This is a genomic window from Streptomyces sp. yr375 (assembly GCF_900110755.1).
In the GTDB taxonomy this organism is placed as follows: Bacteria; Actinomycetota; Actinomycetes; order Streptomycetales; family Streptomycetaceae; genus Streptomyces.
Genome location: NZ_FOFF01000044.1, coordinates 25,092 through 72,555 on the forward strand (window position 1 = coordinate 25,092; position 47,464 = coordinate 72,555).

Annotated in this window: 41 protein-coding genes and 3 pseudogenes; 17 read left to right on the forward strand and 27 right to left on the reverse strand. The window is 70.5% G+C overall.

Annotation, left to right across the window (positions count from 1 at the left end; genetic code table 11):
• Window positions 1–932: 932 nt before the first annotated feature.
• The 4 genes from BMZ82_RS40980 to BMZ82_RS31040 all read right to left on the reverse strand — a co-directional run bounded on the left by BMZ82_RS40980 (window position 933) and on the right by BMZ82_RS31040 (window position 3,720).
• The gene (locus BMZ82_RS40980) at window positions 933–1,091 is read right to left on the reverse strand and encodes a DUF6760 family protein (RefSeq protein ID WP_093780728.1); all 159 of its coding nucleotides are present in this window, start codon (window positions 1,089–1,091) and stop codon (window positions 933–935) included.
• Entirely contained in the window at window positions 1,088–1,618 is a 531-nt protein-coding gene (locus BMZ82_RS31030; protein WP_093780729.1) for a hypothetical protein, read from the reverse strand. The genes BMZ82_RS40980 and BMZ82_RS31030 overlap by 4 nt, the downstream gene beginning before the upstream one ends.
• Entirely contained in the window at window positions 1,618–2,061 is a 444-nt protein-coding gene (locus BMZ82_RS31035) for a phage tail protein (protein WP_020132887.1), read from the reverse strand. The genes BMZ82_RS31030 and BMZ82_RS31035 overlap by 1 nt, the downstream gene beginning before the upstream one ends.
• A gap of 72 nt (window positions 2,062–2,133) precedes the next feature.
• Complete coding sequence (locus BMZ82_RS31040) at window positions 2,134–3,720, reverse strand: phage tail sheath family protein (protein ID WP_093780730.1); 1,587 nt, start codon at window positions 3,718–3,720, stop codon at window positions 2,134–2,136.
• Window positions 3,721–4,023: 303 nt separating this feature from the next.
• On the opposite strand from BMZ82_RS31040, the gene BMZ82_RS31045 reads away from it, so the two are divergent.
• Window positions 4,024–5,469, forward strand: a complete 1,446-nt coding sequence (locus BMZ82_RS31045) for a hydrolase (RefSeq protein ID WP_093780731.1) — start codon at window positions 4,024–4,026, stop codon at window positions 5,467–5,469.
• 109 nt (window positions 5,470–5,578) lie between these two features.
• The gene (locus tag BMZ82_RS31050) at window positions 5,579–6,970 is read left to right on the forward strand and encodes an RICIN domain-containing protein (RefSeq protein WP_093780732.1); all 1,392 of its coding nucleotides are present in this window, start codon (window positions 5,579–5,581) and stop codon (window positions 6,968–6,970) included.
• 3 nt (window positions 6,971–6,973) lie between these two features.
• Here the strand turns inward: BMZ82_RS31050 and BMZ82_RS31055 are convergent, their stop codons facing one another.
• A complete protein-coding gene (locus BMZ82_RS31055; RefSeq protein ID WP_256252203.1) occupies window positions 6,974–7,396 on the reverse strand; it encodes a polysaccharide deacetylase family protein in 423 nt (140 codons plus the stop codon).
• Window positions 7,397–7,418: 22 nt separating this feature from the next.
• On the opposite strand from BMZ82_RS31055, the gene BMZ82_RS31060 reads away from it, so the two are divergent.
• The 3 genes and pseudogenes from BMZ82_RS31060 to BMZ82_RS42165 form a co-directional block, all read left to right on the forward strand.
• Window positions 7,419–8,654, forward strand: coding sequence for a HAMP domain-containing protein (locus tag BMZ82_RS31060; protein WP_256252204.1), 1,236 nt, complete (start codon window positions 7,419–7,421; stop codon window positions 8,652–8,654).
• 55 nt (window positions 8,655–8,709) lie between these two features.
• A pseudogene (pgsB, locus tag BMZ82_RS31065) lies at window positions 8,710–9,327 on the forward strand (poly-gamma-glutamate synthase PgsB); the annotation flags it as partial.
• Window positions 9,318–9,536, forward strand: a pseudogene (locus BMZ82_RS42165) (poly-gamma-glutamate biosynthesis protein PgsC/CapC); the annotation flags it as partial. The pseudogenes pgsB and BMZ82_RS42165, both read left to right, overlap by 10 nt.
• Window positions 9,537–9,578: 42 nt before the next feature.
• Here the strand turns inward: BMZ82_RS42165 and BMZ82_RS31070 are convergent.
• The 3 genes from BMZ82_RS31070 to BMZ82_RS31080 all read right to left on the reverse strand — a co-directional run bounded on the left by BMZ82_RS31070 (window position 9,579) and on the right by BMZ82_RS31080 (window position 13,149).
• On the reverse strand, window positions 9,579–11,606 hold the full coding sequence (locus BMZ82_RS31070) for an ATP-binding protein (protein WP_093780735.1): 2,028 nt from the start codon (window positions 11,604–11,606) through the stop codon (window positions 9,579–9,581).
• On the reverse strand, window positions 11,603–12,289 hold the full coding sequence (locus tag BMZ82_RS31075; RefSeq protein WP_093780736.1) for a Pvc16 family protein: 687 nt from the start codon (window positions 12,287–12,289) through the stop codon (window positions 11,603–11,605). Before BMZ82_RS31075 ends, BMZ82_RS31070 begins: the two co-directional genes overlap by 4 nt.
• 164 nt (window positions 12,290–12,453) lie before the next feature.
• Complete coding sequence (locus BMZ82_RS31080; RefSeq protein WP_371271331.1) at window positions 12,454–13,149, reverse strand: helix-turn-helix transcriptional regulator; 696 nt, start codon at window positions 13,147–13,149, stop codon at window positions 12,454–12,456.
• A gap of 315 nt (window positions 13,150–13,464) precedes the next feature.
• Here BMZ82_RS31080 and BMZ82_RS31085 point away from each other — a divergent pair, with 315 nt between their 5' ends.
• Window positions 13,465–16,323, forward strand: a complete 2,859-nt coding sequence (locus BMZ82_RS31085) for an AAA family ATPase (protein ID WP_093780737.1) — start codon at window positions 13,465–13,467, stop codon at window positions 16,321–16,323.
• 4 nt (window positions 16,324–16,327) lie between these two features.
• On the opposite strand, the gene BMZ82_RS31090 is transcribed toward BMZ82_RS31085, so the two are convergent.
• Window positions 16,328–16,543 (reverse strand): DUF397 domain-containing protein, encoded by a 216-nt coding sequence (locus tag BMZ82_RS31090; protein ID WP_093780738.1) that lies wholly within the window; start codon window positions 16,541–16,543, stop codon window positions 16,328–16,330.
• The gene (locus BMZ82_RS31095) at window positions 16,540–17,409 is read right to left on the reverse strand and encodes a helix-turn-helix domain-containing protein (RefSeq protein WP_093780739.1); all 870 of its coding nucleotides are present in this window, start codon (window positions 17,407–17,409) and stop codon (window positions 16,540–16,542) included. Before BMZ82_RS31095 ends, BMZ82_RS31090 begins: the two co-directional genes overlap by 4 nt.
• A 208-nt stretch (window positions 17,410–17,617) precedes the next feature.
• Between BMZ82_RS31095 and BMZ82_RS31100 the strand changes: the two genes are divergently transcribed.
• Together BMZ82_RS31100 and BMZ82_RS31105 are read left to right on the forward strand one after the other, a co-directional pair.
• Window positions 17,618–18,043 (forward strand): ATP-binding protein, encoded by a 426-nt coding sequence (locus BMZ82_RS31100; RefSeq protein WP_093780740.1) that lies wholly within the window; start codon window positions 17,618–17,620, stop codon window positions 18,041–18,043.
• Complete coding sequence (locus BMZ82_RS31105) at window positions 18,040–18,615, forward strand: ATP-binding protein (protein WP_256252206.1); 576 nt, start codon at window positions 18,040–18,042, stop codon at window positions 18,613–18,615. Before BMZ82_RS31100 ends, BMZ82_RS31105 begins: the two co-directional genes overlap by 4 nt.
• Window positions 18,616–18,617: 2 nt before the next feature.
• On the opposite strand, the gene BMZ82_RS31110 is transcribed toward BMZ82_RS31105, so the two are convergent.
• On the reverse strand, window positions 18,618–18,923 hold the full coding sequence (locus BMZ82_RS31110; protein ID WP_093780741.1) for a hypothetical protein: 306 nt from the start codon (window positions 18,921–18,923) through the stop codon (window positions 18,618–18,620).
• A 104-nt stretch (window positions 18,924–19,027) separates the two neighbouring features.
• Entirely contained in the window at window positions 19,028–21,667 is a 2,640-nt protein-coding gene (locus BMZ82_RS31115) for a S8 family serine peptidase (RefSeq protein WP_256252208.1), read from the reverse strand.
• A 97-nt stretch (window positions 21,668–21,764) separates the two neighbouring features.
• Here BMZ82_RS31115 and BMZ82_RS31120 point away from each other — a divergent pair, with 97 nt between their 5' ends.
• Entirely contained in the window at window positions 21,765–24,920 is a 3,156-nt protein-coding gene (locus BMZ82_RS31120) for a Tn3 family transposase (protein WP_093780742.1), read from the forward strand.
• Window positions 24,921–25,271: 351 nt separating this feature from the next.
• Here BMZ82_RS31120 and BMZ82_RS31125 read toward each other — a convergent pair whose 3' ends face one another.
• The 4 genes from BMZ82_RS31125 to BMZ82_RS31140 are packed head-to-tail and all read right to left on the reverse strand — an operon-like array spanning window position 25,272 to window position 30,167.
• Window positions 25,272–26,918 (reverse strand): glycoside hydrolase family 13 protein, encoded by a 1,647-nt coding sequence (locus tag BMZ82_RS31125; RefSeq protein ID WP_093780743.1) that lies wholly within the window; start codon window positions 26,916–26,918, stop codon window positions 25,272–25,274.
• 53 nt (window positions 26,919–26,971) lie between these two features.
• The gene (locus BMZ82_RS31130; RefSeq protein WP_093780744.1) at window positions 26,972–27,805 is read right to left on the reverse strand and encodes a carbohydrate ABC transporter permease; all 834 of its coding nucleotides are present in this window, start codon (window positions 27,803–27,805) and stop codon (window positions 26,972–26,974) included.
• A complete protein-coding gene (locus BMZ82_RS31135) occupies window positions 27,802–28,857 on the reverse strand; it encodes a carbohydrate ABC transporter permease (protein WP_256252209.1) in 1,056 nt (351 codons plus the stop codon). Before BMZ82_RS31135 ends, BMZ82_RS31130 begins: the two co-directional genes overlap by 4 nt.
• A gap of 11 nt (window positions 28,858–28,868) precedes the next feature.
• Complete coding sequence (locus BMZ82_RS31140; protein WP_093780745.1) at window positions 28,869–30,167, reverse strand: ABC transporter substrate-binding protein; 1,299 nt, start codon at window positions 30,165–30,167, stop codon at window positions 28,869–28,871.
• Window positions 30,168–30,535: 368 nt separating this feature from the next.
• Between BMZ82_RS31140 and BMZ82_RS31145 the strand changes: the two genes are divergently transcribed.
• On the forward strand, window positions 30,536–31,615 hold the full coding sequence (locus BMZ82_RS31145; protein ID WP_371271332.1) for a LacI family DNA-binding transcriptional regulator: 1,080 nt from the start codon (window positions 30,536–30,538) through the stop codon (window positions 31,613–31,615).
• A gap of 170 nt (window positions 31,616–31,785) precedes the next feature.
• Here the strand turns inward: BMZ82_RS31145 and BMZ82_RS31150 are convergent, their stop codons facing one another.
• The 5 genes from BMZ82_RS31150 to BMZ82_RS31170 form a co-directional block, all read right to left on the reverse strand.
• On the reverse strand, window positions 31,786–32,658 hold the full coding sequence (locus BMZ82_RS31150) for a recombinase family protein (protein ID WP_218159067.1): 873 nt from the start codon (window positions 32,656–32,658) through the stop codon (window positions 31,786–31,788).
• Window positions 32,659–32,830: 172 nt separating this feature from the next.
• Window positions 32,831–33,631, reverse strand: coding sequence for a S8 family serine peptidase (locus BMZ82_RS42555; protein ID WP_305729221.1), 801 nt, complete (start codon window positions 33,629–33,631; stop codon window positions 32,831–32,833).
• Window positions 33,632–33,769: 138 nt separating this feature from the next.
• Entirely contained in the window at window positions 33,770–34,795 is a 1,026-nt protein-coding gene (locus BMZ82_RS31160) for an ABC transporter (protein ID WP_093780747.1), read from the reverse strand.
• Window positions 34,792–35,736, reverse strand: coding sequence for an ABC transporter ATP-binding protein (locus BMZ82_RS31165; protein WP_093780748.1), 945 nt, complete (start codon window positions 35,734–35,736; stop codon window positions 34,792–34,794). Before BMZ82_RS31165 ends, BMZ82_RS31160 begins: the two co-directional genes overlap by 4 nt.
• Before the next feature lie 32 nt (window positions 35,737–35,768).
• Window positions 35,769–36,185, reverse strand: a complete 417-nt coding sequence (locus BMZ82_RS31170) for a GntR family transcriptional regulator (RefSeq protein ID WP_371271333.1) — start codon at window positions 36,183–36,185, stop codon at window positions 35,769–35,771.
• Window positions 36,186–36,421: 236 nt separating this feature from the next.
• On the opposite strand from BMZ82_RS31170, the gene BMZ82_RS31175 reads away from it, so the two are divergent.
• Window positions 36,422–37,543: a ferritin-like domain-containing protein gene (locus tag BMZ82_RS31175; RefSeq protein WP_093780764.1), complete on the forward strand. Its 1,122-nt coding sequence runs from the start codon at window positions 36,422–36,424 to the stop codon at window positions 37,541–37,543.
• A 38-nt stretch (window positions 37,544–37,581) separates the two neighbouring features.
• On the opposite strand, the gene BMZ82_RS31180 is transcribed toward BMZ82_RS31175, so the two are convergent.
• Together BMZ82_RS31180 and BMZ82_RS31185 are read right to left on the reverse strand one after the other, a co-directional pair.
• The gene (locus tag BMZ82_RS31180) at window positions 37,582–38,175 is read right to left on the reverse strand and encodes a Uma2 family endonuclease (protein WP_093780750.1); all 594 of its coding nucleotides are present in this window, start codon (window positions 38,173–38,175) and stop codon (window positions 37,582–37,584) included.
• An 85-nt stretch (window positions 38,176–38,260) separates the two neighbouring features.
• A complete protein-coding gene (locus BMZ82_RS31185; protein ID WP_093780751.1) occupies window positions 38,261–39,148 on the reverse strand; it encodes a helix-turn-helix domain-containing protein in 888 nt (295 codons plus the stop codon).
• Between the two features lie 372 nt (window positions 39,149–39,520).
• Between BMZ82_RS31185 and BMZ82_RS31190 the strand changes: the two genes are divergently transcribed.
• Complete coding sequence (locus BMZ82_RS31190; protein ID WP_256252210.1) at window positions 39,521–39,892, forward strand: hypothetical protein; 372 nt, start codon at window positions 39,521–39,523, stop codon at window positions 39,890–39,892.
• An 8-nt stretch (window positions 39,893–39,900) separates the two neighbouring features.
• Here BMZ82_RS31190 and BMZ82_RS31195 read toward each other — a convergent pair whose 3' ends face one another.
• Window positions 39,901–40,698 carry an alpha/beta fold hydrolase gene (locus BMZ82_RS31195; RefSeq protein ID WP_093780752.1) on the reverse strand — a complete coding sequence of 266 codons (798 nt, stop codon included), beginning with the start codon at window positions 40,696–40,698 and terminating at the stop codon, window positions 39,901–39,903.
• Window positions 40,699–40,869: 171 nt separating this feature from the next.
• On the opposite strand from BMZ82_RS31195, the gene BMZ82_RS31200 reads away from it, so the two are divergent.
• Window positions 40,870–42,006 carry a polyprenyl synthetase family protein gene (locus BMZ82_RS31200; RefSeq protein WP_093780753.1) on the forward strand — a complete coding sequence of 379 codons (1,137 nt, stop codon included), beginning with the start codon at window positions 40,870–40,872 and terminating at the stop codon, window positions 42,004–42,006.
• A gap of 49 nt (window positions 42,007–42,055) precedes the next feature.
• On the opposite strand, the gene BMZ82_RS31205 is transcribed toward BMZ82_RS31200, so the two are convergent.
• Complete coding sequence (locus BMZ82_RS31205; RefSeq protein ID WP_093780754.1) at window positions 42,056–43,612, reverse strand: DEAD/DEAH box helicase; 1,557 nt, start codon at window positions 43,610–43,612, stop codon at window positions 42,056–42,058.
• A gap of 162 nt (window positions 43,613–43,774) precedes the next feature.
• Window positions 43,775–43,978, reverse strand: a complete 204-nt coding sequence (locus tag BMZ82_RS31210; protein WP_031482971.1) for a cold-shock protein — start codon at window positions 43,976–43,978, stop codon at window positions 43,775–43,777.
• 342 nt (window positions 43,979–44,320) lie between these two features.
• On the opposite strand from BMZ82_RS31210, the gene BMZ82_RS31215 reads away from it, so the two are divergent.
• A complete protein-coding gene (locus BMZ82_RS31215) occupies window positions 44,321–44,683 on the forward strand; it encodes a DUF952 domain-containing protein (protein ID WP_093780755.1) in 363 nt (120 codons plus the stop codon).
• A gap of 66 nt (window positions 44,684–44,749) precedes the next feature.
• Here BMZ82_RS31215 and BMZ82_RS31220 read toward each other — a convergent pair whose 3' ends face one another.
• Window positions 44,750–45,205: a tellurite resistance TerB family protein gene (locus tag BMZ82_RS31220; RefSeq protein ID WP_093780756.1), complete on the reverse strand. Its 456-nt coding sequence runs from the start codon at window positions 45,203–45,205 to the stop codon at window positions 44,750–44,752.
• A gap of 99 nt (window positions 45,206–45,304) precedes the next feature.
• Here BMZ82_RS31220 and BMZ82_RS40985 point away from each other — a divergent pair, with 99 nt between their 5' ends.
• The 3 genes and pseudogenes from BMZ82_RS40985 to BMZ82_RS31230 form a co-directional block, all read left to right on the forward strand.
• The gene (locus BMZ82_RS40985; RefSeq protein ID WP_177244744.1) at window positions 45,305–45,601 is read left to right on the forward strand and encodes a hypothetical protein; all 297 of its coding nucleotides are present in this window, start codon (window positions 45,305–45,307) and stop codon (window positions 45,599–45,601) included.
• Window positions 45,602–45,610: 9 nt separating this feature from the next.
• Window positions 45,611–45,835, forward strand: coding sequence for a hypothetical protein (locus BMZ82_RS40990; RefSeq protein WP_177244745.1), 225 nt, complete (start codon window positions 45,611–45,613; stop codon window positions 45,833–45,835).
• A gap of 633 nt (window positions 45,836–46,468) precedes the next feature.
• Window positions 46,469–47,377, forward strand: a pseudogene (locus tag BMZ82_RS31230) (CBM35 domain-containing protein); the annotation flags it as partial.
• Window positions 47,378–47,464: the final 87 nt, after the last annotated feature.

A 47,464-nucleotide genomic window follows, 5' to 3' on the forward strand; every position in this document is an offset into this window, starting at 1 on the left:
GCCGCAACCGCACCCGCAGCCGCACCCGGAGTCTGAGCTGCCCCCGAAGCCGTAGATGAACCCGGAGTGTGAGCTGCCCCCGAAGCCGCCGCCGAACCCCGAGTCTGAGCCGCACCCGAAGTCGCAGCCGCTGCCATACCCCGAGCCGCAGCCGCACTCGGAGCCATAGGCGAACGCCGACTCTGAACCGAGCGAGTCTGAGCCGAGCCAGTAGCCGCAGCCCAAACCGGAGTTGAACCCACAGCCGAAGCCGAAGCCGAAGCCGAAGCCGAAGCCGAACCCACACCCCGGCCCAGACCACCCCCCGAAGCAGAACCGGCCACTGAAGCCGGACCGACCCCCGAAGCTGCACCGCCCCTCGAAGCCGGGCCGGCCACTGAAGCCGGACCCACCCCCGAAGCCGCACCGCCCCTCGAAGCCGGACCCACCCCCGAAGCCGCACCGCCCCTCGAACCCGCACCGCCCCCCGAAGTCGAAGGCACCGCTCGCTGCAACTGGGCCGGTCGAGGCGGCGCAGCCACCCGTTCGGGTTCCTCGACCGGTGAGGTCGTCGCTCGCAGGCTGCTCATCTGGCCGCCCGGGCTCGCGTCCAGCAGTGCGTGGGGGCGGGTGCCGATGAAGGAGGGGTTCTGCCAGGTGGCCAGTCGGCCGCCGAACCCGGAGTCGGCGACGCCCGCCGCCCCTGCCGTCGCCCGTTGGATGGGCGGAAGCCCCGACCAGGCGGCCGGCACGACGCGCGGCGCCGAACCGACACCACCCGCCGTACTCGAACCCGTGCCTGTGCCCGTACCCGTACCCGAAGACGAACCGCCGTCGCCCGCTACCGCCGTACCCGAGTCACCGCCCGCCCCCGGCGTACCGGCGTCGCCCGCCCCCGAGCCACCCGTCTTGCCGCCGAAGGGACCCCGCAGTCGTTCCAGGAACCCCATGCCTCAGCCCTCCGCCCGGCCCCTGGTCACCAGGGTCGCGATCTGGTCGGCGTAACGGCGCCGGTCGTGGTGTTCCAGGTCGAGGATGTCGTCCTGGCTCCAGTGGAAGTGGTAGGCGACGTACGCGATCTCCTCGTGCATCCGGTCGGTCGCGTACGTCACGATTCCCCCAGGCGGCTCCCGCCGAGTTCCACCTCGAAGGGCTCCGAACAGTGGGGGCACTGCACCGAGGCGCGGGTGTGGCCCTCGGCGTTGACCTGGCGGTAGAAGTCCTGAAGGAACGCCAGGTCGGAGGCGAACATGTTCTCCACCACCCCGTCGTGGACGAGCGGCAGGCTGCCGAGCCGGGTGATGACCCGGCCCAGCAGCACCACCGACAGGTACGCCGGGTTCTCCTGGACGCGGATGTCCCGGAGCGGGACCAGTTCGTCCCGCGCCGTCGCGAGGCGCATCACGCCGTCGCGGTGGACGGTGCCCGCCTCGTCGACGTAGCCGCGCGGCAGCTCGAAGGGGAACTCCGTCTGCAACCGGTACGCCGCCGGGGCCGGGGCCGGAGCCGGGGCTGCCTCCTGGGACTGAGGCTGAGGCGGAGACTGGGGCTGGGGCTGCTCCAGCCCGGCCGCAGCCCCCGTCGCCTGCCCCTGGCCCTGCCCCAGTCCCAGCCCCCGCGCGGCCGACGTACGCCGCATTACTCGATGACCAGTTCTTCGAACGTGATCGTCACGGTCTCGGTCAGCGCGGAGGCCTCGCCGGCCTTCACCGAGCTGGTGTCGATCTTGCTGCACCAGGCGTTGCGCATGTTGTACCGCTTGACCGGGTTGTTCTGGTAGTCCATCACCATGATCGTGGCGTTCTTGCGGGCGGTGCCCATCACGCCGTTGATCGACTCGGTGATCCACTGGTTGAACGCCGCCGACTGCGTCATGCCGCGTACGACCGTGCAGGTGCCCGCCTTCTTCACGCCCGGCAGCTTCTTGGTGACGGGCTTGCCCTGCGCGGAGACCTGCTGGTACTCGATGACGTCCTGTTCGAGGCTGAGGCCGCTGACCTCGGCGAGGTACTCGACCATCACGCCGTCGATCTGGAGGCCGAAATTGTGTGAAGTGAGGGCGTCACCCGGCTGGAGACTCATCTTGCTGTCCTTCTACGTGATACGTGCGGCGAGTGAGGGAGGGAGAGGGGGAGGCTTACGGAAGCCGTCGGGTTACTCCTCCAGCTCCCCGCTGCCGCTCTGGAACTGGGCCAGCCGGAAGATCACGAACTCGGCGGGCTTGACCGGCGCGATGCCGATCTCGCAGACCACCCGGCCGAGGTCCACGGACTCCGGCGGGTTGGACTCCTCGTCGCACTTGACGTAGTACGCCTCCTCGGGGCGGGCCCCGAACAGGGCGCCCGCGCGCCACTCGTTGACGAGGAACGCGGAGACGTTGCGTCGGATCCGGGCCCACAGGGCGTGGTCGTTCGGCTCGAACACCACCCACTGGGTGCCGATCAGGATCGACTCCTCCAGGTAGTTGAAGTACCGGCGGACGTTCAGGTAGCGCCACGCCGGGTCGGAGGAGAGGGTACGCGCGCCCCAGATGCGGATGCCGCGGCCCGGGAACGCCCGGATGCAGTTCACGCCGATCGGGTTCAGCAGGTCCTGCTCGCCGCGCGTGATCTGGATCTCCAGGTCCACCGCGCCGCGCACGACCTCGTTCGCGGGGGCCTTGTGGACGCCGCGCTCGGAGTCGTTGCGGGCCCACACGCCGGCCACGTGACCGCTCGGCGGGATCAGCCGCGCCTGGCCGGACGCCGGGTCGAAAGACTTGATCCACGGGTAGTACAGGGCCGCGTACTTGGAGTCGTAACCGGCCGTCTCCTGCCGCCAGACGCGGATCTGACGGGCGTTCAGGCTCGGCGGCGGGTCGATGATCGCGACCCGGTCGCCCATCAGCTCGCAGTGCGCGATCAGGCCCAACTGGACGGCCTTGACGGCCTCCAGGTCGATCGCGCCGCGCTGGTAGGCGGCCATCAGGTCGGGCACCGCGACCATGGACACCTCGTCGACGGCCTCCAGGCCGCCGAAGCCGGTGCGGTCCGAGCTGTCGCCCAGGTACTGGGCCGGGCCGACCATGCCGGTCTCCGCCGCGGGCACGGCGGGGGCGCCGGCCGCCGGGGCGGCCGCGGCGGGCAGCGCGACCGTCTGGTTCTCCGGGCGGGCGAGCTGCGCGGCGGGCGCGGCCTCGGCCACGGTGATGAGCCGGGAGCGCTCCTTGACCTGCGTGACGACGTAGGAGCGGTTGCCCTTCTTCGCCGACACGTCGAACGTCTCGACGGCCTTGTCGCCGTCCTTGACGATCAGCTTGAAGCGCTCGGCGGGGCCCTCGCCCTCGGCGTCCGCGACCTCGACGCTCAGGTTGCCCGGCGCCAGGGCGGTCACCGCGAAGGTGCCGAGCTGGGTGGGCTCACCGGCGGTCAGCGCGGCCGGAGCGGCGGAACCGGCCACGGCGGCCGGGGACTTGACGTCACCGGAGGCGCCGGCCGAGGAACCGCCGACGCGGACGACGTAGGCGGCCGAACCGCCGTTGTTGAAGAACCCGTAGACGGAGTGCGCCAGGTAGTACCCGTCGGTGAAGTCACCGAAGGCCGCCACGTACTGGGTCCAGTTGGTCACCAGCGTCGGCTCGTTGAGCGGGCCGGTCGGGGCGAGCCCGACGAAGGCCGCCACCGAGGTGCCCACCCCTTCGATCGGGCGGGAGCCGCTGGCCACCTCCTCGACGTATACGCCGGGCGACAGGTAGGACGGCATGCTGTGCTCTCCTCGGGGTACGCGTCAGGACGTCTTTCACCGTCACGCGCGAAGCGCGTCCGTTGAAACGGCCCCCGGTGCACAGGTCGGGGCACGGCTGTTGCCCTCCGGGGCAGTGGACGGCGGTGGACGGCGGTGGAGGCGGTGCGCAGGGAGTGCGGGGCCGGTGGGAGCAGCAGGCCGAGGGGCTGCGGGGGCGGTGTGTACCGCGTCCCCGCGGGCAGGTCGGGTGCGCCCGGTCGGGCACCCACCCTGCCCCCTGGCCTCTGACCACGCCCGCCGCCTTCCCCGTAACGTCGGCGCGTGAGCCTGTGGACTTCCCTCGAACCCTCCTCCGTCACCGTCGACCCCGGCAGCCGGGCGACCGTACGGCTGCGCGTGCGCAACACCGGCGACGTGGTGGACGAGTACCGCTTCGAGCCCGTGGGCCCGGTGGCCCCGTGGACGACGGTGGAGCCGCAGACGCTGCGTCTCTTCCCCGGGACGACGGGCACGGTGGAGCTGACCTTCGCCCCGCCCCGCACCCCCGACGCGACGGCCGGCCCCAACCCCTACGCCGTACGTATTACGCCGACCGAGCACCCCGAGGCGGTGACCGTCCCGGAGGGGAACCTGACGGTCACCGCGTTCACCGAGGTGCGGGCCGAGCTGGTGCCGCCGACCGTCAAGGGACGGTTCCGGGGGCGTCCGCGCCTGGCGATCGACAACATCGGCAACACCCGCGTCACCGCCTCGCTGAACGGCAGCGACAACGGGGACCGGCTGGCGTACGAGATCCAGCCGGCCAACGTGCAGATCGAGCCGGGCCGGGCGGTGTTCGTCAACGCGACGCTGCGCCCCCGCCAGATCATCTGGTTCGGCTCGAAGGAGGAGCAGCCGTACGCGCTGAACGTGCTGCGGTCGGGGGCGGTGCCGCTGGCGGTGGACGGGACGTTCGTGCAGCGCGGGTTCCTGCCGCGCTGGCTGGCGACCGTCTTCAGCCTCAGCCTGGCCCTCGCGATCGCGTTCGTGATGATCTGGCTGGCGTACAAGCCGCCGGTCATCACCAGCGCCAAGGAACTGCCCGTGGCGGCCGGCGCCAACACCCTGGCGCCCGACCCCTCCACGACCCCCAGCGCCCCGGTCCTGGCGCCCGCCCCGGCGGCCCCCGCGGTGCCCGAGACCCCGGTCGTCACCCCGACCGCCGCTGCCGCGGGCGGCGACGGAGGCGGCGGTGGTGGCGGTGGTGGCGGGGGCGGCGGCGAGACGAAGAAGCCCGCGAAGCCGAGGAAGCTGACCGCCGCCGACGCCGTGCAGGCGCTGGCCGCGCGCAGCGACGGCCGGCACATCTGCTACCGCGCCTATGTCGCCGACCGGGGCTGGCAGGACCCGGTGTGCGACGGCGCGATCGCGGGCACGACCGGCAAGGGCCTGCCGATCAAGGAACTGAACATCGCCTCGGTGGGCACCAAGGGCGTCACCGGCAACGGCGCCCATGTGAACGAGGGCTGGCTGACCGGCCCCAGGTGGTCGAAGGCGGCCGACGGCATCGACATGTACCTCGGCAGCCTCAAGGAGGCGGTCTCGCCGCTCCAGGGCTTCACCATCGGTCTGGGCGACGGCAGTTCGGTCTGCCAGAACGCGCACATCAAGGACAAGGGCTGGCGGGGCCTGGGCTGTTCGAGCCCGACCGCCAAGGACAAGTGGATCTACGGCGGCAGCCCCATGGACTGGAAACTCCAACTGGAGGCGGTCCGCTTCACCGTCTGACGAACCGTCTGACGCACCGACGCCTGCACCGTCCGACGTTCACTTTCGGGCAGGGGTCTTGCCCGATGGGCTACTGACGGGACCCGGTCGGGCGTCGTAACGTCGCCAGGTGACTCTGTGGACCTCTCTGGAACCGGCCGCCGCGAGCGTGGACCCCGGCGGCCGGGCGACCGTACGGCTGCGCGTTCGCAATACCGGTGACGTCGTCGACGAGTACCGCTTCGAGCCGGTCGGGAACGTGGCTCCCTGGACGACGGTGGAGCCGCAGACGCTGCGTCTCTTCCCGGGGACGACGGGCGAGGTGGAGCTGACCTTCGCCCCGCCCCGTACCCCGGACGCGGCTGCGGGCCCCCACCCCTACGCCGTACGTATTACGCCGACCGAGTATCCGGAGGCGGTGACCGTCCCGGAGGGGAACCTGACGGTCGCGCCGTTCACGGAGGTGCGGGCCGAGTTGGTGCCGCCGACCGTGAAGGGGCGGTTCCGGGGGCGTCCGCGGCTCGCGATCGACAACGTCGGCAACACGCGGGTGACGGCGTCCGTCGCGGGCACCGACATGGGCGACCACCTCGGGTACGAGTTCCGGCCGGGCAGTGTGCAGATCGAGCCGGGGCGCGCGGCGTTCGTCGACGCGACGCTGCGCCCCCGCCAGGTCATCTGGTTCGGGGCGAAGGAGCAGCGGCCGTACGCGCTGACCGTGCAGCGGTCGGGGGCGGTGCCGTTGTCGGTGGACGGGACGTTCGTGCAGCGCGGGTTCCTGCCGCGCTGGCTGGCGACGGCCTTCAGCCTGGCCCTGGCGCTGGGCATCGCGTTCGTGATGATCTGGATCGCCTACAAGCCGCCGGTCAACACCAGCGCCAAGGAGCTGCCGGTGGCGGCCGGCGCCAACACCCTGGCGCCCCCGTCCGTCTCGGCGCCGCCCGCGCCGAAGGTGGACGCCTCCGCCGACCCGCTGCCCGAGCAGCAGACGTCGTCCGCCCCGCCGAAGCAGGACGACAACAGCGATGACGCGTCCGGCAGTTCGGGCACCACCTCGGGGTCGCAGTCGGGCAGCGGCGGTACGACGGACAGCGGCGGCTCGGGCGGGCCGAAGGTGACGACCCCGGTACCCGGCGCGATCATCATCGGCCAGGCCTCGAACCGGTGCATCGACGTCACCGACGCGCAGAACGGCAAGGGCAAGGACGGCACCCGGCTCCAACTGTGGGACTGCGCCGGGTCGGCCAACCAGAAGTGGGTCTTCGGCAAGGACGGCACCGTGCGCTCGCTCGGCCTGTGCATGGACGTCGCCTGGGGCTCGAAGGACGACGGCGCGGCCATCCAGGTGGCCAACTGCAGCGGCAACCCCGCCCAGCAGTTCATCCTCAGCGAGCACGGTGACCTGGTCAACCCGCAGGCCAACAAGTGCGTGGACGCCAAGGACAACGGCACCGGCAACGGCACCAAGCTCCAGTTGTGGACCTGCTCGGGCACCCCGAACCAGAAGTGGCGCGCGCAGTGACGGTCAGCCGGCTCGCTTGAGGTCGGCGCGGAGGTGGCTGACGGTGACGAAGTGGTAGCCCTGTTCTTTGAAGCCGGCCAGGATGCGGGGGACGGCGTCGACGGAGGTGGGGTGGATGTCGTGCAGGAGGACGATGTCGCCCGACTTGGCGTTGTTCAGCACGGTGTCGGCGACCTTGGTGCTGTCCCGGTATTTCCAGTCCTCGGTGTCGAGGTTCCACAGGGCCACTGGTAGGCCTGCGGTCTGCCTGACCGCGTCGTTGACGGCGCCGTAGGGCGGGCGCAGCAGGGTGGGGTTGTTGCCGGTGGCTGCTTTGACGGCGGCGTTGGTGCGGGTGATCTGGTCGCGCATGGCGTCGGGTGCGAGGCGGGTGAGGTCGGCGTGGCTCCAGGAGTGGTTGCCGATTTCGTGGCCGGCTTTGGCCATGGCGCGCAGGAGGTCGGCTCTCGTGCTGTACGTCCAGCGGCCGTTGCTCCGCCTGCACCGGGAGGCCCGTCGCCTCGCCAGCGGTGACCTCGGACACCGGGTGGCCGTACGCACGCGCGGTGAGACGGGCCGGATCGCCGGGGCGCTGGAATCGCTCCGGCACCAACTCCACGGTGACACCGCCGAGTCGGAGTCCGAGCCACGCACGTACCGCGCACCGGGCGTCCTACGAGGTCCACGTGCCGTCGTCGTGTGCTGCGCCGCGCTCATCGTGGCGTGGGGGGTCGCGCTGCCGCTCCTCACCTCCTTCGCCGTGCCGGACCGGGTGCCCGCGCAGGCCGAGCAGGACCAGAAGTACCGCACCCAGGCGGCCGCCGACCGGATCCGGCGCACGCTCTCGGAGAGCGTGGCCGACCTCTCCTCGATCGCCCGGCTGACGGCAGGCGGCGGCACCCGCGTCGACGAGGTGCTGGACGACGAGCTGACCGGGCACGACGGGTGGAGCTCGCTCTACCTCGTGGACGCCGCCGGCAAGATGGTGGCCCACGCCGGGAAGACCTCGCTGGACATCGACCGCAAGGCCGCCCTGGCGGGCGTCAAACCGGGCGCGCCCGCCGTGCTCCAGCTCAACCGCTCCGGCAAGGTGCCGGCGGCCGCCGCCGCGGTGCCCGTCGGCGACGGCACCCGCCGACTGGTCACCGAACTGCGGGCCGACGTCTTCAACGGCGTGCTGACCCGCTCCGGCATCGGCCGCTCGTGGCTGGTCGATGCCCGCGGCCGGATCATCGCCTCCAACCAGGGCTTCATCGCCTTCAGTTCACCGCCCAAGCCGGGCGCGAACACGCTCACCGCCACGGCCGCGATCACCTCCGCGCCCCCCGCCCGGCCCGCGGCCCAGTCCTCCGCCCGCACCCGGGACACGGTGGCGGTCGACACGCTGGGCTGGCGCGTCGTCACGCACAAGCCGGTCGCCTGGCTGCGCCTCGCCGGGTACGAGACCGCGCGGCACGCCGAACTCGCCGGGCTGCTCGCCCTCGCCGCCGCCCTGCTCGGCCTGGGCTGGCTGTGGCTGACCGTGCTGCGCCCGCTGCGCGCCCTCGACCGGTCGGCGACGGCGCTCGCGGCCGGGGACCGGACGACCGTGATCTACCCCCAGCACCACGACGAGGTCGGATCCGTGGCCCGCAGCCTCGAACTCATCCGGCAGCGACTCGCCGCCGCCGACCGGAAGTTCCCCGCCACCGCCGACGGGCAGTGACCCGCCCGGTCAGTTCGGCAGCAGCACTCCCCCGCACCGCACCCGGAAGAAGGACATGCTCTTCCTCTACAGCGTCTTCCTCGTCTGTGCCCTCGGCCTGCTGGCCGCCGGCATCATCGAACAGCGCCGGCACTACGACAACCTCGACCTGATACCCCAGCGCGTGCTGGTCAACGGCATCCGCGGCAAGAGCTCCATCACCCGCCTGTGCGCGGGAGCGCTGCGCGGCGGCGGCCTCGTCACCGTCGCCAAGACCACCGGCACGGCCGCCCGGTTCATCCACCCGGACGCCACCGAGGAGCCGGTGCACCGCAAGTTCGGCATCGCCAACGTCGTCGAGCAGATCGGCATCGTGCGGCGGGCCGCCGCCTACCGGCCCGACGCGCTCGTCACGGAGTGCATGGCCGTCATGCCGGCCCTCCAGGAGGTCAACCAGACCAAGCTGATCCGCTCCACCATCGGGGTGCTGTGCAACGTCCGCGAGGACCACCTCGCCGAGATGGGCCCCACCCTCGACGACGTCGCCCGCTCGCTGTCCCGCTCGATGCCCGTCGGCGGGACCTGCGTCACCGCGGAACAGGACCGGCTGCACATCCTCCAGAAGGAAGCCGACGCCCGGAACTGCGAGTTGATCGCCGTCGACCCGGAGACGGTCACCGACGAGGAGCTGCGCTCCAGGCGACGTCCTTCCTCCTCCTGAAGCACCAGTTCCCGTACCTGTTCAGCCACCAGACACTCGGCTACATCGTGCCGGGCCTCATCGCCTACCAGTTGGTGCGCCAGCCCCCGCGGGCCACACTGCTGGCGACGGGCTCCGTCACCCTCGGCGCGTACGTCGTACTGGCGACGGGAGCGCTGCTCGGCGCACTCCCCAGCGTCTGACCCCGGGAGGCCGACGGGGGGGCCGACGGGTGGCCGCATCGGTCACCAGTTGGCTTCGCCCGGGACGAGGCGGCCCGCCTTGCGGTACTCGCGGCGGGCCCCTTCCAGCAGGTCGCCGTCGCCGACCGGCTCGTCGCGGCCGGCGGCGAGGTAGGCGGCGGTGACGACCGCGCTGCGGATGGAACCGCCGGCCAGCTCGAAGTCCCGGGCCAGCGGCCCCGGATCGATTCCCTCGGCGCAGGGCACGTGGACCAGCCCGTGCCGCCACAGCGCGAGGCGCTGACCGGCGTCCGGGAACGGGAAGTCGACGACGAGGTCGAGCCGCCGGGTGAACGCCTCGTCGATGTTGGCGCGCAGGTTGGTGGTGAGCAGCGCGATGCCGTCGAACGACTCCAGCCGCTGGAGCAGGTAGGCGCTCTCCATGTTGGCGTACTTGTCGTGCGCGTCCTTCACCTCCGACCGCTTCCCGAAGACGGCGTCGGCCTCGTCGAAGAGGAGCACGGCGTCGGTGCGGTCGGCCTCGCTGAAGATGCGCTCCAGGTTCTTCTCCGTCTCGCCGACGTACTTGTCGACGACGGAGGAGAGCTGCACGACGTAGAGGTCGAGGCCGAGTTCGGCGGCGACGACCTCGGCGGAGAGCGTCTTGCCGGTGCCGGACTCGCCCGCGAACAGCCCGAGCACCCCGCGCCCGCGCCCGCCGCCCGCGCTGAGCCGCCAGTCGCCGAGGACCCGGTCCCGGTGCCGGGCGCGCAGGGCGAGTTCGTGCAGTTGCGTCAACGGCCGTTCGGGCAGCACCAGATCGTCCCAGCCGACGTCCGGCCGGATCCGCCGCGCGTGCCGCTCGAGGCCCGACGCCGACTGCTGCCGCGCCGCCAGCCGCACATGCTCGGCGGTGACCGGCCCGCCCTCGAACTCTGCCAGCGCCACGGCGGCCCGCGCGGCCCGCGCGACCCGCTCACCGCCGAGCCGGTAGGGCGCGACGGTCGCGGCCAGGTCGAAGGACAGCGGGGCGGCGGCGAGGGCGGTCGCCCAGGTCGCGGTGCCGCCCGCCCGGCGGCGCGGGGCGTCCAGGACGAGCGGATCGTGGGTGGACCAGTGCGGATCGTAGGGGCGGGCGTCGGTGAGCAGGACGGTGACGTCGTCCGAGGCGTCGGCCAACAGGCCGATCAGCGCGGCCGGTTGGTCCGGCAGCCCCGACACGACGACCGCCCGCCCCCCGAGCCGCGCCTCGCGCAGCAGGTCGGGGACGCGGTCGTCGGGCCCGGTGAAACGCAGGGCACGGACGCCTGCCGCGTCCAGCGCCGAGGCGATCGCGGCGAGGCCGTCGCCCTCGCGGTGCTCCCGCAGATAGAAGGTGAGCGGGCCGCCGTCCCGCAGCCGGTCCGCCAGCAGCCGTACGAGGCCCTCGTCGCCGTCGGCGGGCAGCGGCGGGGGGAGCGGACGCAGATGTCCGTGCAGGGCGGCGTCCGGGGTGTCGTCACCGAGGAGATGGGCGAGCAGCCGGTCCGGGACGCGCAACGAGCGGGACAGGAACGGCCGTTCGGGCTCCTCGACGTCCAGTAGCCCGTACGCGCGCAGGGGCGCCGAGGAGTGGAACCGGGCCCGCGCCGCGGCCTCGTGCGCGGACGCCCCGCACAGTTCGAGGGCAAGCCCGACGGTGGCCCGCCGCCTGCTGACGTCGTCGTTCAGATACCCGTAGAGCGGCTCGAAGGACCGGTCGAGATCGGGCGCGAGCGCGACAAGCAGGACCGCGGCATCGAACTCGGAGAGCCGAAGCCGCGAGGCGAGGGCGGCGAGGCCGGCACCGGCCGCAGGCCCGGGGCCGTCCGTAGCGCTGCCGGTCCCGGCACCGGCGAGCAGGTGATGACGCACAGCCTCTTCGGACAGATACAGCCCCCGCAGCGGATCCCCGGCGGTGGGATCCCCGACGGCCCGCCGATCGACCAACTCACCGACCCGCTCCCGCAACCCACCAAGCCGACCAAGCAACTCCCCGACGCCCCCGCCCTCCGGGGCGGCGATCACGGGCTGCTGTTCCTCGGTGGTCGCCCCGGTCTTGGGCCCGGTCATCGTTGGTCCGGGCGGTGGGCCGTGGCCTCTCGGGCGGCTTCCCGGGCGGCTTTGGCCGCTGCCACCTGGTGGGGGCGGTGGGCGCGTTCGGCGGACTCCGGGGGGTCGCCGTCCATGCCGCGCAGGCGGACCGCCGCGCCCTCCGTGACCGGCGGCCCGGCGTCGTACTCCGGGTAGGCCGGGAAGGGGGCCGTCACCACCAGGTCCAGGGACGGCTTGAGTTCGCCGCCGAGGGCGGACCAGATCTCGGCGAGGGAACGCGACTCGGTCTGGATGCCGGCCACCGTCAACGGCATCGCAAGGCCCAACGCGCCCAGGGCACCCGGGAGTTCGTCGGCCGTGAGCATCTCGCGCGGCAGCAGTGTCGCCAACACGGCGGACAGCAGCCGGTGTTCGTCCTGGGGCGTCCGCGTCCACGCGGTCACGAGGTACGACAGCCGAAACCAGCGCGGCGGTTGGCGGCGCTTCACGACGACGTCCCGTTCGTCGCGCACCGCCATCTGGCCGCGCTGCCGCCGGGACACGTCCTCACGGATGTCGTACAGGTAGGTGTTGATGACCGGGGCGTTGCGCCGGGCGGCCCAGTCGCGGGTCGGGGCCTCGAAGGAGACCTCGATGCCGGAACCGGCGAGCGTGCCGCCTTCGAGCAGGCTTTTGAGGACTTCGTCCACCTCGTGGATCACCGTCGTGCTCCTCAACTGCCTTGCCGATCACCCACGGGCGTCACCCCGCCCATTGCCCTGCCGTACCAACCGTGCCTCGGGCGGCCCCGGTTCCGCAGGCGCGGCAGGGTCGACAGGCGGGCACGGCATACTGCCCGCGTGTCCGCCTTCGATTGCCCGTTCGGTCAGATGTAGCCTTCCCGGAGGGCATATGCCACCGCGTGCGCCCGGTTGCGCAGATGCAACCGCGTCGTGAGTCCGTGCATGACGTTCTTGACGGTTCGTTCGGAGTAGGACAGTTTGCTGGCGATCTCTCCGGTGTCCAGCCCCTCGGCGACCAGCCGCAGGACGTCCACCTCCCGAGGCGCGAGCCCCAGGGAGGGCGCGCCGGGCCGGCCCGCCGCACCCCGGTGCATGGTGCCGACCTGGCTGATGAGCCTGCCGAGCAGGTCGGCGGGCAGATCGCCGTCGCCCCGGTGGGCGGCCAGCACTGCCTGCACCAGCCGGTGCGCGGTGGCCTCGCGACGCCAGACGATGGCCCCGACCCCGCACTCGATGACGTCCAGCAGCTCGGTCTCGCGGATCGTGCCCACGACGAGCACCGCCCGGGTACCCTCACTGCGCACGATCCGCCGCAGCCGGGCCAGCGCCGCTTCGTCGAGGGTGTCCTCGATCAGCAGCGCCACCGTGCCGCCGACGGCCGGGAGTTCCTCGCGGACCTCGACCTCCGGACGCCCGCGCAACTGGCTGACGGCGCCTTCGCGGGAGATCGGATCCGGTGCCTGGACGGTCACCGGAATCCGCCGCCGGGTTCCGACGGCGGTGCTGGTGCTGGTGCCGATGCCGGTGCCGGTCTCTGGTGTCCGAGGTGAGCTGAGCAACCGTGGCCCCCATGTGGTGACGGATGGGTCAGGTCCAGACTTCTGCGCTCCCTGTGGTGCGCGCAATCGTGGAGCACCACGAGACCGACCACGAGACCAAGCCGCCGACGACCACGGTTTCCCCGCATCACCGCAGGTCAGAGCGGATATCCTCGCCGTCGTTCGACCGGCCGTGAGTCTCGCCACATTGCTTGCGCGAACCCGTTTCCAGCCACACGGCCTCTACCTCTACACGCCAGACGGCATATCCGCCCACGTGTTCGACGCTCTACCCGATGACCTACCCGATGACCTATCCGACAGCAGGAGGCAGCGATGACCGGACCCTTGCGGGAACGTGACGACGCGCACGCGCTGCTCGCGGCGGAGGCGGAGCGCGCCCGCGCCGGGATCGGCCGTCTCGTCCTGCTGCGCGGCGCGAGCGGCACCGGCCGGTCCGCCGTCCTGGAGGCCGCCGCCGCGCACGCGACCCACCTCGGGCTGCGCGTCCTGCGCGCCCGCTGCTCCCCCGAGGACACCGCGCTGCCGTTTTCCTCCGTCCTCCATCTCCTGGGCCCCGTACCGGAGTTCGCGGACGTCGCCCCGGGCTTCGACGACCGCGACAGCGCGGCCCGGCTGTGGCGGCTGCTGCGCTCGTACGCCGACGAGGCACCGCTGATGGTCGCCGTGGACGACGTCCACCTCGCCGACGAGGCCTCGCGCCGCTGGTTCGTGGAGGCGGCCCGCCGCATCGACCGCCTGCCGGTGCTGCTGGTGGCCACCGAACGCAGCCAGTACGACATCGACTTACGGCCCGCCGGTCTCACCCACGCCCTCTCCCCGTCCGCCGTCCGCACCCACACCCTCGCCCCCCTCACCGACCACGCCTCGGCCGACCTGGTCCGCGCCGCCTTCCCGACGGCCTCCGACCGGTGGACGGCGGACTGCGTGCGCGCCGGCGCGGGCAACCCGCTGCTTCTGCACGCCCTCCTCGACGACCTCGTCGGTGTTCCGCCCCCGACGGCCGTCCCGCAGACGTGCGCCGCGCTGTACCCGGGCGCGTACCCGGCGGCGGTCTCCTGGTGGCTGGACAGCGCGGGCCCGACGACGGCGGAGGTGGCCCGCACACTGGCAGCACTGGAACTGGCGGAACAGACAGAACAGATAGAACAGACAGAACAACCGGAGGACACAGGCGTCGGCCGTACAGGCGGCCCCACCTGCGCCGCCCCCGCCGCCCCCGCTGCCCCCGCCACCCCCGCGTCCCTCACGGCCCTCGCCGCCCTCCTCGCCGAGGCGTCCGGTGCCGACCACGCCCGCGTGTCCGGCTGGCTGACGGCGATGACGCGGCTCGGCGTGCTGCGCCGGGACGCCCCCGACGCCCGCCCCCGCTACGCCCACCCCCTCCTGCGGGACGCCGTACTCGCCGGCTGGTCCACCGCGCGCCGTCAGGACGCGCACCGGGCGGTGGCCCACGCGATGCTGCGCCGGGGCGACCATGTCGACGCCGTGGCACGGCAGTTGCTGGCCGCCGCGCCGACCGGACTGCCGTGGGCGCTGCGCGTACTGCGCGAGGCCGCCACCGTCGCCGTGCGCGACGGCCGCCCCGGCGACGCCGTCCGCTACCTGAGCCGAGCCCTCCGCGAACCCCTCCCCGACGACCTCCGCCAACGCCTGCTCACCGAACTCGGCTCGCTGGAGTACGCCTCCGCCGACGCCCCCGGCGGCATCCCGCGCCTCGCCGAGGCGCTGGACCTGCCGGCCGACCCCCGTGACCAGGTCCGTACGGCGATCGCGCTGGGCACCGCGCTCGCGGGGCGCGGGGAGGTCCGTACGGCGGTGGAGGCGCTGCGCAGGCTGGAGTCCCGGCTGCCGGCCGGTCACGCCGACCTGGCCCGCACCCTCCAGACGGCGTCCGCGCTCCTGTCCGACCAGGACCAGACGGTCCGCGGCGAGGCCTACCGCTGGCTCACCGACACCGCCGAACGCTCCCCGGAACTGGTCGGAGCCTCGGGCCAGGCCCTCCTTGTCCGGTACGCGGCTACGGCCGGGGAGATACCGGCGCGGGAGGCGATGCGCCGGCTGCGCACGCTCCTGACGGAGCCCGCCGACCCGCTCGCCGAGCCGTTCCTGCTGGGTACGGCGGCGGCGGTGGCGCAGTGGGCCGACGAACTCGACGAGGCGGAACGCCTGTTGGAACGCGGTCTGGCGGGCCAGCACCCGTCGCTCCTGCACCCGATGGAACAGGCCCTGCTGGACACCCGGTGGGACATAGCGGCGGCGCGCGGCACGTACGCGGCCCTGCTGGCCGAGCACCCCAGGGCACCCGGAGCCTCTGCCCGCCGGCGCACCGGCGGCGGCCCGGCGAACGCCGACGCGCACACCGTGCTGGCCCTGGTGGAGACGGGCCGCACCCAGGAAGCCCGCCGCCTCGCCGACACCTTCGATCTCTGGGCCACCCCGGACTCCTGGGAACTGAACCGCTTCCTCTACGCGCGGGGAGTGCTGCGTTTCACGGAGGGCGACGTCGCGGGCGCCCTGCACGACTTCCTGGAGTGCGGCCGCCGTCAGTCGGCCCGCGCGGTCCTCAGCCCGGTCGTCACACCGTGGCGGACGGCGGCGGCGGAATGCCGGCTGGCCCTGGGCAACCCCCAGGAGGCGCTGACCCTGGCGGCGGAGGAACTGCGCCTCGCCCGCGTCTGGGACACCCCGCGCACCCTGGGCCGGGCGCTGCGCGTCCTGGGCCGCGCGACCCGTGGCCGCCGGGGCCTGCAACTGGGCGAGGAGGCGGTGACGGTCCTGCGGAACTCCCCGGCGGAGGCGGAACTGATCGCCTCACTCCTGGCCCAGGGCCACCAGCTCATCTCGGCCGGCGAACGCACCCGTGGCCGCGACTACCTCCGCGAGGGCGCCGAACGCGCCGAACGCCTGGGCAGCGAACGCCTGCTGCGCTACGCCGACCAGGCCCTCCGCACCGCAGGCGCCCGCCGCACCACCCCCACCCACACCGGCTCGACCTCCCTCACCGGCAGCGAACGCCGCATCGCCGAACTAGCGGCAGAGGGCCACACGAACACCCAAATAGCCAACCTCCTCCACGTAGCCCGCCGCACAGTCGAAACCCACCTGACGAACACCTACAAGAAACTGGGCATTCGAAGGAGAAGCGAATTGCGGGGGGCCTTGGAGGAGTAAGCGATCAGACCCCGACGCCACCGGCACTGGCACCGGCTATGAACGCGGCGAGCCCCTCGGCCGAGAACTCGACTATGGGGCCGCCCGGGTCCTTGCTGTCCCGTATCGCGCGGGTGCCACCAGGCAGAACGGCGACTTCAACACAGTCGCCGTTGTTTCCGGAGTACGAGGACTTCACCCACTCCAGTGGGGCCGAAGCGGGTCCGGTGTTTGGCTTCATGGGCCCTTTTCCATTTCGTGAAGGGCGTTCTGGATGAGCGCCCGGGACTTGCTGACGTTCGCTGCGGCCATGTTCAGACGCCGGAACAGCGTGGTGTACGTCTCGACGTCGGCGGCTTCCTCGTAATAGAGGGTGCTGGTGGGCGACTCGGTATAGACGACGTCGGTCTCCGCCGAGCTGGGGAAGCTCATGATCACGAACGGCCCGAACAGGCAGGCGTTCATGGGGTCTTCGCGCGGCAGAACCTGAAGCTCGATGTGCTGCTTCTTGCTGTCGGCGATCAGAGACTCGAGCTGTCCCCTCATCACATCGGGCTTGCCGACCTGGTGGTACAGGACGTTCTCGGCGATGATGACCCACAGTTGCAGCGGGTTGTCCCTGGTCAGGATGGTCTTGCGCTCCCGACGCACACTGACCTGAGCTTCCACGTGATCCGGTGTGGCTTCCGGCACCTGCAACTGGATCAGGGCTTCGGTGTACTCGGGAGTCTGCAAGAGCCCCGGCACCAGGTTGGTCTGGACGTTGTACAGCTCCGAGGAGTCCCACTCGACAGCGGCGAACGCCGCGTACGCGGGATCGACCACGTTGACGTACCGGCTCCACCAACCCTTCTGCCGGGACTCGCGCGACAGCTTCTCGATCGCGGTCCGCTCGGTCGGGTCGGTGACGTTGTACGCGTCCATCAGGGCGCGGAGGTCGGGCAGGCGGATACCGGACTGGGCGTTCTCGATCCGGCCGACCTTCGATTCCGCCGAGCCGAGCACCTTGGCGGTGTCGGCGTGCGTGAGTCCGGCCGCGGTCCGAAGCTCGCGCAGCGTCCGCGCCAACTGCCGTTGACGGAACGTCGGGTTGTTGTTGATGGGCACCGGTCGGCCGCCTCTCCTACTGCTTCTCGCAGGTCAAGTGTGCCGCTCACGTCCTGGTAAGGGCAACAGGCATTCGTGGTCACTCGAAGTGGGTACTTGACACTCTAGGGTCTCTACAGTGCACAGTATCTACCGTGGAGGAGCGCCCGGTTACGCGGTGTCAGCCTCTGCTGTCGCCCGCCCGTGAACCCGTCCGAGGGGACCGAGTATGGCTGAATCCAGGTGTTTGCAAGTCTGGTACAGGAGATTTCGCCCATCCGTGTTGAGGGCCCGTGCCGAGGCCAGAGTCCTCGCCCGCGAGTGGGGCTTACCTGGTCCCGTCGCTGACTCATTGGAGTGGGTAGTCACCGAACTGTTGACGAACGCGGTAATCCATGGCCGGACGATGAGGGGCAGTCACGTAGTGGTGGGCTACCACCTTGACGGCGATCGTCTCCGCGTAGAAGTCCGCGACGCGGCCAGCGGTATGCCGGAGCTTGTTCCGCTCGTCGTCGAGGGCGGCGACGAACCCGAAGGCGGCCGGGGCCTACAGATCGTCGCCGCGCTCGCCGACGCCTGGGGCGTGACGCCGAGGGTCATCGGAAAGACCGTGTGGGCCGAGCTGAACGTCTCCTCGAAGGAGGGGGCGACGTGACGACCGTGGACGACGACACCGTGGACCCGATCCCCCTCCTCTGCACGACGCTGCGACTGACCCCCGTGCCGACGGCAGTCCCCTGCGCGCGGATGTTCGTTCGGCAGACCCTCACGCGGTGGCGTCTCGACGCGCACATCGACACGGCGGAGCTGGTCATGAGCGAGCTCGTCACCAACGCCGTCAGGACCGGCGCCGTCATCGGCATCCAACTCCGCGCCCTGGAAGCCGTTTTGTACGTTGAGGTCTGGGACAGGACGGAAGACCCGCCGGTACGCGGGAACCCCGGCCCCGAAACCGTCGGCGGGCGCGGACTGCTGCTCGTCGAGGGGCTGGCGAAGCGGTGGGACGTCTACCGCCCCCGCGTCGGCGGCAAGGTCGTCTGGGCCGAACTGCCGCTCGCCGCACCCCCGGAGCCGGTTTCCGCCCACCGGGCCCCCGTACCGCTCGTCCTGCCACCGGGCGTCCGTCCACCCCGAGGTCCGGTCGATGACCAGGCGCGTTGGGCCCTGCTGGACCACCTCTGGGAGACGACGTTCGCGGCGATGACGGCGGCGCGCGTGAGCGAATGAGGTCACACCGGGCGGGGTCCCGAGGCGGAGCCGATGCTCGCCTGTACCGCTTCGAGCAGCGCGGCCAGATCGGGGGACTGTTCCCATTCCGCGGCCGTGGGGTGCCAGGTGAGGCTGCTCCCCGGGGCTTCCGGCCGACCGTGGGCGATCATCACGGTTCGCCTCCCCTTCCGGTCCGGGCCCGTCACGCTCAGATGGAGATGCCGTATGTGGTAGCGGCGGGGGTACTCCCCGCCGAAGATCTCCAGTATCCGGCCGTCGAAGGAGTAGAACTCGTGGCCGACCCTCGCCGTGATCTCATCGCGCATGGAGGGACCCTACGTACGGTGATCAGCCGGTGCAATGCCGACCACCCTCATGCCGAGGCTCCCGCCGGGCGAACCGGCGGGGGCCAACTGGGCTTACTGGGCTGCTACTTGGTGGTGCGGTAGGCCCGATAGATGGTCTGGGTCAGGGTGTTGCCGTAGGCGTCGGTGAGGGTGACACGGAGGGAGACCGGGGCGGGGTTGGTGGGGCTGTGGAGTTTGAGGAGGTTGCCGTTCACGGCGGTGGTCTTCTTCCAGGTCTTGCCGTCGTCGTAGGAGACGGTGAAGGCCAGTTTGCGCAGGGTGGTGACCTTCGTGGCCGCGCCTTGGAGGGTGAAGGGGATGGTCAGGGTCGTGCCCGCCTTCGTGGTGCTGGCTGTTGACAGCGCCGGGGTGTAGCGGACGACCGTCAGGGGGAGCTGCTTCGGGGTGTTGCCGGAGACGTGTGCCGAGGTGAAGGTCCATGTGGCGGTCGTGCGGGTGCTGACCGCGGACTGTGCCGGGGAGCGGGAGACGTCCACGGCGAGTTTGTACGTGCGCTTGTCCGCCGGGAGCGGGTACGAGTCGCCGCCGTTCAGCTCGTCGTTCACGGCGAAGATCTTCTTGCCGTCGGCGTAGAGCGAGCTGGTGGCCTTCGTGTGGTCGGAGGTGCCCTGGTTGCCGACGCCGTCGGAGAACAGCGGCAGGTACGCGGCGAAGGCGTCGCCGGTGCGGACCGCTCCGGGCCGGTCGTCGCCGGTCGGGAGGGGGCCGGACGGGAGCGACGGGCCGAAGACGCCGATGTTGAAGCGCTGGGTGTAGGTGCGGCCCGCCGCGTACGCCGTCGGCGCGCTGACCTGCGTGTTCTCCCAGGTCGGGTCGCCCTCCTCGTCCAGGGGGCCGAGCTGGCTCGCCTGGTAGAACCACTTGATCCCGTTGGGCAGGACGTAGTCCGTACCGGTCAGCGGCAGGCGGCCCTCGGTCACGAAGGGGTTGTAGAACCCGCCGGGCATCAGCGGCGCGGCGACGATCGTCGTCGTCTTGCCCTTGACGGGCGCACCGACGACCACGTTGACCTTGGTGAGCTGTGCGGGCTTGACGTTCTGCGTGAAGCCGGACAGGTCACCCGTACGGTTCCAGGCCAGCCGGTAGTTGACGGTCTTGTGGGTCCAGATGCCGTGGTACATCGCGGACGCCTCGGCCGCCGGCACCGGCCCGCCGAGCTGCCCGACGCGCATGTCGCCGAAGGACGGGGCGTCGTAAAGAGACGTGTACGGCCTGCCGTTGACGTTGACGTGCAAGAAGAACATCGCGCCCGTCGGCTTGGCCGCGCCGTCCGGCACGGTGATCTTGACCGGCTTCGTCTTACGGGCGTCCATGACCAGGGTGGTGTCCTTGGTCAGCGCGAACTTCGGGTGCAGCAGCACGGAATAGCCGGTGGTGCCGGTGGGGATCACGCCCTCCAGGGCGTAACGCCCCTTCGGCAGCCGGATGGTGACCTCGCCGTCCCGCTCGTCGGCGGCGTCCGTCCAAACCCTGTTGTCCAGGCCGTAGATACCGGTCGAGCCGTCGGCCGCGGCCTTGCCCTTCAGGTCGACGTGCTTGACGGTCAGGTCGTACGACTCCACCTCGCGGACGACGCCGATCGACGTACGCGCGGTGGTCGCGCCGTCGGCCGTGGTCGCGGTCAGCGCGCCGCCGAAGCTGCCCTCCGCCGTGCCCACGCGGGTGTCCGCGGTCACGGTGGCGGTCGCCTCGCCGCCCGCCGGGACGGTGAGTTGCCGCGGCGAGACGGTGAACAGGCCCTCGGCGGCGGGCTTTCCGTCGTTGCCGTAGGCCTCGGTGGCCAGGTCGAGGGTGAGCGGCTCGCTGCCCGCGTTGCGGTACGTGACGTCCTTGGCGACCGGCTGGTCGTCGGTGTGCGGGTACGCCTGCGTGCCGAAGCTCAGCGAGGTCGGGCCGCTGGTGAGCCGCTGGCCGATCGCCCTGGTGACGTCCACCCTGCCGGTGCCCTGCGTGTACGCGGAGGTGGCGGCGGTCGGCTTCGCGGAGGCGGTGAGGGCGGCCTTGAGCTGCCCGCCGGTCCAGTCCGGATGCTCCTGCGCCAGGATCGCCGCCGCGCCCGCCACATGCGGGGTCGCCATCGACGTACCGCTCATGGAGACATAGCCGTCGGCGGCGGGGTCGCCCATGGAGCCCTCGGCGGCCTTGGCGGCGACGATGTCCACGCCCGGCGCGGTGACGTCGGGCTTCAGGGAGCCGTCGGCCGTGGGGCCCCGGCTGGAGAACGGGGCGAGGGCGTCCTGGCGGTCGACCGCGCCGACGGTGAGCGCGGCGGCGGCGCTGCCCGGGGTGCCGATGGTGCCCTCGCCCGGCCCCTCGTTCCCGGCGGCCACGACGAACAGCGCGCCGGACGACGCCGACAGGTCGTTCACGGCCTGCTCGACCGGGTCGATACCGGCGGTGTCGGTGGCGCCCAGGCTCATGTTGACGACCTTGGCGCCCTGCGCGACGGCCCACTGCATACCGGCGATGACGGCGGAGTCGTCGCCCTCACCGGAGTCGTCGAGCACCTTGCCGACGAGCAGCCGCGCGCCGGGCGCGACCCCCTCGTACTTCGTGCCGGCGGGCGACGCGGCCCCGGAGCCCGCGATCGTCGACGCCACGTGCGTGCCGTGGCCCGCGCGGTCGACGGTGTCGGCGGCGGCGGAGAAGTTCTTCGCCTGCTCTATCCGGGCTGGGGCCGGAATACGAGCGAAACGTGCCATGGCCTTGTTCCCGTGCTGGTAGAGGTCGGCGCGGGTCGCTTGGATGGGGATCGTTAGGATTCCGTCGTTCAGGCCCTTGCGACCTTCGAGGTGTGTGTTGACGTCGATCGACCGCACCGCCTACCCGAGGTTCCGCGGGACCGTCACGGCGCGGGAACTGGTGGAATCGTTCACACCCACGGCGGGCGAGGTCGGCTGGGCGCGAGGGAAGACAACCGCTGACCAGACCTTCCTCGCGCTGGTGATACGGCTGAAGTGCTACCAGCGGATGCGCCACTTCCCCGGCCTGGACGAGGTTCCCGACGCGGTGGCCAGTCACATCCGCACCGCGCTGGGACTGCCAGACGGTGTGGCGGTCGGGGTGGAAGCGGTCCGGTCAGCTGCGCGGTCTCGCGACCACGTGCGCGAGCGCCTGGGGGTGAAGTACGACGCGGCGGATGTGCGCGGCATCGCCGAGACTGCGGTCCGAGCGGCAGCGGCCACGAAGGACAACCCGGCCGACCTGATCAACGTGGCGTTGGAGGAGTTGCTGGAATCTGGTCGGGAGTTGCCCGGATACACCACGCTGGACCGGATGGTGGCCAGGATCCGCGCCGAGGTGAACCGGGACGTGTTCACCGCTGTCGCTGGCCGGATCAGTGCGGGGCAGCGCGCGAGGCTGGCCGAGCTGGTGGTGGTGGACCCGTCCAGTCGGCGCAGCCGGTTCGACCGGCTGAAGGACCCGGCGAAGGCCGCGACGATCGGCAAGTTCAAGGTCCGCCTGGCGCACCTTGCCGACCTGGACGCGCTCGGGCCGACCGAGGCGTGGCTGAAAGGGGTCCCGCCGGGCAAGATCTCGCACTTCGCCGGTGAGGCACGGGTCACCGACGTCGCGGACCTCGTCAAGATCGGCGAGGAGAAGCGGTTCACGCTGCTGGCCAGCTTCATCCACGTTTTGCGTACCTCCGCTCGGGACGAGGTGACCGAGATGTTCTGCAAGCGTATGGCGGTCATCCACAAGAAGGGCCGGGCCCGGCTGGAGGAGCTTCGCGAGGAGCACCGCGCGGAGTCCGAGCGGCTTCTGGAGGTGTTCGGCGATGTTCTGGCCGCGGTGCGCGAGGCTGCCGAACCGGCCGACACGGCGAAGGAGCCCGACGCCGAGAAGGACACCGGCGCCGCGACGACCGATGCGACCGGCAGCGGCACCATCGACGGCGCGGTTCAACCTGCAGAACCCGCGGCCGAAGACGGGAGGTCCGCAGCGGCGCGGACTGGGGAGATGGTCCTGGCAGCGCTGACGGCTGGCGGAGGCATCGCGGCGCTGAGCGCGTCGCACGAGGCGGTGGCCGCGCACCACGGCAACAACTACCTGCCACTGTGCGAGCAGTACTACAAGTCGCACCGGCCGGTGCTGTTCACGCTGGTGGACGCGATCGAGCTGGAGGCGACGTCCGCGGAGCGGTCGGTGCTGGACGCGCTGGAGTTCGTCAAGGCCAACCGGGATCTGGACCGGCGCGCGGAGTGGATCGAGGACAGCGTCACCGTCAAGCGTGAGGGCAAGGACGTGGTGCTGACGGTCGACGTCGACGCCTTCGCTGGGCTCTTGTGGAGGCGCACGCTGCGCGACCGGCGCCGTCCGGGGATGCTGGCCCGCCGGCACCTGGAGGTGTGCGTGTTCTCCCGTTTGGCCGCCGAACTGCGGTCCGGGGACATCGCGGTGGTTGGCTCGGACTCGTACGCCAACCTGCACGCCCAGTTGATGAGCTGGGAGGAGTGCGAGGACAAGGTCACGGAGTTCTGCACCCAGGCCGGCATCCCGACCGACGCGAAGGCGCTCGCGGCGCACTACCGGGCGCTGCTGACGAAGACGGCCACGGAGGTCGATGCGGGCTACCCGGCCAACACCGACCTACGTTTGGAGGGCGGCCGCCCGGTGCTGGCGCGGCGCAAGGGCGCCGAGCGGCGGCCGGCGGCGATCGCGCTGGAGGCCGCGGTGCTGGACCGGCTGCCCGACCGCGCGCTGCTGGACATCCTGGCCCGCACTGCCCACCTGACGGGCTGGCCGCGGCATTTCGGCCCGGCTTCCGGTTCCGATCCGAAGATCCGCGACACCTTGGGCCGGTACGTGGTGACCGCGTTCGCCTATGGCGGGAATCTGGGGCCGACCGAGGTCGCCCGGCACATGCGCGGGGTCAGCGCCCACGAGATCTACACGGCCGGGAACAAGCACGCCACCCCCGACAAGATCTACAAGGCGTCGGCGGACGTGGTCAACGCCTTCGCGAAGCTGGATGTCGCCGCGATGTGGGGCGACGGGTCGACCGCAGCCACCGACGGCTCGCAGATCGACACCTGGGAAGACAGCTTGCGGGCCGAGTCCCACGTCAGATACGGGGGGTTCGGGGCCCTGGCGTTCCGGCTGGTGTCCGACAACTACATCGCGCTGTTCTCCCATTTCATCCCGTGCGGGGTGTGGGAGGCGGTGTACCTGCTGGACTCGCTGCTGTCCAACGTCTCCGACATCCAGCCCGACACCATCCATGCCGACACGCAGGGGGCTTCGCTGCCGGTGTTCGGCCTGGCCGCGCTCCTCGGATTCGACCTTCTTCCCCGCATCCGCAACTGGCACGACCTGAACTTCTACCGGCCTCACGCCAAGGTGCGGTACAAGCACATCGACTCCCTGTTCGACGACAACGTCATCGACTGGGCTCTCATCGAACGCCACTGGAAGGACCTGCTGCGCACCGGGATCTCGATCCGGGAGGGTCGGCTGTCCTCGGTGACGCTGCTGCGCCGCCTGGGTAACCACTCGAAGCGCAACCGGATCTACAAGGCGCTCCGTGAATTGGGCAGGGCTGTCAGGACCGTGACGCTCCTTCGATACCTGTCCGAGCCCGGGCTGCGCGACCAGATCACGGCGATCACCAACCGTACGGAGGCGTTCCACGGCTTCGCCGCGCATCTGATGATCGGCGGACGGCTGATAGGCCACAACGACCCGGACTACCAGGAGCGAGTCGTGAAGTTCAACGAGCTGATCGCCAACTGCGCGATCTACTCCACCGCGCTGGACATCACGGACGCCGCCAACGCCCTTGCCGCCGAGGGCCATCTCGTGGACCCCGACGACCTGGCTACTGTCAGCCCGCTGATCACCCGCACCATACGCCGCTTCGGCGACTGGCACCTGGACCTCACCCCGCCCAAGGACGTCGTCGCCACCAGGCTGGACCTGGCGCCCGGAGCGCTGTTTCCCACTGCGCAGGTGTGAAGCTGCGGTTGGTCGAAGACCTGCGGCCGACTCATGCCTCGCCCGTCATCGTGGTCTTACGTGCGGGCCTGCGATCGGGTCCGAAGCCGTGCGTCCAGGCTCATCACCAGTCGCAGCGCAATCGCCTGCGGCCCCGTTCAGAACATCCCCGGAGAAGCCGGCCTGCACCCGACTGCCCGGTCGTGAGACGGACCAGCAGCGCCCGGCTGGGCGACGCGACGCCTCAGGGCCCTGCCTGCGTGGCTGTGAGCGATCTCCACGCATGGGCCAGGGCCTGCCCGATCGGCGGGGAGTGACACCGGGCAGGCCCTGGCGGATCAGGGGAAAGCTGCTGCTCCTTGTTTCGTGTGGCTATACGGTGAGCCAGGCCGCCTGGTCCGTCGTCAGCACGCCGTCTTCGATGGGACCGCTGGCCAGCAGGACGGAGCTGTGGTCGGGCAGCTGGTACGCCTCACCGGAGAGGTTGACCACGCATACGAAGCCGGCGTCACGGCGGAAGGCGAGGACGCCGGCGGGGGCGTCGAGCCAGGTCATGGTGCCGTCGCCGAGGGCGGGATTTTCGCGGCGCAGGCGAAGGGCGGTGCGGTAGAGCTCCAGCATTGAGGTTTCGTCGCCGGTCTGTGCCTCCACCGTGAGTTGCTTCCAATTCGCGGGCTGGGGCAGCCAGGGTGCGGCGTAGGCGTCTTCGGGGCTGAAGCCGAACGGCGCCGCCTGTCCGGACCAGGGAATCGGCACGCGGCAGCCGTCGCGGCCGCGGTCGGTGTGGCCGGAGCGTTCCCAGATGGGGTCTTCGAGGACGGACTCGGGCAGGTCCTCGACTTCGGGGAGGCCGAGTTCGTCGCCCTGGTAGACGTAGGCGCCGCCGGGCAGGGCGAGCATGAGCAGGGCGGCGGCGCGGGCGCGGCGGGTGCCAAGGTCCAGGTCGACGGTGCCTTCCGGCTGGTAGCGCTGGTTGGGCACCCATCGTGCGACGGTCTTGCGGGCGTAGCGGCTGGTGTGCCGCATGACATCGTGGTTGGAGAGAACCCAGGTGGCCGGGGCGCTGACGCCGCTGAGCATGGCGAGGGAGTCGTCGATGACCGTGCGGAGGTCCTTGGGGTCCCAGCTGGCCATGAGGAAGTCGAAGTTGAAGGCGGTGTGCAGGCCGCCGGGGCGGACGTAGGCGGCGAGGCGTTCGGGGGTGTCGGCCCAGGCTTCGGCGACGAAGGCCCGGTCGCCGTCGAACTCGTCGGCGACCTTGCGCCAGGCGCGGTAGATGTCATGGACCTCGTCGCGGTCCCAGTGCGGGTGCTGGGCGTGGTGGAGGGGCTGCCCGTGTGCCGTGTCGGGGCGTGGTGGCAGGTCGGGCAGTTCGGGGTCTTTGGCGAGTCCGTGGGCGACGTCGATGCGGAAGCCGTCGACGCCCCGGTCGAACCAGAACCGCAGGATGGACTCGAACTCGGCGTGGACGTCGGGGTGCTGCCAGTTGAGGTCGGGCTGTTCGGGGGCGTACAGGTGGAGGTACCAGTCGCCGTCGGGCAGGCGGGTCCAGGCCGGGCCGCCGAAGCAGGAGACCCAGTTGTTGGGCGGGGCGGCGCCGTCGGGGCCGCGGCCGGGCCGGAAGACGTACCGCTCGCGTTCCGGGCTGCCGGGGCCTGCGTCCAGTGCTGCCTGGAACCAGGCGTGCTCGTCGGAGGTGTGGTTGGGCACGATGTCGGGGATGATGCGGATCCCGTGCTCGTGGGCTTCGGCGATGAGCTGCTCGGCGTCCGCGACCGTGCCGAACAGCGGGTCGATGGCGCGGAAGTCGGCCACGTCGTAGCCGCCGTCCGCCATCGGGGACTTGTACCAGGGGTTGATCCACAGGGCGTCCACGCCGAGAGACTTGAGGTAGGGGAGCCGGGAGCGCAGGCCGGCGATGTCGCCGACTCCGTCGCCGTCGCCGTCGGCGAAGCTGCGGATGTAGACCTGGTAGATGACGGCGCTGCGCCACCAGGGTGAGTGCGTGGTGGAGGACATGGTGCTGAAGGGTCCTTTGAGAGTGGGGGAAGGTGCGGTGCGGCGGTCAGGAGTTACTTGGCCGCGCCCGCGGTGAGTCCGGCGACGATGCGGCGCTGGAAGACGAGCACCATGATCACCAGGGGGACGGTGACGAGGACGCCCGCGGCCATCTGGCTGCCGAACGGGATGTCGAACTGGGTGGCGCCGGTGAACTTGGAGATGGCGACCGGCGCGGTCTGGATACTGGGCCGGTTCGTCATCGACAGGGCGATGAGGAACTCGTTCCAGGCGGCGATGAAGGCGATGATCGCTGTGGTGAAGATGCCCGGTGCGGCGAGCGGGATGATGACCTTGCGGAACGCCTGGCCTCGGGTGCAGCCGTCGATCATCGCGGCCTCTTCGAGCTCGTCGGGCATCTGCTTGAAGAACGTGGTCAGGTTCCACACCGCCAGCGGCAGCACGAACGACATGCTGGGCACGATCATCGCCTGGTAGGTGTTGATCCAGCCGATGTCGGTGAACAGCTTCAGCAGCGGGACCACGATCGAGACGACCGGGAACATCGAGGTGGCGATGATCAGGGTGAGGATCAGCCGCTTGAAGCGGAAGTTCAGCCGGGCCATCGCGTAGGCGGTGAACGTGGCCAGCAGCAGCGCCAGCACGGTGGTGATGCCGGAGACGATCAGGCTGTTGAGCAGCGCGCGGCCGAATCCCTGAGAGGGGCTGAAGACCGCCCGGTAGTTCTCGAACGACACCGAGGTCGGCAGGAGCGAGGTGTCGAAGATGTCGGAGCTGCTGCGCAGGCTGGAGATGAGCATCCAGTAGAAGGGGGCCAGGCAGTAGGCCACCACTCCGGCAACGCCCAGGTAGAGCAGCCAGGTTCGCCATTTCGCGGTCGACGTCATGCCGGCACCTCCGCGCTCTTGGGCGCCGGGGTGCGCCGGAGCCTGTTCTTGCGCTTTGGCCCGGCCGAGCCGCCCACGTCTCCGACGAGGTCTGTACCGAGGAGCCGGACGAAGCCGAGCGCGATGAGGAAGACGTAGACGAACAGGAGTACCGCGTAGGCGGCGGCCGGTCCGAAGCGGATGTTGGACGCCTCGTTCTGGGCGAGCATGGAGAGGGTTTCCACGGAGTTCTTCTGGGCGCCGATGAGGAGGTAGGGCAGGTCGAACATGCGCAGTGCGTCGAGGCAGCGGAAGAGCACGGCGACCAGCAGGGCGGGTTTGACGAGGGGCAGGGTGATCCGCCAGAACTGGGCGAGTGGTCCGGCCCCGTCGAGCCGGGCCGCCTCGTAGACCTCCTTCGGGATGACCTGCAGCCCGGCCAGGACCAGCAGCCCGATGAAGGGGGAGGTCTTCCAGACCTCGGCGATGATGACGGCGACCTTGGCGTGGAAGCCCTCGGTGGTCCACAGGACCTGGTGGCCGATGAGGGCGTTGGCGATGCCGTCGCTGTTGAAGATCCACCGCCACAGCAGGCCGGAGATGGCCGTGGGCACCGCCCAGGGGATCAGGATGCTCGCGCGGATCAGGGCCCGGCCGCTGAACGCCTTGTGCATGATCAGCGCCATCGCGACACCGATCAGGGTCTCCAGGCCCACCGTGACGACGGTGAAGAAGGTGGTGTTCCAGAACGCGTTCCAGAACCGGTCGCCGGCCTGGCCGAAGATGTCGGCGTAGTTCTGCAGCCCGACGAACGGCTCGGTGTCGCTGATGAAGCCGGTCTTCGGGTCCAGGCCCTTGGCCCCGTACAGCGACTCTCTGATCGCCATGATGGTGGGGTAGAGGACGACGACGGTGAGCACCAGGAGGGTCGGCGACACCAGCAGTGCCGCCGTCCGTCCCGAAGCCGCGGTCGCCCAGGCCCGCTTGCTTCCCTTCACCGGCGCGGGGCTCTTCCCGGCAGGGCTGCCGGTCGGGTCCGCGCCGGTACCGGGTGGGATCTTGGTGTCGACCACGGCTTTCCTCCTCACTGAGCTGCGGACTTCTGCAGCTCGTCCTGCAGGTCCTTCAGCGCCTGCGCGCTGGACTTGTCACCGCTCAGGGCCGCGTACGCCTCCTGCTGGATCGCGGAGGACGCGTCGCCGTACTGCACCACGCGCGGGCGGGGCACGGCGCCCAGGATCGACTTCTTCAGCACCGGCAGGTACGGGTACTGCTTGACCAGTGCCTGGTCGTCGTAGAGGGCCGCGTAGGGCGGGGCCATGGAGGCGTCCTTGAGGAACGTGGTCGCGGTGTCCTGGCTGGTGAAGAACTTCATGAAGTCCAGTGCCGTGGCCTTGTTCTTGGCGAAGGAGGACAGGGCCACGTTGTGGCCGCCCAGGCTGGAGGAGCCGGCGCCGGTCAGGCCGGGCAGCGGCGCGACCGCGAACTTGCCCTTGACCTTGCTCTTCTGGGCCAGCGAGTACACGTACGGCCAGTTCCGCAGGAAGACGAGCTTGCCGGACTGGAACGCCTGGCGGCCTTCCTCCTCCTGGTAGGTGATGGCTTCCTTGGGGATCGTGCCGTCCTTGAAGGAGTCGACGAGGAAGTCCAGGCCCTTCGTCGCCTCGGGGGTGTCGACGTTCGGCTTGCCGGCGGCGTCGGTGATGACGCCGCCGGCGGAGTTCACGGCCTCGGCGAAGTTGACGGTGAGGCCCTCGTACTTCTGGAACTGGCCCGCGTAGCAGTCCATGTCCTTGGCCTCGGGCAGCTTCTCGACCTTGGCGCAGGCGGCCTTCATCTCCGCCCACGTCGTCGGCGCGGCGGTGACGCCCGCCTTTTTCAGCAGGTCGGAGCGGTAGTACAGCACGCCGCCGTCCGAGCTGGCCGGGACCGCGTACAGGCTGTCGCGGTACTGGCCCGTCTCCACGGTCGGCTTGAGCATCTTGTCCAGCGGGAACTGCGCGGCGGGCAGTTGGTCGATCCATTGGTGGGCGGCGAACTCCGAGGTCCACACCACGTCCAGGGAGAGCACCGTGTACGCGTCGGATTTCGTCTCGGCGTTCTGGATCATCTGCTGGCGCTGCTGGTTCACGTCCGCAGGCAGCTGGACGAAGGTGACCTTCTCCTTCGGGTGCTGCTCGTTCCAGCTGTCGATGACCTTCTGGACCACGCCGGAGCTGTCCTTGGCGGCCGCGTAGGTGATCGGGCCGCGGCCCGAGAACGACGGGCTCTTCGACTCCCCGGGCGAGCTGCCGCTGTCGGAGGAGCCGCAGGCGGTGAGGACAAGCCCGGCGGCGACGAGCACGGCCGAGCACTGAAGGACTCTGGTGGTTCTGGCGTTCACTGTCTCTCCTGGACGTGCGGAACCGAAGTCTCGGCGTGGTCGCCCTGTAGGGAGAAGCTACCGAGATGACTCTGGGATGTCTCCGTTACGAGACTGTGCTGTCACGGCGTCGTGTGGATCGAAAGCGCAGGTCAAGGCAACCAATGAATGAGCTACGGCGACTGCTTGGCCTCCGCTGAGACAACGCTTGCACCGTAGGAGTGCACCTGGCGGAAGTCAATGCGTAACGCTGCGGTAGCACGGATGATTTAGGCGACCGATACCGTCCATGAGTGGGTTGTAACAGGCATTTTTCCCGCTGAGTGAAAGCGTGACAGCGCTGTCACGAAGGCTCCTGCCGAGTGCTCGAACTGTGCTAACTTCCGCTCATGTCACCAGCTCAGCGGCACCCCACGTTGGCCGACGTCGCCGAACGGGCAGGGGTCTCTCCCTCCACCGTCTCGCGCACGATGCGCGGCCTGACCTCGGTCTCACCCGAGGTCCGTGCCCGGGTGGAGCGAGCGGCCCGTGAGCTGAACTTCGCGATCTCGCGACAAGCGTCGAGCCTGGTCACCGGCCGGACCGGTGTCATGGCAGTACTCGTGCCCACGCTCGACTCCTGGTTCATGGGCGCGGCGCTGTCCAGCCTTGGCCCGCTGCTGCGCCGGGCCGGCATGGAGCTGACCGTGTACGTCGTCCCGGACCTGGACGAACGGGCCGCGTTCTTCGAACGCCTGCCGGCCCGCCGCAACGCGGACGCGCTGCTCGTGTTCTGCTTCGACCTCACCAGCGAGGAGACCACCCGGCTGGACGACCTCGGCATGCCGGTCATCTACATCAGCCAGCACGTCGAAGGCCGACCCAGCGTCTACGTCGACGACGTCGCCGGCGCCTGCAAGGCCACCCGCCACCTGATCAACCTCGGACACCGCCGGATCGCCTTCGCCCACACCACCAACGCCCGCGGCTTCAGCTTCAGCTCACGCGAGCGCCTCCTCGGCTACCAGCAGGCGCTCACCGAGGCGGGCATCCCCCTGGACGACGACCTGATCGTCACCACCCCGCCCCGCGACAAACGCGGCACCACGCAGGCCGTCGGCAACCTGCTGAGCCTGCGCGAACCCCCCACCGCGATCTTCGCCGAACAGGACGAACTCGCCGCCTCCCTCATCCTGAGCCTGCGCACCGTACAGATCGAGGTGCCCGAACGAATCTCCGTCCTCGGCTTCGACGACCAGCTGATGGCCGAATGGCTCGACCTGTCCACCGTGGCCCAGTCACCCGCGGACATGGGCCGGGCCGCGGCCGAACTGGCCCTGGAACTCATCAACGACCCCGGGGCGGACCGCGAACAGCACATCGTCCTGCCCACACACCTGATCCTGCGGGGGACCGCGGCCCCGCCGCAGAGCCCTCAGGGGGAGCAGGAGATCAGCGGGCAGCCGAGCGGAACCGCTCGCCCCATCTGAACTGGCCAGCTATCCCGCATCAAACGCAACGCCGCCCCACGTCGCCCAACCCGTCAGCAGATACATGAACATCAACACGGACAAAGGAAAGGCCAACGGGCCTCCGTCGCGGTTCAGTGTGCCCCAGTAGTCCTCGCCGAAAAGTCAACGGTAAGGGCCAAAGCCGCATTTCAGCGGGCGCATTCCGTCGCGGCCAGCTTCTCATCGTGCTCGCGCAGCATCCGCATGACGGTCGCGGGTGAGGGGTGCTGGCCCTTTTTTGCGCCAGCGGTGATGACGAGCCGCTTGGCGATGTCGCGCAGGCTCATCTCCTGGTCGCGCAGGTGCAGGGCCATGGACAGCATGTCGTCGTCGGTGACCCCGGCGCCGCCGATGGCCTTGCCGCGCTTCCGCGCGCTCTCGTGGCCTTCGAGGGTGCGGTCGCGGATGTACTCGCGCTCCATGCCGGACATGACCGCGAGCACGGTGAACACGATGCCGGACGGGTCGTGCGAGCCCTTGAGTTCTCCGGTGAGGAACTCCAGGCCGACGTCGCTCGCTTTCAGCTCCTCGGCGAGCATGGCGAGTTCGATGCCGCGGCCGAGCCGCTTGTGCTCGTGGACGACGAGGGTGACGGCGACGCCGGAGGAGCGGATCTCCCCGGCGAGCGTCACGGCGGCCTCCAGCTCGGGGCGCCGAGTGGCACGGGTGGAGATCTTCTCCGAGAAGACCCGGGTGACCCCGGCCTCGCTGAGCGAGTCGAGTTGTGCGTCGAGGGACTGCCGGGCGGTCGAGGCGCGGGCGTAGCCAAGGCGGACGTGTCCGACCGGTTCGGCGCCGGCGCGTACCGGTCGGGGCAGCTCGGTCCACGCCGAGCCCGGCTTGCGTACGGCGGGGGTCGGGACGCTGAGGGCCTTGGCGAGTTGGGGAACGAGGCGGAAGCGGGCGGTGTGGTACTGGATGGCTACCTTGCTCTTGCTGGTCCGGCACGGGGACCCCGCGGGGGCGGCGCAGGTGGACATCGGGCAGTCGTGCAATTCCACGCGCTTGAAGTCGTCGCTCACAGCTCCGGACTGTTCCATGAGGGTGTTTCAGGCGTCCAGTCGTTTGCAACAACGCATGAAACATGATCGCCGCAGGTGGACCGCCGGAGGATCGCCTGTTTCGTGAGCGACCACCTATGAAACAACCCCAGTGTCCGCGTTCTCTTCGCGTCGGCGGACGTCCTCGCCACGCCTACGACACCGATTCGCGCCCGTGACCTACCTGGCCGCCGGGTGGCACGTTTCGCTCGTATTCCGGCCCCACCCCTATCCGGTCCTTCAGGTCCGGGTGCGTGGCGTCGATGCCGGTGTCGAGGACGGCGACCTTGACGCCCTTGCCGTCGTATCCGGCCGCCCAGGCCGCGGGCGCGCCGATCTGCGGCACGCTCCGGTCCAGGGTCGCCTTCACCCGGCCGTCCAGCCAGATCTTCCGGACCTTCGCCGCGCCGGGGCCGCTGGTGAGGGTCTCCCACAGGTCCGATCCCTCGGACTTACGGGCCCGTACGGCATCGCCGTTGATGCTCGGCAGGTCCCGCCGGACGGTCGCGCCCGAACCGCGGAACGTACTCGCCGGCACGGACGTTCCCTTGTCGTAGGTGACGATCAGCGGCAGGTCGGCGCGGCGGGCGTCGTCGTACCGCGAACTCACCAGTTGCGTCACGTCGAACAGCCGCCGGTCGGCGGTCCCGTTCGCGAGCAGCGGTTCGGCGTCGCGCGGGACGACGTACGCGTGGCCGGCGGCCTGCTGGACACGGAACGCCATGCCCTTACGGCCCTCGGCGGCCGTCACACCGGTGACCTTGCCCTTGGCGTCGAGGGTCACCCGGTCACCGGTGACGAGGGTGACGGTCCGTGCGGAAGAACCGGCGCCGGTGGCAGTGCCGGTAGGCGGCTCGGGGGTCTCTGCGGCGGCGGGTGTGGCCGCCAACAGACCGGCGCCGAGCGCGGCGACCAGGACGGCCGCGAGCGGGGCGGTGAGCTTGTGGGACGTCAACTCAGGCCTTTCATAACGCTTCTGAGGCAGCATCAGGGCGCGGCGGAGCGACGACGGACGGCCGCTCGGCCGCGTACTGGTGACAGAAGAATCCAGAGAAAGAGGGGAGAGAAGAAGGGAGAGAGAGGGGGCGGCGGCTCAGACGAGGCGCTTGCGGCCCCAGAGGATGACGAACGCCGTGAGGGCCGCGGTCAGGGCCAGCAGGATCGACGCGCCGAACCACTGCATCGCGTTCATCTGGGAGATCGGGAGGTACTCGACCGACCAGCCGACGACGTGTGCCTTGTCCAGGCAGGCGGCGGTGGCCTGGTCCGTCGCCTCGTTGCAACTGCCCCAGCCGATGAGGTCGCCGGACGCGGTGAGGTACGACTGGTCCAGGGTGACGGCGCTGTCGGGGATGGCCGGGAAGGAGCCGTCCGCCACCCCGTTGTGGGTGTTCATCACCAGGCTGTCGCCGAGGGACAGCCGGAAGTGCGACCAGACCACCTGTACGACGATGGCGAAGCCGAGGGTGACGACCATGGCCATCAGGGTGCGGCGCAGCAGCATGCCGATCGCCACGCCGCCGACGACGGTGAGCAGGGTGAGCGCCGTGGGCACCGGTCCGGTGTTGTCGAATACGGCGGCGTCGGTCCAGAGCGCGATGTTGGGCGTCGGCTTGATGGGCGCCCACCACCAGGTGGACGCGGCGGAGAGCGCCGCGGTGCACACGCCGACCACGAGCACGGTCACCCCGAGCTTGGTGGCGAGCCAGCGGACGCGGCTGGTGGACTGCGCGTTGACCAGCTTCGCGGTGCCGCTCTCCAGATCACCGGCGAGCAGCGGCGCGCCCAGGAAGAGCCCGACCAGGACGGGTACGACCCCGAGTGCCTGGGAGAACACCTCGATCGGCTTCCGGTCGAACTTGTTCTCCCAGCCCGACTTCAGATGCGGGTAGCCGTGCGCCTCCAGGTACGTCATCATCTGCCCGCGCTCGAACACCATCACGGCGACGGCGACGGCGGCGACGGCCAGCAGGGTCCAGTAGGCGGCGCGGTGCTGACGCCAGACGAGCCAGTTCACACCGCTGAGCCGAAGGCCACGGCCACGACCGGCGCCGGTGCGGGCGGAGCCGGGGGCGGCGGAGGTGCTGTCGCTGTTGCCGGTGCTGGTCATCGTGCTCATGCGGCCACCGCCTGCGGGTCGACGTAGGAACTGGGACCGATCAGCGGCGGCGCTTCGGGCGAGCGCAGGTAGGAGAGCAGGAGTTCCTCCAGGTTCGGGGTGCTCGCCTGCCAGGGGCCGGTGGCCGGCCCGTCGGGGCGGACCAGCGAGGTGAACTGCCGTCCGCTGATACGGGTTTCGACCACCGTGTGGTACGCCAGCTCCGGCGGCGTCTGCCCGTCGGTGTGGACGCCGGTCAACACGGCGTGGGAGGTGCGGAGTTCGTCGACCTCACCGGCCAGCCGCAGCCCGCCGCCCGCGATGACCAGCAGGTAGTCGCAGGTGTTCTCCAGCTCGGCGAGCATGTGCGTGGACATCAGCACGGTGGTGCCGCGCTCGGCGGCCTCGGCCAGCAGCGTGCCCATCAACTCGTGGCGCACCAGCGGGTCGAGGTCCGACATCGGCTCGTCGAGGAGCAGCAGGTCGGGGCGCTTGCCGAAGGAGACGGCGAAGGCGACCCGGGTGCGCTGGCCGCCGGAGAGGGTGCCGATCTTCGCATCGAAGGGCACATTGCCCGCGCGGACGATGTCCTCGGCGGCCCGCTGGTCCCAGCCGGGGTTCAACTCGCGGCCCATGCGCAGCGTCTCGGCGACGGTGAAGCGCCGAAACAGCGGCTTCTCCTGGGCGAGGAACGCGGTGCGCCGGGTGGCCTCCGCGGACTCGGGGGCCGCGCCGAACACCCGCAGGGAGCCGGTGGTCGGCTCCAGCAGGTTGGCGGCGATGGCCATCAGCGTGGTCTTGCCGGCCCCGTTGGGACCCACCAGACCGCAGATCCGCCCGGCCGGCAGCCGGAAGGAGCAGTCCCGCAGCGCCCAGCCCCGGCGGTACTTCCGGCCGAGCCCGCGGGCTTCTATGGCGGACGTGTTCGCCGGCCCCCCGTGCCCCGTCTCGTAACTCATCATGCGCTTCCCCTAGTTGGTGCGGTCATTGCGGTTCACGTGTGTTCGGCGGCGGGCCTGGTCCCGGCGTACCGCTCCTCCATCACCGACGTGACCAGCGCGCTCACGTCGTCCTGCTCGAGACCCGCCTCGCGGGCCCGGTCCATCCAGGCCTCCAGCTCCCCGCGCAGCGGCGAATCCGCCGCCGCCTGCGGACGGGCCAGCGACTGACGTACGAAGGTCCCGAGCCCCGGCCGCGCTTCGACCAGGCCCTCCCGCTCCAGTTCCCGGTACGCCTTGAGCGTGGTGTTCGGGTTGACCGAGGAGGTCTGCGCGACCGCCTTGGCCGTGGGCAACTGATCCCCTGGCACGAGGACGCCGAGCCGCAGCGCCTGCTTGGTCTGCTGAACGATCTGCTGATAGGCGGCGACCCCGCTCCGCCTGTCGATGCGGAACTCCAACCCCTTCACCATCATTTCACTAGTCGACTAGTGGATTGATGATGGAGCACGGATCGCGAACATGTCAAAGCCCACAGGTCGGGACGCTGCCGTCCGCGCCGGAGGCGTGCGCCCACCGGGTGGGTGAACCACGCGGGCGTGCGCTCGGATGTCGTACGCCGATTCGGCTCGTCGCCCGATGGTGAGGGCTCCGACCCCCCGTGACCCCCCGTGGTTCACCGATCGAAGGAGGCAGAGCCGTGACCACCATGGAGCTCGACTACAGCAGCAACGGGATCGTCCGGTTGCTGGAGACGCCCGTGCGGGACCGTTCGCTGTCGTGGCTGAAGACCGCGTTGCAGCAGGCGGTCATGCTCGAACTCGCCACGCTGCCGCCGTACTTGTGCGGCTGGTGGTCGCTGGACGACGACTCGGAGTCGGGGCAGGCCGTGAGCGCGGCCATCAGGGAGATCATCTTCGACGAGATGTCCCACCTCGGGCACGTCTGCAACCTGCTCACCACGATCGGCGGCAGCCCGCGCATCGGCGACCCGGGTGTGGTGGCGCCGTACCCGTGTCCGCTGCCCGGCGGCATCAAGCCGAAGATCAACGAAGACCTGAAGGTCTACCTCGGCGGCCTGACGACGGACTCCGTCGAGATGTACTCGCAGATCGAGGCCCCGGAGGAGCCGCTCGCCAGGTTCGCGGCCGCCGCGGGCGACGCCGGCGACGCCGAGACCTTCCCGTCGATCGGACGCTTCTACACGGCGATCCAGGAGGCCTTCCGGCAGCACCAGGGCGAGATCAAGGGGACGCGCCAGATCACCCGGAACATGGAGGGGCACGGGCAGGGCAACAGCCTCTTCGCGATCCGTACGCTCGCCGACGCCGAGGCGGCGATCACGATCATCAAGGAGCAGGGCGAGGGCACCGACAAGACCCCGGACAACACGTTCCCGGGACACAAGGGCGAACTGTCCCACTACTACGTGTTCCGCGAGATCTTCAAGGGCCACAAGCTCGTCAAGGTCCAGGAAGACCCGCCGAAGTGGGACTTCACGGGCGCGAAGATCCCGCTGCCCAAGGCCCGCCCGATGGGCAAGGTGCCGCTCGGCGGCTGGGCGACGGACAAGACCACGGCCCCCAAGGACCCGGAGGTGAAGGCCGCCCTGACCGCGTTCAACCAATCCTTCAGCGACATGCTGCGCTCACTGGAGAAGGCCTGGCAGATGGACACCCAGGAAGCCGCCGACCCCCACCTGCGCGAGGCGATCCGCGTCCACATGCGAGCCCTCGAAACCCCGGCATCCACCCTGATGACCAAACCCCTCCCCAACGACCCCCAGCACACCTACGGCCCGGAGTTCCTGTTCGTCCCACCGAAGGCGTAACCCTCGGGACCGGGGCCCGTGGCGGCGGCTTCGGCTGATCAGGGGGCGTAACGAGGAAGGTTCTCGGTCGAGATCGTCCAGTCGCCGATGGTGACGTCCTCGCCGTAGACGAAGTCCTTGCGGGTCGCGTAGCGAGGGCCGTCGGGGGTGGAGTGGATGTCGGTGAGGACGGCGCCCGTACCGGTACGGGGGTCGAAGACGGCGTAGACGCGGATGCCCATCAGGGGGTAGTCACGCATCTTGGTGACCCAGTCGTTGTCAGGGTTGGAGCGGGAGACGACCTCGACGGCGGCGATGAGCGTACGGGGGTCGAAGGAACCCGGGACGTCCATGTCGGCCAGGGCGATCACCATGACGTCGGGGCGGCGCATGATGCCTTCGGCCTCGTCCTCGACGTCAAGCTCGCCGGTGTGGGCCACGATCTCTTCCGGCATCACCTTCTCGAGGCGCTTCCGAAGATGCACGGTGGTCAGCTCGTGCGGACCGACGGGCGCTGTCAGGTCGTGAACGATCCCTTCCTTGGGGACCTCGAGTTTGCCGGGCAGCGTGTCGTCCGTGGACTGCACGAAGTCCCGCATGGCCCGGTATCGGTGGGAGGCGCCCTGCTGAGCGTTGTCCGGGGCGATGGTCATGGCGCTCGCTCCTCGTCGTCTGTGCCCAGAGGCAAGGATCGGGATCGTCACGCTCATGCTCGGCGGGCTAGGCGGGCTAGGCGGGCTAGGCGGGCTCGGCGGGCTCAGGGGGGATGGGGCGTTTGGTTCGGCAGTCGAAGCAGCGGCCGTTCGCGGGTCCTCGGAAGCCTCGGTCGCAGCCGTCGCAGTTGCGGACCTGGTGCCGGACGGCCGGTGGTGGAGCGGGGGCGGCGCGGAAGGGTGGTGGTGGCGGAAGCTGTGCCTGGAGCCGGTGGGCCAGGAGTGCGGCGGGGCGGCGGGGGCCCTCGGGCGGGAGATCGGCGATGAGGGCTTGGCGTACGGCGGTGGGGGAGACGTCGCGCTCCAGCCAGGCGGCGACGCCGGGGGCGAGGTGGGCGGTGTCGCAGGCGGAGAGGAGGAGACGGGGGTCGTGCCGGCGGAGGTCGGCGAGCAGGTCGGTGGCCTGCTGGAGGAGGGCGGGGCCGCGGTGGGCGGGCTGGGGGACGGCGGGGAGCGGCTTGCGAGGTGTCGGCCGTTTCCGCGGCGGGGCGGGCTGCTCGTCGTCGGCGGGTCGGCTGCGGTGGCCGGGGCGGTTGCAGGAGACCGTGCGGGTGACGATGCGGCCGTCGGGGACGCGTTCGCGTTCGCGGCGCAGGTAGCCGTGGGTTTCCAGTTCGCGTAACGCGGCGGCGATCCGGGTCGCGCCCTCGGGGAAGCGGGCGGCGAGGGACTTGATGTCGACGCGGACACCCGACGGCAGCGACTGGATGTGCGCGCCGAGACCGATCGCGAGGAGGCTCAGCTCCGCGTGCTGGGTGAGGTGGTTGCCGATCACCGTGAAGCGGGCGGAGTGACGGGCGTTGTCGTGGACCAGGCCACCGAATCCGGAGCGGGGATGCCGCCGGTTCGGGTGGTTGTTGGCGGCAAAGCGGGACTCGGCGGGCGGGGGCGCGCTAGGGTTTTTCGTGTCCATCGGGAAATGGGTCTTCCTGTGTGGGCAGCCATCCGGGAAGTTGGGTTCTTCCTCGGTGGTCAGGCCCTCGCCATTGGGATGCCAGTCCCGGCGGGGGCCGTCGTATGTCTGCCGTCCGGTGGTGGTGGTGCTGCGCTGAGCGTAAGGCAGGCAACCGGTGCCAAATCCAGCCGAGTTGGGCATATTCACTCGGGGGAGTGAGTTTGCGCGACGGGGCGGGAGGGGTGGGGTTTGGTGGGGTTCTTTCTCACCGGTTCTTGCTTGAAAAAAGACCGCCCGTGCCACCGGAGCACGAGGAATCGGGTTCCGGTGGAGCTCCGGTGAGAGCTCCGGTGCTGTGACAGGCCTGTGACCGGAGGAGTGGCTTCCGTCATGGTCGGGTGGTCGTCGGGCTGGTGGGGTGAGCGGATGCGTCTCGCCCTCTCCGTCCTGCGGAGTTACCTGCCGCCGTTGCTGGCGCACCTGCTGATCGGGCTGCCGACGGCCGTCGTCGTGGGCTGCGCGCGGTGGTACGTCGCCTACGGGCACTGCGGCTCCGCCGACCTCGACCGCCGCGACCTGGACCACTGCACGTACGACCAGATCGAGAGCAGCGCGTTCGTGCTGGTCTTCCTCGTCGTGTTCGCGGTGCTCGTCGCCCTGCTGCTCGTCCTCTACGACGGGCTCCGCCCGCTCAGGCCACGGCTGCTGACCCTGCCCGCGATCCTGCTGCCGTACGCCGCCTACGCGGCGAGCGGTGGGTGACCGGGCCGTCAGCGGTGCTGCGGCGCGGTGGTGAGGAAGTCCAGGACGAGCGGGCTCGCGACGGTGCGGAACTCCTCGAAGTACGCGTGCCGGGCCCCGGGGATCAGGTGGAGCCGGGCGCCGGGGATGCGGTCGGCGAGCAGGGGCGCGTTGGCGGTGGGGTTGAGGAGGTCGTCGGTGCCGTGCACGACCAGTGTGGGGGCGCCGATGTCGGGCAGGAGGGCCCACGCGTCGTGCCGGTTACTGGCCGCCAGGTGGCGACGCTGGGCGTAGCCGGGCATGTCCGGGTCGCCGAGCGTGCGGTAGGGGCCGGGGTGGGCCGCCAGCCAGGCCGGGGTGTACATCAGGTCGAGCAGCGCCTGTCGCGCCGCCCCCGGTTGCTGCTGCACCAGCGACTTCCGTACGTCGTTGTGGCGTTCGACGGCGTGCGGGCCGCCGGGCGACGTACAGCCGAGCACCAGCGCACGCACCCGGTGCGGATGCCGCGCCGCGAGCTGCTGGGCCACGCGTCCGCCCATGGACGTGCCGTAGACGTCGGCCCGGTCGACACCGAGCTCGTCCAGCACCGCGACCACGTCCTGCGCGAAGCCCTCGGTGCTGTAGGGCAGGTCGGGCTTGTCGCTCTCGCCCGTACCGCGGTAGTCGAGGGTGAGCGTGCTGCGGTCGGCGTGGAAGTCGTCGCGGACCCCGTCCCACCAGTGGTGGTTGTTCGCCTGGCCCGCCAGCAGCACGAGCAGCGGTCCCGCGCCCGCGCCCTGGACCTGGTAGGCGATACGGACTCCGTCAGGCGCTGTCGCGTGCTGCATCGGTCGTTCACTCCTGCACTTCGGGACTTCGGACTTCTGGGCTTCTGGACTTCTGGTCGGCGGGCTCGGGCGAGTGTAGTGACGCCGTGAGGAAGTACGGTCGTCCGATCGTCGCCCTCGCCCCCGTTTCCGCCCCCGTCCCCGTCCCCGCCTTGAACAGGAGCCTTGCCCATGCCCCACACCGCCGCCGGCCCCGTGACCGCCGGCCCCGGCGAGCGGCTGCGTGAGCGGATCGCCGGATACGAGCGCCGGTTCCGTACCCTCTTCGAGGAGTACTTCGACGCCCTGGCCGCCGGTGCCCTCGACGCGCCGTCGTTCAGCCGCTTCACCCCGGAGTGCCTCGCCCTGCTGCGCGACCTGTCCCTGCGCGGCGGCAAGCGGATGCGCGTGGTGCTCCTGAACGAGGCCGCCCGCCTGGTCACGGACGAGCCCGTCGCCGGGCTGGACTCCGCCGCGCTGAGCATCGAACTGCTCCAGACCCACGGCCTGGTCCACGACGACCTCATCGACGACAGCGCCACCCGCCGGGGCGGCCCGTCCACGTACTACGCCTACCGGGAGAAGTTCCCGCACGACCGTCAGGCGGCGATCGGCCTCACCGTCCTCGCGGGCGACCTCGCGCTGGCCCTGTCCCTGCGGGCCCTCCTCGACGCCCCGCTGCCGCTCGCGCTGCGCCAGGCCATGGTCGAGGTGCAGACGCGGGCGGCGACGGACACGTTCGTCGGCCAGATCGTCGACCTGGAACGCGACTTCACGCCCGCCGTCCCGGACGAGGACGTCCTGCACGGCGTCGCCGACTACAAGTCCGCCCGCTACTCACTGCTCGCGCCCCTGCGCCTGGGCCTGCTGGCCGCAGGCGCCCAACCGGCCGACTACGACGACGAGTTGCGCCGCTACGCCCAACTGGTGGGAATCTGCGGCCAGATGCGCGACGACTACCTCGACCTGTTCGGAGACACGGCCACCCTGGGCAAGCCGACCGGCACCGATCTCCGTGACGGGAAGCGCAGTTACACCGTCGCCGCCCTGCTGTCCGCCGTCGCCGACAGCGGCAGCAGTGGCAACAGCGGCAGCGACCGGGCGGTCGTGGAGTCCGCGCTCGGCGACGCCTCCGGTACGCCGGAGACGGTCGCCGCCGTCCGCGAGATCGCCGAACGCCTCGGCGTGCCCGACCGGTTGCGGGCGGACATGCGCCGCCACGCGGAACAGGCGTCCCGAGTGGCCGCCGCCTGGCGCCCCCGCTGGCGCGACGAGGCGGTCACCTTCTTCGAGCAGCTACCGGGATGGAGCATCGAACGAACCCGGTGAATGAGCCCGGTGAACGGGCCCATTGGATGAGCCCGTTGGACGAGCCGGGTCAGCGGCTGTTGCCGCCGCCGCCTCCGTTGCCGCCCCCGTTGCCCTTCGCGGGAGCGCGGCGGCGTCCCTGGGCGGCGGGGCGACCGCCACCGGCGGCGGGTCGGCCGCCCTGGCCACCGCCCTGGCCGCCGGCCGGACGGCCGCGTCGGGCGCGCGGGGCGGAACCCGAGCGCTCGGCACGCTTCTCCGCGGCGGGCGGCGGGGTCAGCACGACGGGCACGCCCGACGGCGCCTGCGCCCCGGTGATACGGCTCAACTCGGCCTCGCCGGAGCGGACCCGGGTGGTCTGCGGCGTGATGCCGGCGTCGGCCATCAGCCGCGTCACCTCGCGCCGCTGGTGCGGCAGGACCAGCGTGACGACCGTGCCGGACTCGCCGGCGCGAGCGGTACGGCCGCCCCGGTGCAGGTAGTCCTTGTGGTCGCCCGGCGGGTCGACGTTGACGACGAGGTCGAGGTTGTCGACGTGGATGCCACGGGCCGCGACGTTCGTCGCCACCAGCACCGTCACATGGCCGTCCTTGAACTGGGCCAGCGTGCGCGTGCGCTGGTTCTGCGACTTGCCGCCGTGCAGCGACGCCGCGCGCACCCCGACCGCCAGCAGCTTCTTCGCCAGCCGGTCCGCCGCGTGCTTGGTGTCGAGGAACATGATCACGCGGCCGTCGCGGGCGGCGATCTCCGTCGTCGTGGCGTGCTTGTCCTCGTCCTCGACGTGCAGCACGTGGTGCTCCATCGTCGTCACCGCGCCCGCGGACGGGTCGACGGAGTGCACGACCGGGTCGTGCAGGTAGTTGCGCACCAGCCGGTCGACGTTACGGTCCAGGGTCGCCGAGAACAGCATGCGCTGGCCGTCCGGACGCACCTGGTCGAGGAGCTGCGTCACCTGCGGCATGAAGCCCATGTCGGCCATCTGGTCGGCCTCGTCGAGGACGGTGATGGCGACCCGGTCGAGCCGGCAGTCGTCCCGGTCGATGAGGTCCTTGAGCCGGCCGGGCGTGGCCACGACCACCTCGGCGCCGCCGCGCAGCGCGCTCGCCTGCCGGCCGATCGACAGACCGCCGACCACCGTGGCGATCCGCAGCCGCAGGGCGCGGGCGTAGGGGGTGAGGGCGTCGTTGACCTGCTGGGCCAGTTCGCGGGTGGGTACGAGGACCAGGGCCAGCGGCTGACGGGGCTCGGCCCGCTGCCCGTCCATCCGGGCCAGCATCGCGAGACCGAACGCGAGGGTCTTGCCGGACCCCGTACGGCCACGGCCCAGGACGTCCCGGCCGGCCAGCGAGTTCGGCAGCGTCGCGGCCTGGATCGGGAACGGGGTGGTGACGCCTTCGGCGCCGAGGGCGGTCAACAGCCGCTCGGGCATGTCGAGTTCGGTGAACGCCTCGACCGGCGGCAGCCCCGGGGTGAGGGTGACGGGGAGGGCGAACTCACCGCCGGACGCGGCGGGACGACTCCCGCGTCCGCTCCGCCCGGCCTTGGACGAACCGGCCGGACCGGCCGAACGGGAGGGGGCGCCGCCACCGCCACCACGGCGGGAGCGGACAGAGCTGTTGCGGTTCATTCGGAACCTTCCTCGATGCGGCACGTATCGAGGAATTCCTCCCGATATGAGGATTCACAAGAATGAGCCGAAGAAAATACATCAAATACAACGACGTGAGCCGGGGCTCGCACTACGAGAGTGCGAGCCCCGGCCACGTGGTACGCGTAGGTCGCGTCAGCTTCAGGCGGGAACGATGTTCTCGGCCTGCGGGCCCTTCTGGCCCTGCGTGACGTCGAAGGTAACCTTCTGGCCTTCCTGAAGCTCGCGGAAGCCCTGGGTGGCGATGTTCGAGTAGTGGGCGAAAACGTCGGGGCCGCCACCCTCCTGCTCGATGAAGCCGAAGCCCTTTTCCGCGTTGAACCACTTCACGGTGCCAGATGCCATATTGATCTCCCTTGGGGCAGTGCCCGGTGTCCGCACCTTGCGGAACCGGCGTCGCAGGATCAGAAAGCCCCGGAAACAAAAAGAGTGCCCGTCGACGGAAGGTCGAAGAGCACTCACAAGCCTCTGGTAACCGAAACTGCCACTTTTATCACGGTAGCACAGGTCGGAGCGAAGGGCCCGCGTAGACCCCACGGAGTGTCCGAAAAATGTCCGAGGAGCGCCCCGGACAACCCCTGAAGCCGTCCCCGAGCCGCCCCCGGGCACCCTCGGACATCCACACCCAACCCGTGGGCCTGCCCCCAGGCCCACGGGGCGGCCTGCCTGGAGTTGTATAACCTGATCATGATTTATCACGTCGTACCGCTCGACGAGTGGAGCACCGGCCCCGACCGCCCCTACGCGCCCGCCTCCCTCGCCGAGGACGGATTCGTGCACTGCTCGCCCGACGAGGAGACCACCCTCGCCGTCGTCAACGCCTTCTACCGGGACGCGCCGCGTCCGCTCCTGGCGCTCGTCCTCGACGAGAACCGCCTCGCCGCGAGATGCGAGTGGGAGGCGGCCGCCCCGACGCCGCCCCCCGGCGTCGCCGCGACCACCCTGTTCCCCCACGTTTTCGGCCCGCTCGACCGCGACGCCGTCACCCACGTCCTCAAGGTCACCTGGAACGAACAGGGCCGGGCGACGGGCCTGACGGCCGCCGACTGACGTGCGCACCCGTCGGACGGTGCGCACCCGTCGGACGGTGCGCATCGGTCGGACGGTGGGCAGCGGTCAGAGGTCGAACTCGTGGGGCGGCAGGTCGAGGGTGAAGCACGCCTCGCGGACGATGCCCTGCTCGGTCTTGTCGAAGTCGCCGTCCGCGCCGCCGATGACGATGCCGATCTGGATGACGGCCCGTGCCTCGGCCGGCTTCTTCTTCGCCTTGGCGATCTCCTGCAACACGCTGACCTTGCCGAAGTCGAAGTCGGCGGTCAGCTTGTCGAGGTTGGCGTCGAAACGGCGCTGAAGGTCCGTCGCGTCGAAGTTCTGAAGGACCTCGTTGGTGGCGATCAACTGCGCCACCCGGCGGCGCTCGGCCGGGTCGATGGTGCCGTCCGCCGCCGCGACCAGGGCGCACATCGCCATGCTCGCGTCGCGGAAGGCACCGCTCTTGAGGTCGTTCTTCTTCGACACGAGCTGGGTCTGCATCGTCGACGCGGACTCCTTGACGCGGTCCCACAGGGCCATGAGAACTCCAGAAGGTCGGTTCGGACATCTACAGCAACGTAGAAACTAACAGTCGCCTCGATAAGTTCCGCTGAACAACCGAACAACGTAGGAGTCGAGTTGACCGGGGATGAGCCGGACGCTCCCGGTCAGCTAACGCAGAGCAGACCCAGCACGCAGAGCCCCGACGGCGAGGTCGCCTCGTCGGCCGGCGGGCTCGTCGGAGACGTCGACGACGTCCCCGAGTCCGACCCCGAGGTAGACCCCGAGTCCGACCCTGACCCTGACGTCGTGCCGTCGCTCGAGGAGGGGTCCGGGGTGGGCGACTGCTGCTCGGTCGTACCCGTCGTACCCGTCGTACCCGTCGTACCCGTCGTACCCGTTGTGTCCGTGGGGATGGTCACCGACCCGCTGTAGGGGGAGGTGTTGGCCTGCTGGCCGGGGACCGACGGTGCCGTCGAGGGGGACGTGGGCGGCGTCGGGGAAGAGGCCAGGGAGTTCGTCTGGGTGTGGGCCCGTGACTGCGACGGGACGGTGTGGGCCGGTACGGCCCGGTGCGCGTCCGAACCGGTCACCGCCGGGCGGGTGTACTCCGACGCCGGTTCCTCGCCACCCGACGTGGTCGGCAGCTCGGGCGCGGTGGCCGCCTGAGTCCGGTCGCCGCCCTGGCGGTCCAGCATCGAGACGGTCAGGCCACCTCCGACGAGTGCGACCGCCGTCGCGACCACGGCTCGCCGCTGGTTCTTCTTCCACCGGGCCAACTGCCGCCGCCGAGCCGCCCGCCCTTCCGGCATCGGAAGCGGCACGGGTGCCCCGCTCTCACCCGAAGCCACGTCGACGACCGGAGCCGCGTCCTCGACATCCGGGACGGGTGTGATGACCGACGTGGTGGTCAGCGGGATGACCGGAGCGATGTCAGGTGCGTAGGCCCCGCATCCAGGGCACACGAGGGCCCCGTTGAGATGCCGGCGACACGTGGAGCAGTAGTCCATCTGCGGTCTTCCTACGCGGGGATCCGATGGCGGGCAACGCTAACGACTCGTTCGAAAGCTTGTGTGGAGTCTGTGTGGTGCTCCTGCACGGATCCCTTGAGGGGATGGGGTACACGCAGGGTCCGGGCGAGATCCAGGCCAAGGACCGCCCACCTCCGCGTCCACCTACGTGAACGGAAATCAAGTACGCGTCTATTGACGCGCTCAGGGCGACCCCCTAGCTTCCGGGAGAAAGCGCTTTCCGCACCTCTGGCAGACGACCCGCACCGTCCTGGAGAGGGAGAGACCAACGATGCGTCACCTGAGACACGTCCTGGCAAGCACGGCCTTGCTGGCAGGCACCCTGACGACACTGTCCGCCACCGCCCCCGCGTCCGCGACGACCGAGCCCGGACAGGCCGCCGCTGTCACGACCACCCGCTACGAGGCCGAGACCGCCCCGGCGGTCTGCACCGGCACCCTCGACTCCGACTGGACCGGCTACTCCGGCACCGGTTTCTGCAACGGCACCAACGCGACCAGCGGCGCTGCCCAGTTCACCGTGAACGCGGCCACCGCCGGCCAGGCGACCCTGAACGTCCGCTTCGCCAACGGTGCCACCGCGGCGCGCCCCGCGTCGCTCGTCGTCAACGGTACGACGGTGCAGACGCCGTCCTTCGAGGCCACCGGCGCCTGGTCGACGTGGGCCACCAAGACGCTCACCGTGACGCTGAACGCGGGCAGCAACACCGTCCGCCTCAACCCCACCACCGCGGACGGCCTGCCCAACGTCGACTACGTCGAGGCCACCACCGCCGACAGCACCACACCCCCCGCCACCGGCGCGCTCTACGTCTCGCCGAGCGGCACGGACGGCGCGGCCGGCACCCAGTCCGCGCCGACCACCCTCACCTCGGCGCTCAGCCGGGTCGCCGCGGGCGGCACGATCTACCTGCGCGGCGGGACGTACGCGTACGCCTCGACGGTCACCATCCCGGCGACCAGCAACGGCACTTCGGCCGCCCGCACCACCCTGTCCGCCTACCCCGGCGAGACGCCCGTCCTCAACTTCGCGGCGCAGAGCGAGAGTTCGTCGAACCGGGGGCTGCAACTCTTCGGCTCGTACTGGCATGTCTACGGCCTCGTCGTCGAACGCGCCGGTGACAACGGGATCTACGTCGGCGGCAGCGACAACGTCATCGAGCGCACGATCACCCGCTACCGGGGTTCATTCGCAGTGCATCGGGCTTCAGCCCGGTGGTGAAGCGAATCTGATGGTGGCGACGCGGAGCGTCGCCGCGTCTTGTCC

Bases quoted from the DNA above. Each gene is read 5' to 3' on its own strand.
- BMZ82_RS31030 (WP_093780729.1), bottom strand. From the start codon at position 1,618: ATGCGGCGTACGTCGGCCGCGCGGGGGCTGGGACTGGGGCAGGGCCAG.
- BMZ82_RS31035 (WP_020132887.1), bottom strand. From the start codon at position 2,061: ATGAGTCTCCAGCCGGGTGACGCCCTCACTTCACACAATTTCGGCCTC.
- BMZ82_RS31040 (WP_093780730.1), bottom strand. From the start codon at position 3,720: ATGCCGTCCTACCTGTCGCCCGGCGTATACGTCGAGGAGGTGGCCAGC.
- BMZ82_RS31055 (WP_256252203.1), bottom strand. From the start codon at position 7,396: ATGGCCAAAGCCGGCCACGAAATCGGCAACCACTCCTGGAGCCACGCC.
- BMZ82_RS31070 (WP_093780735.1), bottom strand. From the start codon at position 11,606: ATGACCGGGCCCAAGACCGGGGCGACCACCGAGGAACAGCAGCCCGTG.
- BMZ82_RS31085 (WP_093780737.1), top strand. From the start codon at position 13,465: ATGACCGGACCCTTGCGGGAACGTGACGACGCGCACGCGCTGCTCGCG.
- BMZ82_RS31090 (WP_093780738.1), bottom strand. From the start codon at position 16,543: ATGAAGCCAAACACCGGACCCGCTTCGGCCCCACTGGAGTGGGTGAAG.
- BMZ82_RS31100 (WP_093780740.1), top strand. From the start codon at position 17,618: ATGGCTGAATCCAGGTGTTTGCAAGTCTGGTACAGGAGATTTCGCCCA.
- BMZ82_RS31110 (WP_093780741.1), bottom strand. From the start codon at position 18,923: ATGCGCGATGAGATCACGGCGAGGGTCGGCCACGAGTTCTACTCCTTC.
- BMZ82_RS31115 (WP_256252208.1), bottom strand. From the start codon at position 21,667: ATGGCACGTTTCGCTCGTATTCCGGCCCCAGCCCGGATAGAGCAGGCG.
- BMZ82_RS31125 (WP_093780743.1), bottom strand. From the start codon at position 26,918: ATGTCCTCCACCACGCACTCACCCTGGTGGCGCAGCGCCGTCATCTAC.
- BMZ82_RS31130 (WP_093780744.1), bottom strand. From the start codon at position 27,805: ATGACGTCGACCGCGAAATGGCGAACCTGGCTGCTCTACCTGGGCGTT.
- BMZ82_RS31145 (WP_371271332.1), top strand. From the start codon at position 30,536: ATGTCACCAGCTCAGCGGCACCCCACGTTGGCCGACGTCGCCGAACGG.
- BMZ82_RS31160 (WP_093780747.1), bottom strand. From the start codon at position 34,795: ATGAGCACGATGACCAGCACCGGCAACAGCGACAGCACCTCCGCCGCC.
- BMZ82_RS31165 (WP_093780748.1), bottom strand. From the start codon at position 35,736: ATGATGAGTTACGAGACGGGGCACGGGGGGCCGGCGAACACGTCCGCC.
- BMZ82_RS31170 (WP_371271333.1), bottom strand. From the start codon at position 36,185: ATGGTGAAGGGGTTGGAGTTCCGCATCGACAGGCGGAGCGGGGTCGCC.
- BMZ82_RS31175 (WP_093780764.1), top strand. From the start codon at position 36,422: ATGGAGCTCGACTACAGCAGCAACGGGATCGTCCGGTTGCTGGAGACG.
- BMZ82_RS31180 (WP_093780750.1), bottom strand. From the start codon at position 38,175: ATGACCATCGCCCCGGACAACGCTCAGCAGGGCGCCTCCCACCGATAC.
- BMZ82_RS31185 (WP_093780751.1), bottom strand. From the start codon at position 39,148: ATGGACACGAAAAACCCTAGCGCGCCCCCGCCCGCCGAGTCCCGCTTT.
- BMZ82_RS31190 (WP_256252210.1), top strand. From the start codon at position 39,521: ATGGTCGGGTGGTCGTCGGGCTGGTGGGGTGAGCGGATGCGTCTCGCC.
- BMZ82_RS31195 (WP_093780752.1), bottom strand. From the start codon at position 40,698: ATGCAGCACGCGACAGCGCCTGACGGAGTCCGTATCGCCTACCAGGTC.
- BMZ82_RS31200 (WP_093780753.1), top strand. From the start codon at position 40,870: ATGCCCCACACCGCCGCCGGCCCCGTGACCGCCGGCCCCGGCGAGCGG.
- BMZ82_RS31205 (WP_093780754.1), bottom strand. From the start codon at position 43,612: ATGAACCGCAACAGCTCTGTCCGCTCCCGCCGTGGTGGCGGTGGCGGC.
- BMZ82_RS31210 (WP_031482971.1), bottom strand. From the start codon at position 43,978: ATGGCATCTGGCACCGTGAAGTGGTTCAACGCGGAAAAGGGCTTCGGC.
- BMZ82_RS31215 (WP_093780755.1), top strand. From the start codon at position 44,321: ATGATTTATCACGTCGTACCGCTCGACGAGTGGAGCACCGGCCCCGAC.
- BMZ82_RS31220 (WP_093780756.1), bottom strand. From the start codon at position 45,205: ATGGCCCTGTGGGACCGCGTCAAGGAGTCCGCGTCGACGATGCAGACC.